This window comes from Actinoplanes oryzae (genome assembly GCF_030757795.1).
Taxonomy (GTDB): Bacteria; Actinomycetota; Actinomycetes; order Mycobacteriales; family Micromonosporaceae; genus Actinoplanes.
Genome location: NZ_JAUQWH010000014.1, coordinates 1 through 56255, shown reverse-complemented (window position 1 = coordinate 56255; position 56255 = coordinate 1). Strand labels below are relative to the sequence as shown.

Annotated in this window: 52 protein-coding genes and 1 pseudogene (1 of these 53 running past the window's edge); 29 read left to right on the top strand and 24 right to left on the bottom strand. The window is 72.5% G+C overall.

What is annotated here, in order from left to right:
* Together RBH18_RS07550 and RBH18_RS07545 are read right to left on the bottom strand one after the other, a co-directional pair.
* On the bottom strand, positions 1–131 hold the beginning of the coding sequence (locus tag RBH18_RS07550) for a PRC and DUF2382 domain-containing protein (protein ID WP_306205233.1). It extends 589 nt beyond the left edge of the window; only the first 131 of its 720 coding nucleotides appear in the window; its start codon is at positions 129–131; its stop codon lies beyond the left edge, outside the window.
* A gap of 14 nt (positions 132–145) precedes the next feature.
* The gene (locus RBH18_RS07545; protein WP_306205232.1) at positions 146–820 is read right to left on the bottom strand and encodes a hypothetical protein; all 675 of its coding nucleotides are present in this window, start codon (positions 818–820) and stop codon (positions 146–148) included.
* A 124-nt stretch (positions 821–944) separates the two neighbouring features.
* Here RBH18_RS07545 and RBH18_RS07540 point away from each other — a divergent pair, with 124 nt between their 5' ends.
* The 3 genes from RBH18_RS07540 to infA all read left to right on the top strand — a co-directional run bounded on the left by RBH18_RS07540 (position 945) and on the right by infA (position 3019).
* Positions 945–1778, top strand: coding sequence for a glycosyltransferase family 2 protein (locus RBH18_RS07540; RefSeq protein WP_306205231.1), 834 nt, complete (start codon positions 945–947; stop codon positions 1776–1778).
* A 282-nt stretch (positions 1779–2060) separates the two neighbouring features.
* On the top strand, positions 2061–2795 hold the full coding sequence (locus RBH18_RS07535) for a GNAT family N-acetyltransferase (protein ID WP_306205230.1): 735 nt from the start codon (positions 2061–2063) through the stop codon (positions 2793–2795).
* A complete protein-coding gene (infA, locus tag RBH18_RS07530) occupies positions 2795–3019 on the top strand; it encodes a translation initiation factor IF-1 (RefSeq protein ID WP_306205229.1) in 225 nt (74 codons plus the stop codon). The genes RBH18_RS07535 and infA overlap by 1 nt, the downstream gene beginning before the upstream one ends.
* On the opposite strand, the gene RBH18_RS07525 is transcribed toward infA, so the two are convergent.
* Positions 3016–3921 (bottom strand): NAD-dependent epimerase/dehydratase family protein, encoded by a 906-nt coding sequence (locus RBH18_RS07525; RefSeq protein WP_306205228.1) that lies wholly within the window; start codon positions 3919–3921, stop codon positions 3016–3018. The genes infA and RBH18_RS07525 overlap by 4 nt on opposite strands.
* Before the next feature lie 75 nt (positions 3922–3996).
* Here RBH18_RS07525 and RBH18_RS07520 point away from each other — a divergent pair, with 75 nt between their 5' ends.
* Positions 3997–4911 carry an AraC family transcriptional regulator gene (locus RBH18_RS07520; RefSeq protein WP_306205227.1) on the top strand — a complete coding sequence of 305 codons (915 nt, stop codon included), beginning with the start codon at positions 3997–3999 and terminating at the stop codon, positions 4909–4911.
* Between the two features lie 285 nt (positions 4912–5196).
* Here RBH18_RS07520 and RBH18_RS07515 read toward each other — a convergent pair whose 3' ends face one another.
* A complete protein-coding gene (locus RBH18_RS07515) occupies positions 5197–6162 on the bottom strand; it encodes an alpha/beta fold hydrolase (RefSeq protein WP_306205226.1) in 966 nt (321 codons plus the stop codon).
* Between the two features lie 178 nt (positions 6163–6340).
* Between RBH18_RS07515 and RBH18_RS07510 the strand changes: the two genes are divergently transcribed.
* Positions 6341–7174: a polysaccharide deacetylase family protein gene (locus RBH18_RS07510; RefSeq protein ID WP_306205225.1), complete on the top strand. Its 834-nt coding sequence runs from the start codon at positions 6341–6343 to the stop codon at positions 7172–7174.
* Positions 7175–7603: 429 nt separating this feature from the next.
* Here the strand turns inward: RBH18_RS07510 and RBH18_RS07505 are convergent, their stop codons facing one another.
* Together RBH18_RS07505 and RBH18_RS07500 are read right to left on the bottom strand one after the other, a co-directional pair.
* Positions 7604–7867: a hypothetical protein gene (locus tag RBH18_RS07505; protein ID WP_305783486.1), complete on the bottom strand. Its 264-nt coding sequence runs from the start codon at positions 7865–7867 to the stop codon at positions 7604–7606.
* 155 nt (positions 7868–8022) lie between these two features.
* Entirely contained in the window at positions 8023–9588 is a 1566-nt protein-coding gene (locus tag RBH18_RS07500; protein WP_306205224.1) for a M4 family metallopeptidase, read from the bottom strand.
* Between the two features lie 174 nt (positions 9589–9762).
* Here RBH18_RS07500 and RBH18_RS07495 point away from each other — a divergent pair, with 174 nt between their 5' ends.
* Positions 9763–10764: a 3-oxoacyl-ACP synthase III family protein gene (locus RBH18_RS07495; protein WP_306205223.1), complete on the top strand. Its 1002-nt coding sequence runs from the start codon at positions 9763–9765 to the stop codon at positions 10762–10764.
* Between the two features lie 171 nt (positions 10765–10935).
* Here RBH18_RS07495 and RBH18_RS07490 read toward each other — a convergent pair whose 3' ends face one another.
* Complete coding sequence (locus RBH18_RS07490; RefSeq protein ID WP_306205222.1) at positions 10936–12315, bottom strand: FAD-dependent monooxygenase; 1380 nt, start codon at positions 12313–12315, stop codon at positions 10936–10938.
* Positions 12316–12529: 214 nt separating this feature from the next.
* Between RBH18_RS07490 and RBH18_RS07485 the strand changes: the two genes are divergently transcribed.
* The gene (locus RBH18_RS07485) at positions 12530–12883 is read left to right on the top strand and encodes a YciI family protein (protein ID WP_306205221.1); all 354 of its coding nucleotides are present in this window, start codon (positions 12530–12532) and stop codon (positions 12881–12883) included.
* A gap of 202 nt (positions 12884–13085) precedes the next feature.
* A pseudogene (locus RBH18_RS07480) lies at positions 13086–14209 on the top strand (RNA polymerase sigma factor).
* A 21-nt stretch (positions 14210–14230) separates the two neighbouring features.
* Here the strand turns inward: RBH18_RS07480 and RBH18_RS07475 are convergent.
* The 3 genes from RBH18_RS07475 to RBH18_RS07465 all read right to left on the bottom strand — a co-directional run bounded on the left by RBH18_RS07475 (position 14231) and on the right by RBH18_RS07465 (position 17527).
* Complete coding sequence (locus tag RBH18_RS07475; RefSeq protein ID WP_306205220.1) at positions 14231–15070, bottom strand: glutathione S-transferase C-terminal domain-containing protein; 840 nt, start codon at positions 15068–15070, stop codon at positions 14231–14233.
* Between the two features lie 91 nt (positions 15071–15161).
* Complete coding sequence (locus tag RBH18_RS07470; protein WP_306205219.1) at positions 15162–16397, bottom strand: EAL and HDOD domain-containing protein; 1236 nt, start codon at positions 16395–16397, stop codon at positions 15162–15164.
* 302 nt (positions 16398–16699) lie between these two features.
* Positions 16700–17527: an NAD-dependent epimerase/dehydratase family protein gene (locus RBH18_RS07465; RefSeq protein WP_306205218.1), complete on the bottom strand. Its 828-nt coding sequence runs from the start codon at positions 17525–17527 to the stop codon at positions 16700–16702.
* Positions 17528–17856: 329 nt separating this feature from the next.
* Between RBH18_RS07465 and RBH18_RS07460 the strand changes: the two genes are divergently transcribed.
* Positions 17857–18321 carry a MarR family winged helix-turn-helix transcriptional regulator gene (locus RBH18_RS07460; protein WP_306205217.1) on the top strand — a complete coding sequence of 155 codons (465 nt, stop codon included), beginning with the start codon at positions 17857–17859 and terminating at the stop codon, positions 18319–18321.
* 201 nt (positions 18322–18522) lie between these two features.
* Complete coding sequence (locus RBH18_RS07455) at positions 18523–19608, top strand: NAD(P)/FAD-dependent oxidoreductase (protein ID WP_306205216.1); 1086 nt, start codon at positions 18523–18525, stop codon at positions 19606–19608.
* A 2-nt stretch (positions 19609–19610) separates the two neighbouring features.
* On the opposite strand, the gene RBH18_RS07450 is transcribed toward RBH18_RS07455, so the two are convergent.
* The 4 genes from RBH18_RS07450 to RBH18_RS07435 form a co-directional block, all read right to left on the bottom strand.
* Entirely contained in the window at positions 19611–20435 is an 825-nt protein-coding gene (locus RBH18_RS07450) for an ABC transporter permease (RefSeq protein WP_306205215.1), read from the bottom strand.
* Positions 20428–21354, bottom strand: coding sequence for an ABC transporter ATP-binding protein (locus RBH18_RS07445; RefSeq protein ID WP_306205214.1), 927 nt, complete (start codon positions 21352–21354; stop codon positions 20428–20430). Before RBH18_RS07445 ends, RBH18_RS07450 begins: the two co-directional genes overlap by 8 nt.
* Entirely contained in the window at positions 21351–22457 is a 1107-nt protein-coding gene (locus RBH18_RS07440) for a LolA family protein (RefSeq protein WP_306205213.1), read from the bottom strand. Before RBH18_RS07440 ends, RBH18_RS07445 begins: the two co-directional genes overlap by 4 nt.
* Before the next feature lie 81 nt (positions 22458–22538).
* On the bottom strand, positions 22539–23225 hold the full coding sequence (locus RBH18_RS07435) for an SDR family oxidoreductase (RefSeq protein WP_306205212.1): 687 nt from the start codon (positions 23223–23225) through the stop codon (positions 22539–22541).
* An 84-nt stretch (positions 23226–23309) separates the two neighbouring features.
* On the opposite strand from RBH18_RS07435, the gene RBH18_RS07430 reads away from it, so the two are divergent.
* From RBH18_RS07430 to RBH18_RS07415, 4 genes are all read left to right on the top strand, one after another.
* On the top strand, positions 23310–23867 hold the full coding sequence (locus tag RBH18_RS07430; protein WP_306205211.1) for a TetR/AcrR family transcriptional regulator: 558 nt from the start codon (positions 23310–23312) through the stop codon (positions 23865–23867).
* 4 nt (positions 23868–23871) lie between these two features.
* Positions 23872–24540, top strand: coding sequence for a response regulator transcription factor (locus tag RBH18_RS07425; RefSeq protein WP_306205210.1), 669 nt, complete (start codon positions 23872–23874; stop codon positions 24538–24540).
* A gap of 1 nt (position 24541) precedes the next feature.
* Positions 24542–25903, top strand: coding sequence for a sensor histidine kinase (locus tag RBH18_RS07420; protein WP_372338882.1), 1362 nt, complete (start codon positions 24542–24544; stop codon positions 25901–25903).
* A gap of 93 nt (positions 25904–25996) precedes the next feature.
* The gene (locus RBH18_RS07415; RefSeq protein ID WP_306205209.1) at positions 25997–26725 is read left to right on the top strand and encodes a YcnI family copper-binding membrane protein; all 729 of its coding nucleotides are present in this window, start codon (positions 25997–25999) and stop codon (positions 26723–26725) included.
* A 92-nt stretch (positions 26726–26817) separates the two neighbouring features.
* On the opposite strand, the gene RBH18_RS07410 is transcribed toward RBH18_RS07415, so the two are convergent.
* On the bottom strand, positions 26818–27450 hold the full coding sequence (locus tag RBH18_RS07410; protein WP_306205208.1) for an SRPBCC family protein: 633 nt from the start codon (positions 27448–27450) through the stop codon (positions 26818–26820).
* Positions 27447–27812, bottom strand: coding sequence for an ArsR/SmtB family transcription factor (locus tag RBH18_RS07405; RefSeq protein WP_306205207.1), 366 nt, complete (start codon positions 27810–27812; stop codon positions 27447–27449). Before RBH18_RS07405 ends, RBH18_RS07410 begins: the two co-directional genes overlap by 4 nt.
* A 267-nt stretch (positions 27813–28079) precedes the next feature.
* Between RBH18_RS07405 and RBH18_RS07400 the strand changes: the two genes are divergently transcribed.
* Positions 28080–28646: a hypothetical protein gene (locus tag RBH18_RS07400; protein WP_306205206.1), complete on the top strand. Its 567-nt coding sequence runs from the start codon at positions 28080–28082 to the stop codon at positions 28644–28646.
* A gap of 61 nt (positions 28647–28707) precedes the next feature.
* Here the strand turns inward: RBH18_RS07400 and melA are convergent, their stop codons facing one another.
* On the bottom strand, positions 28708–30000 hold the full coding sequence (melA, locus tag RBH18_RS07395; protein WP_306205205.1) for an alpha-glucosidase/alpha-galactosidase: 1293 nt from the start codon (positions 29998–30000) through the stop codon (positions 28708–28710).
* Between the two features lie 393 nt (positions 30001–30393).
* Between melA and RBH18_RS07390 the strand changes: the two genes are divergently transcribed.
* A complete protein-coding gene (locus RBH18_RS07390; protein WP_306205204.1) occupies positions 30394–31239 on the top strand; it encodes a DeoR/GlpR family DNA-binding transcription regulator in 846 nt (281 codons plus the stop codon).
* 327 nt (positions 31240–31566) lie between these two features.
* Here RBH18_RS07390 and RBH18_RS07385 read toward each other — a convergent pair whose 3' ends face one another.
* Complete coding sequence (locus tag RBH18_RS07385) at positions 31567–32025, bottom strand: aminoacyl-tRNA deacylase (RefSeq protein WP_306205203.1); 459 nt, start codon at positions 32023–32025, stop codon at positions 31567–31569.
* 138 nt (positions 32026–32163) lie between these two features.
* Here RBH18_RS07385 and RBH18_RS07380 point away from each other — a divergent pair, with 138 nt between their 5' ends.
* The 3 genes from RBH18_RS07380 (at position 32164) to RBH18_RS07370 (ending at position 34371) form a co-directional block, all read left to right on the top strand.
* Entirely contained in the window at positions 32164–32541 is a 378-nt protein-coding gene (locus tag RBH18_RS07380; RefSeq protein ID WP_306205202.1) for a DUF427 domain-containing protein, read from the top strand.
* Positions 32542–33083: 542 nt separating this feature from the next.
* Positions 33084–33848, top strand: coding sequence for a SigB/SigF/SigG family RNA polymerase sigma factor (locus RBH18_RS07375; RefSeq protein ID WP_306205201.1), 765 nt, complete (start codon positions 33084–33086; stop codon positions 33846–33848).
* Between the two features lie 217 nt (positions 33849–34065).
* The gene (locus tag RBH18_RS07370) at positions 34066–34371 is read left to right on the top strand and encodes a hypothetical protein (protein WP_306205200.1); all 306 of its coding nucleotides are present in this window, start codon (positions 34066–34068) and stop codon (positions 34369–34371) included.
* A 127-nt stretch (positions 34372–34498) separates the two neighbouring features.
* Here RBH18_RS07370 and RBH18_RS07365 read toward each other — a convergent pair whose 3' ends face one another.
* On the bottom strand, positions 34499–35074 hold the full coding sequence (locus RBH18_RS07365; RefSeq protein ID WP_306205199.1) for a maleylpyruvate isomerase N-terminal domain-containing protein: 576 nt from the start codon (positions 35072–35074) through the stop codon (positions 34499–34501).
* Positions 35075–35295: 221 nt separating this feature from the next.
* Positions 35296–37170, bottom strand: coding sequence for a phospholipid carrier-dependent glycosyltransferase (locus tag RBH18_RS07360; protein WP_372338883.1), 1875 nt, complete (start codon positions 37168–37170; stop codon positions 35296–35298).
* Positions 37171–37321: 151 nt separating this feature from the next.
* Here RBH18_RS07360 and RBH18_RS07355 point away from each other — a divergent pair, with 151 nt between their 5' ends.
* The 7 genes from RBH18_RS07355 (at position 37322) to RBH18_RS07325 (ending at position 44988) form a co-directional block, all read left to right on the top strand.
* On the top strand, positions 37322–37591 hold the full coding sequence (locus RBH18_RS07355; RefSeq protein WP_306205198.1) for a DUF2277 domain-containing protein: 270 nt from the start codon (positions 37322–37324) through the stop codon (positions 37589–37591).
* A gap of 325 nt (positions 37592–37916) precedes the next feature.
* Positions 37917–38804 (top strand): SIS domain-containing protein, encoded by an 888-nt coding sequence (locus RBH18_RS07350; RefSeq protein WP_306205197.1) that lies wholly within the window; start codon positions 37917–37919, stop codon positions 38802–38804.
* Positions 38805–39177: 373 nt separating this feature from the next.
* Positions 39178–40419 (top strand): ABC transporter substrate-binding protein, encoded by a 1242-nt coding sequence (locus tag RBH18_RS07345; RefSeq protein WP_306205196.1) that lies wholly within the window; start codon positions 39178–39180, stop codon positions 40417–40419.
* Positions 40419–41363, top strand: a complete 945-nt coding sequence (locus RBH18_RS07340; RefSeq protein ID WP_306205195.1) for a carbohydrate ABC transporter permease — start codon at positions 40419–40421, stop codon at positions 41361–41363. The genes RBH18_RS07345 and RBH18_RS07340 overlap by 1 nt, the downstream gene beginning before the upstream one ends.
* 35 nt (positions 41364–41398) lie before the next feature.
* Entirely contained in the window at positions 41399–42256 is an 858-nt protein-coding gene (locus RBH18_RS07335) for a carbohydrate ABC transporter permease (RefSeq protein ID WP_306205194.1), read from the top strand.
* Between the two features lie 491 nt (positions 42257–42747).
* Positions 42748–44328: an MFS transporter gene (locus tag RBH18_RS07330; protein WP_306205193.1), complete on the top strand. Its 1581-nt coding sequence runs from the start codon at positions 42748–42750 to the stop codon at positions 44326–44328.
* Between the two features lie 45 nt (positions 44329–44373).
* Positions 44374–44988 (top strand): TetR/AcrR family transcriptional regulator, encoded by a 615-nt coding sequence (locus RBH18_RS07325; RefSeq protein ID WP_306205192.1) that lies wholly within the window; start codon positions 44374–44376, stop codon positions 44986–44988.
* Between the two features lie 4 nt (positions 44989–44992).
* Here the strand turns inward: RBH18_RS07325 and RBH18_RS07320 are convergent, their stop codons facing one another.
* Complete coding sequence (locus RBH18_RS07320) at positions 44993–45868, bottom strand: alpha/beta fold hydrolase (protein ID WP_306205191.1); 876 nt, start codon at positions 45866–45868, stop codon at positions 44993–44995.
* A gap of 70 nt (positions 45869–45938) precedes the next feature.
* Between RBH18_RS07320 and RBH18_RS07315 the strand changes: the two genes are divergently transcribed.
* Positions 45939–48857 (top strand): BTAD domain-containing putative transcriptional regulator, encoded by a 2919-nt coding sequence (locus tag RBH18_RS07315; protein ID WP_306205190.1) that lies wholly within the window; start codon positions 45939–45941, stop codon positions 48855–48857.
* A gap of 28 nt (positions 48858–48885) precedes the next feature.
* Here the strand turns inward: RBH18_RS07315 and RBH18_RS07310 are convergent, their stop codons facing one another.
* Positions 48886–50181 carry a diaminopimelate decarboxylase family protein gene (locus tag RBH18_RS07310; RefSeq protein ID WP_306205189.1) on the bottom strand — a complete coding sequence of 432 codons (1296 nt, stop codon included), beginning with the start codon at positions 50179–50181 and terminating at the stop codon, positions 48886–48888.
* Positions 50182–50356: 175 nt separating this feature from the next.
* Between RBH18_RS07310 and RBH18_RS07305 the strand changes: the two genes are divergently transcribed.
* Positions 50357–52246, top strand: coding sequence for an APC family permease (locus tag RBH18_RS07305; RefSeq protein WP_306205188.1), 1890 nt, complete (start codon positions 50357–50359; stop codon positions 52244–52246).
* A gap of 325 nt (positions 52247–52571) precedes the next feature.
* Positions 52572–54278 (top strand): hypothetical protein, encoded by a 1707-nt coding sequence (locus RBH18_RS07300; protein ID WP_306205187.1) that lies wholly within the window; start codon positions 52572–52574, stop codon positions 54276–54278.
* A 261-nt stretch (positions 54279–54539) separates the two neighbouring features.
* On the opposite strand, the gene RBH18_RS07295 is transcribed toward RBH18_RS07300, so the two are convergent.
* Both RBH18_RS07295 and RBH18_RS07290 read right to left on the bottom strand, forming a co-directional pair.
* A complete protein-coding gene (locus tag RBH18_RS07295; RefSeq protein ID WP_306205186.1) occupies positions 54540–55307 on the bottom strand; it encodes a DUF6928 family protein in 768 nt (255 codons plus the stop codon).
* Positions 55308–55520: 213 nt separating this feature from the next.
* A partial coding sequence (locus tag RBH18_RS07290) for a hypothetical protein (RefSeq protein ID WP_306205185.1) occupies positions 55521–56255 on the bottom strand: 735 nt, incomplete at its 5' end.

Genomic DNA, 56255 nt, shown 5'->3' with positions numbered 1-56255 from the left:
CGGACGGCCAGCCAGGCGGGCAGTCCGGTGTCGTTGTCGAGGTACACCTGCCCGGCCGAGCCGATCTTGTCGCCGTCGGTGCTGTAGACGTCGGCGCCGTACAGGCCGCGGACGGCGTCCCGGGTGATCATCGAAGTCCTCCCTCTCAGCGGCCGAGCCCGGCCTCGTCGACCCGGCGGTGGTAGCGCATCCCCGCGACCCCGCCCAGGACGGCCCCGACCAGGGCGGCGACCACGGCGATGACGATCGCGACGATGCTGCCGGTGGTGACGTCGCCGCCGATCGGCAGGCGCGGGAAGCCGCCGATCCGGTCGAGCAGGTCGTACTTGTCACCGAGCGCGGCGCCCGCGCCCGCCACGGCGACGGCGATGACCACGGCCCAGATCCAGACGGCGACGCCCTGCTTGACGCCGCTGAAGCGGGCCATGCGCCCGGCGACGTAACCCCCGCAGAAGTACGCGACCAACAGGACCGCCAGCAGCGTGAGCCCGCCGGCGAGCCCGATGGTCGCGGCCTCGTCCCGCGCCTCGTCCGCATCGGTGCCGGTGGCGATGCCCACGGTGACGCCGGCGGCCACGAGCAGGGCGGTGAGCAGCACGGCGGTGCCGGTGGCGGTCAGCCAGCCGAAGAACGCCGACCCCCACTTGATGCCGCCGTAACGCTCCTTCTCCCGCGCCAGCACGGCCCGCCGGTCGGTGGGATCGACGGTCGCGCCGTGCCGCTGACCAGGCAGGTCGGCCGCCCGCGCCCCGGTGTCCTCCGAGCCCGCCGCCCGTGCTCCGGTGGGTGCGGGGCTCCCGCGGTCTGGGGAAGTGCTCATGACGGCCTCCGCCTCGGTCGCGGCCACAACCTCGGCCGTGTACCTGGCGGGTGCCCGGCCTCGGAGGGCGTAAACGGGTCGCCACGGTCTTTGGGGTGGCCGGGCCTGCATACTGTGGACGTCCGTGGGGAGTCGGATGCGGGTCTCGGTCGTGATCCCGGTGTTCAACGAGGCCGGGATGATCGGCCCCTGCCTGGACGCGCTGCTCCGGCAGACCGTCGCACCCGACGAGCTCGTGGTGGTGGACAACAACTCGACCGACGCGACGGTGGCCGCGCTCGCGCCCTACGGGGACCAGGTGCGGCTGGTGCGCGAGCCGCGGCAGGGCGTGCAGCACGCCCGCACGGCCGGCTTCGACGCGGCGACCGGCGACGTGCTGGGACGCATCGACGCCGACACCCGGGTCGGCCCGCGCTGGGTCGAAGGCCTGCACACCGTCTTCGCCGACCCCGCGATCGGCGCCGCCACCGGACCGGTCAGCTACTACGACATGCGCCTGCCCCGGCTGGTCGGCGCGGGCGACCGCCTGCTCCGCTGGATCTGCGCCCGCACCCCGGACGGGCTCGACTGGCTCTACGGCGCCAACATGGCCGTACGCGCCGGAGCCTGGCGGACCGTGCGGAACGCCGTCTGCCACGACCCGGCGCTGCACGAGGACCTCGACCTCGGCATCCACCTCTACGCCGCCGGCCGGCGCATCGTCTACGCCCCCGAACTGGCGGCCGGGACCTCGGGCCGCCGCATCCAGGTCCGGCGCCGCGACTTCCGCGACTACCTGCTCACCACCGAGCACGGCATCCGTACGCATGACCAGCTCACCGCCCCCTGGGCCGTCCAGCGCGCCTGGCTCAGCTCCCGCCTGATGCTCATGGCCTTCCACCCGCTCCTCCTCCTGCACCGCCTGCACCCCGCCAGCGCGCGCGCCGGCACGGTCCGCGTCCGCCCGATGGACCCCTGAGCCGCCGCCCCTCCGACGGCCGGTCCCGCCTGCTCGGCCGCCCCCGTCGCCCTCGGCCCTTCCCGTCATGCTCGGCCGCCCCGTCGCCCTCGGCGCCGGTAAATCGGTGGACCGGTGTCCGGCGGTGCCGGTACGGTGATCGCCGACCGAGGCCCGGCCCGAGGAGGTGAGCACCGTGAACGATGTAGCGACGTGGGTGCTCCCCACCCCCGCCACGGTCGGGCGTCTGCGCTAGGTGCCGCCCGGGAGCGTCCCTTGGGGATCTCTCGAAAGGTGACACCGATGAACACACTCGTCATCGTGCGAGTCGGCGAGCGGCAGTGGCATGCCCTCGACGACGACCTCGTGGTCGGCCGGGGCGAGGCGTCGCCCCGTCCCGACGGCCGCCTCTTCCTCAGCGTCGACGCCTGGCGCGACCCGGTCTTCGAGCGGCTCGCCGAGGTCATGCTGGCCGCGCTGCCCCGGCCGTTGTACACGGTCGTGGACGAGGCCGACCTCGGCCTGATCGCCCGCTGGCGGCAGGCCGGGCTGACGACCCGGCGCCGGGAGTGGGAGTACGTCATGGCAGCCGGCACGGCCCCCGTCCCGCCGCCACCGGGCGTGACGCTGCTGCCCGCCGGGACCGCCGAGCTGCGGCCGCTGCGCCGCCTCGACCGTGCACTGCACGCCGAGATCGAGTCGTCCGTCGGCTGGGACACGATGCCGGCAGCGGTCCTGTCCCGCCCGCTCGACCCGGCCCGATACGTGGTCGCCGCCGAGTCCGGCGCGTACGTGGGCTTCGCCCGGCTGGTGCCGCTGCCGAGGCAGACCCGGATCGGCCTCCTCGCCGTCCGGGCCGGCCACCGCCGCCGCGGCATCGCCCGGGCGCTGCTGGCAGAGGTGCTGCGCACGACTCGGGAACGCGGGGTCGCGACGGTGTCGGCGGAGGTCCACGAGGCCAACGCCGCCGCGATCGCCCTGGTCGAAGCGGCCGGAGCGCGCCGCCACGGCAGCAACCTCGAGCTGGTGCTCCACTGATGGCCCCGGCGACCGACGGCATCAAGGTCGACGGCACGGTGGTGGAGTGCCTGCGTGACGCCCACTTCCGCGTCGAGCTGACCAACGGCCACGTCGTCCTGGCGCACGTCAGCGGGAAGATCCGCAGGAACTACATCAAGATCCTGCTGTCCGACCGGGTGCTCGTGGAGCTGAGCCAGTACGACCTGACCCGCGGCCGCATCCTCTTCCGCTACCGCAACTAGGCCGCGGCGGCCAGCTCCCGCAGCACGTCGTCGAGCGGCTTCGGCTTCAGATCGAACTCGGCAGCCGTCGATGACCAGTCCAGGACGCTGTCGCGATAGAACAGGTACTGCATCTCCGCCAGCTCGACCATCACCGGGTCCGCCATCGCCGCGTGGAGCTCCAGGGGCGTCATCTCGCGGGCGGCCGGCTGCGAGCTGCCGGACACCGTGGCGAACCGGGTGGCGATCTCGCGGACGGACAGGTCCGAGGTCTGCGGCGTGTGCCAGGCCCGGCCCCACGACCGCTCGGATCGTGCCACCGCGACGAGCGTCCGGGCCACGTCACCCGTGTAGGTCCAGCTGTGTGCCACGTCCAGATCGGCCGGGATCACCACCTCCCGGCCGGTCTGGACCTGGGGACCGATGAACAAGGTGAACGTGGACAGCGCGCCCACGCCGAGGTAGTCAGCCGCCCGGATCTCCGCGAACCGCAACCGGCCCGCCTCGTGCGCGGCGAGGCCGTCGCGGTACATCTGCGCCCGCACGCGGCCCTTCACGGTGGTGGGGCGCAGCGGCAGATCGGCGGTCAGCGGACCGTCGGACGGCCCGTAGGCGTAGGCGTTACCCAGGCTCACATACCCCGCGCCGGTCTGCTCGGCCGCGGTCACCAGGGCGTTCGACAACGCGGGTGCCTCCTCCGGCCATCGGTGGTACGGCGGCATCGCACAGTTGATCAACATGGCGGCGCCCGTGGTCAGGTCGGCGAGCCCGGACGTGACGTCCGCGGCGGTCAGCTCGATCCGGGGGTGCGCCGGCCCGGTGCCTCGTCGCGTGACCACGCGGACGTCGTCCCCGGACTCGGCGAGCAGGAGCGCGGTGGCGGTGCCGGTCGGGCCGGCTCCGACAACAACATGAAATGTCATGCCCTCGACGCTATTGACGATCGGCAAGACTGTGGATGGCTCAGAAGCGGAGAAAGATGTCTTATAGTCTTCCGCTTGGATGTCTTGAGTGACGTGTTGGTGGCCATGCGCACCGGCAGCCCGAAGGCGGCCCGCACCACCAGCCACGCCCCGTGGGGTGTGCGCTTCGCGCAGAGCAGACTGGCGGGCTGCCATGTCGTCCTGCAAGGCAACTGCTGGCTCCTGTCCGACCATGGCGAGCCGCTCCCGCTGGGCGTCGGTGACGTCCTGTTCACCCCGCACGGAGACGACTACGCGCTCGTCGACCAGCCGGGCAGCCCGCTCGTCGACTTCAAGCCGCGGCCCACCGACGCCGCCCCCCTGGACGAGATGCGCATTGACGGTGCCGGCGTGGTTACCGAGCTGCTGTGCGCCTACTACATGTTCGACCCGGCCCGCCCGCACAGGTTGGTGGCCGACCTCCCGTCGATCATCCACCTGCCGGCGCGGACCGGGCAGCACCCGTCGTTACGCAGTGCGGTGGAGCTGCTGGGCAATGAGCTGCTGGACCCGCGCCCCGGCACCGAGGCGGCGCTCCCCGCGCTGATCGACATGCTGCTGTTGTATGTGCTGCGGGCGTGGTTGGCGGAGCAGCCCGGCGACGCGGCCGGCTGGGCCACCGCGATGCGCGACGCCGCCATCGCGACCGCGCTGCGCCAGATGCACCGCGGCCCGGAGAAGCCGTGGACTGTCGAGGACCTCGCGTCGGTCGCGGGCCTGTCTCGCGCGGCATTCGCCAAACGCTTCACCACGGTCGTCGGCCAGCCGCCCCTGGCGTATCTGACCTGGTGGCGGATGACGACTGCCGCCCGCCTCCTCCGCGAGTCCGACGCCTCACTCCGCACGGTCGCCGCCCGCTGCGGCTACGGCTCGGAGTACGCGTTCGCCAAGGCGTTCAAGCGCGCCTACGACGTGGCACCCGGTCAGTACCGCGCCCAGCGCCCGCACTGACTCATCACCTGCCCACATGTCTGCGCCGGCGCAACGCCTCAAACCCGGCCAACGGAAGCGCTCGGATGCTGGGTGGTGTTGGCGTAACGCCTCAAGTCCGGCGTGCGGAGGCGCTCGGATGCTGGGTGGTGCTGGCGTAACGCCTCAAGTCCGGCGTGCGGAAGCGCTCGGGCGCTGAGCGATAACCCCTGAGTCCGCGGCCGTGCTCAGCGCCGGGCGCGGGCGGCTGCTGTGGCGAGCTCGTCGAGGATGGCCACCGTGGCGGCCCAGCCGGCGCGGCCGTGCTCAGCGCTGGGTGCGGGCGGCTGCTGTGGCGAGCTCGTCGAGGATGGCCACCGTGGCGGCCCAGCCGGCGCGGTCGGCGGCGTGGGTGGCGGGGATCGAGCGGACGTCGAAGCGGTTACGAGGGGTCAGCCGGTCCGCCTCGGCGATCATGCGGTCCTGCAGAGCGGGCGGGATGCAGCGGTCGCGGGTGTGGCGGATGTAGGTGCGCGGGATGCGGCCCCACGTGGCGGCGTGGCCGCGCGCCTCGCCGGCGGGCGTCTCGACGGACTCGTCGGGCAGGAAGCCGTTGAGTGTCGCCAGGAACTCCGGCTCGGGCGAGCCGTCCTGCAGCGCCTCGTGCAGCGCTGCGAGCACCGCGGGGTCGGCGGTGCGGAAGTTGCTGCGGACCGCGCCGATGACCGCCGGGTCGGCGACGATCGCTCCGGCGAGCGCTCCGAACATGGTGCCCTCGGCCTCGGGCGTGGTCAGGTAGGCATTCGCCGACGGCAGGTCCACGCAGCAGAACGCCGAGCTGTAGACGACGCGGTCGATCAGGCCGGGGATCTCGTTGCCCACGCGGCTGACCGTGGCGCCGCCCAGGCTTCCGCCCCAGAGCAGCACCGGGCCGTTACGGGCAGCGCGCCGGACCACGGCGACGCACGCCGCGACGGAGTCGTCGAGGGTGACGCGGGCCATCGGGGAGGGCTCGGTGGCCAGGGCGGCCAGATCTTGCGGCGCCTGGTAGGCCCGGCGGAACTGTCCGTCGGCCGCGCCGTGCCCGGGGATCTCCACCCCGGCGACCCGGTGCCCGCGCAGGGCCAGCTCGGCGTCGCCGCCGGCTGCGCCGTTGGCGCCGTTGACCAGCACGATTGTCGTGACCGGGGCGCCCCGGGCGCGGCCGGTGTGGGAGGCGGTGAAGCCGGTGGCCGCCAGCGCGCCGGCCGCGACGGTGCCTTGCAGGACGGTGCGGCGGGTCGTCTGTGTCATGGCGAGCTCCTCGTCGAGACGTCGTGGGTGGTGACTCCATTGACGCTCGCGGGGGCTTCGGCCGACAGCCACCAAAGTAGGTGAGTGGCACCTACTTTGGTGGGTGTCCGACGCCGCCGGGCACGGGAATCATGGACTTCACGCCCACCTGACACGGTGATCGGCACGATGTCGCCTCGTGTCGATCTTCCGATGGCTGACCGCGGCCACCACCCTGACCGTTCTCGCCGGCTGCGCCGCCACCCCGCACGACGCAGCCGCCTGGCAGGCAGGACGGTCCGCCGGGCCGGCGACAGCAGAGAGCCCGTCAGGAGCGGCGGTGCCGGCGAAGGAGGCGGCACCGGCAGGGAAGAACGAGCAGCACCACGGATGGAAGGAGAGTGACGTGCCCACGTTCGGTCCGGCGCCCACGCCAGCGCCGATCAGTCTGCCGCGGGACGGCTCGGTGCCGTACCTGCATCGGATCGAGACCACGCAGAAGGTCGCCTTCCTCACCATCGACGACGGCGTCGTTAAGCATCCCGAGGCCGCGGCCCTCCTGCGCGCGGCGCACGTGCCGGTCACGCTGTTCCTCACCACCGATGCCGTGCGCGACGACCCGGACTACTTCAAGCCGCTCATCGACGCCGGTGCGGTCGTCGAAGCGCACACGATCAGCCATCCGGACCTGCGCGGCAAGCCCTACGCCACGCAGAAGCGCCAGATCTGCGGCTCCGCCGACAAGCTCGCCGCCTGGTATGGGCGGCGTCCGGTGCTGTTCCGCCCGCCGTTCGGCTCGGAGGACGCGACCACGCGCCGGGCGGCCGCGGACTGCGGGATGAAGGCGTCGTTCATGTGGCGCGAGACGGTCGACAAGGGCAAGGTCCGCTATCAGGAGGGCAAGCGGGTGCAGCCCGGCGACATCATCCTGATGCACTTCCGCCCGGCCTTCGTGAAGGACTTCCTCGCCGCGCTGCGCGCCATCCGCAGGGCCGGCCTCACCCCGGCCCTGCTGGAGGACTATGTCCGCTGACGCCGGGGGAGGACAGCCACCGCCGGCCTGCGCCGCGCTGCTACTGCCGGCCTGCGCCGCGCTGCCGCTGCCGGCCTGCGCCGCGCTGCCGCTGCCGGCCTGCGCCGCGCTGCCACTGCCGGCCTGCGCCGCGCTGCCACTGCCGGCCTGCGCCGCGCTGCCACTGCCGGCCTGCGCCGCGCTGCCACTGCCGGCCTGCGCCGCGCTGCCACCGGCGGCCTGCGCCGCGCTGCCACTGCCGGCCCCCACGGCGCCCTGCTACTGCCGTCCCCGGCTTTGTGTCGCGACTCGGGTCACGTCACGGTGGCGGCGGCGGACGCGGGGGCTACGGCTCCTTGCGGGGCACGGGGAGGCGGCGGGTTACGGCACCTCGCACGCATGGGGACGCGGGGGGCTGCGGCTCCTTGCGGCGCACGGGGAGGCGGCGGGTTACGGCACCTCGCGGCGCATGGAGTAGGTGACGCCGTGGAGGCGGTGGGGTTCGTTGATGACGTGGATGGCCGCCCGGTCGTAGGCCTGCCAGCCGGCGGCGCCCGCGCGGTTGAGGTGGCGCAGGTCGTCGAAGCGTTCGTCGGTGCCCCAGCGCAGCACCCCGCCGGGGTGGTGGAAGGTGGCGGTCCAGTCCATGTACCGGTCGGAGCCGAACGTGCCGGCCGCGCGGTACTCCAGGCGTGCGTACTCCCAATTGGTCACAGTGAATGATTATGGCGATGCAGTGGATGCGCGTGCGCCGGGGCTGACCGTTTCGGGGGAGGCAGGATGCAGGCTGCCGCCCCGATGACACATGACGTGCAACCGCGTGCGGGCGACCCGGAGAAGGGCAGCCCGCACGGGATCGCGAAACGGGTTCAGCTCACGCTGACGGCCGACCAGGCGGCCGCGGTGGCCGCGTACTCGGTGCTCGTGGCGCCGTAGAGGTCACGGGCGGCGTTGAGCGTGGCGGTGCGGGCGGCCGCGTACTTGGTGCCGGAGGTCATGTAGGTGGTCAGCGCGCGGTAGAAGATCGCGCCGGCCGCGTCGTTGCCGATGCCGGTCACGGTGCTGCCGTTGCAGGTGGGGCTGTTGTAGGCGACGCCGTTGATCGTGCGGGCGCCGCTGCCGACGGCGAGCAGGAAGAAGGCGTGGTTGCCGACGCCGGAGGAGTAGTGGACGTCGAGGTTGCCGACCGTGCTGCTCCAGCACTTGGCGGAGGCGCCGTCCTTCGACGGGTCGTCCATCCAGCGTAGCGGGGTGTGGTCGAGGGCGATGTTCTCGCCGATCAGGTAGTCGCCGACGTCCTCGCCGTTGTTCGAGTGGAACTCCACGAGGGTGCCGAAGATGTCGCTCATCGACTCGTTGAGGCCGCCGGACTCGCCGCTGTAGACCAGGCCGGCCGTACGGGAGGTCACGCCGTGCGTCATCTCGTGGCCGCCGACGTCGAGCGCGGTGAACGGGCCGTAGTTGCGGCCGTCCCCGTCGCCGTAGAGCATGCAGAAGCAGCTGTCCGACCAGCCCGCGTTGTTGTACGCGTTGCCGTAGTGCACCTTGTTGTAGCTGCCCGCCCCGTCGCCGGCGATGCCCTCGCGGCCGAACTTCTCGAGGTAGTAGTCCCAGGTCTCGGCCACGCTGTACTGCGCGTCGACGGCGACGGTCTGGTCGCTGGTCAGCGCGCCGGTGCCCCAGACGTTGTCGGCGTCGGTGAACAGGGTGCCCTGGCCGATGCGGCGGTTGTTCATGTCGTTGGTGTAGGTGCCGCCGCGTTCGGGGTCCTTCAGCTGGTAGGTGCTGCCCGACAGCGTGGTGTCCAGCGGCACGGTGCCGACGTTGTAGCCGGTGCCGGAGCCCTCGACGGTCTGCACCTCGGACCACTTGTCCACGATCGCGCCGGTGTGCGCGTTCACGAGCACGTGCGTGACCCCGTCGCCGCCGGCCGGGTCCGGCACGGTGACCGTGGTGCGCCACACCAGCACCGGGGTGGCCGGCAGCGCGTCGATCGCCAGCGTCGTGCGGGCGCCCGCGGTGCTCGTACCGCCCAAGGTGTCAGCCGCCGCGGAAGCGGCCTGCGCGGCAGTCAGGGTGGGTGCGGCGGACAGCGCGAGGGCCCGGTCCTGGCTGCGCGTGACGGCCCGCAGGGCCCCCGCGGAGGTCAGGTGGGCGATCACGTCACCGCCGATCACGGGCACACCCCGGTACGCGCGATCGAGGTGGACGTGGCTCGTGCCGTCCCGGTCGACGAGCACGTCGCGCCGGGCGAAGGTGTCCGAGTCGCCCGCGGCGAACGCGGCGGCGTGCCCGGGGATCGCGGACAGCGCCCGGGTGAGCGCGGTCCCGGGGGTGACCGGCTCGGCGGGGACGGCGGCCTGGGCCGTGGCGGGGACAGCCAGCGCGGCCGACGCGGTGAGCGTGGCCGCGGTGACGATGGCTCTGGTACGCACCGATTCTCCTCTCGTTCCGGCCGCTTCCGGGCCGCAACAAGATTGAGAATTGTCAATGCATATGACTGGCCGGGGGCGGGCGCGTTTCCGCCGCGTCACCCATCCCGACATATACGGGCATCGATGATGTGCCGAGTCCTCAAGCGCGGCTCCGCGGGACCGATGAGTGCGAGCATGCAGACACCGCGCGCCGGGATCCTCGGCACGGGCTCGTACGTGCCCGAGCACGAGGTGACGAACGAGGCCCTCGTCGACCGGGTGACCGACACCACGGCCGAGTGGATCACCCGGAAGACCAAGATCGAGGCCCGCCGCTTCGCCGCCCCCGACGAGGCGACGTCCGACCTCGCGATCCGGGCCGGCGCCGCCGCCCTGGCGCACGCCGGCCTCAAGGCGGGCGACCTCGGTCACATCATCGTGGCGACCTCGACCGGCGACTCCCCGCAGCCCCCGACCGCGGCGCTGGTGCAGCACGCGCTGGGCGCCGGCTGCGCGGCCGCCTTCGACATCAACGTCGTCTGCGCCGGCTTCGTCTTCGGCCTCTCCCTGGCCCGCAGCATCGTCTCCGCCGACCCGGCCACCAAGGTGCTGGTCATCGGCGCCGACGTCTACTCGCGGATCCTCGACTTCGACGACCGCCGTACGGCCATCCTGTTCGGCGACGGCGCGGGCGCGGCCGTGGTCGGCGCGGTGCCCGACCCGTACGGGATCCTCGACGTCGAGCTCGTCACCCGCGGCGACGCCCACGAGCTGATCCACGTCAAGGCCGGCGGCAGCCGCCTGCCCGCCTCGGCGCAGACCGTGGCGGACGGCGACCACTTCTTCCGGATGAACGGCCGGGGGGTACGCGACTTCGTGGTCGAGGGCGTTCCGCCGGTCCTGCACAAGCTGCTGACCCGGGCCGGGCACGCGCCCGAGGAGGTCGCGCACTTCGTCCCGCACCAGGCCAACGGCGTCATGATCGACGAGCTGGTCGTGGCGGCCGGGCTCAGCTCGGCGCGGACCCACCTGGTGCTCGACAAGTTCGGCAACACGGGTGCCGGGTCGGCGGCGGTCGCGCTTGATGCGGCCGTTCGTGCGGGCGCCCTTGCCGACGGGGACCTGGTCCTGATGGCCGGCTTCGGCGGTGGCATGTCCGTCGGCGCGACCCTGATGCGCTGGCACGCCTCGCACTGAGCGAATGCGAGCTCCGCACAGCGCGAGCGCGCCTGGACCTCCGCACTGCGCGAGCGCGCCTGGACCTCCGCACTGCGCGAGCGCGCTTGGGTTTCGGCGCTGCGCGGTGCGTGCTGGCACGGCCCGTACTGAACGACAGCTCACCAGGGTGCGCCGGCGCGGGGAGGACGGCTACGACGGGCCGAACCAGCGCGACAGATGATCGTCCAGGTCGCGCTGGTCGTCTCCGGTCCAGGCGACGTGGCCGTCGGGGCGCAGCAGGACCGCCGGCGCGTCGAGAGCGGCTGACGGGTCGGCGAGCAGATCGACCCGGTTCGACCAGGCGCCGCGGGACAGGTTCCCGGTGCGGTCGAGCAGGAGCCCCCGGCCGTGGTGCAGCAGGCTGTACAAGTTTGTTCCGCTCACGGCGACGTCGGGGAGGCGCCGGCCGATCAGGTCGCCGGACGTGCCGAAGTCGTACCTGATGTCGGTTGCCGTGGTCCTGCCGAGCAGGAAGCGGTTGACCTCGTCGAAGTCCATCAGCTCCGTGACGAGCCGGCGCAGGGCGCGCGCGCCGGGCTCGTCGGACTGCAGCGCCACCTGCGCACGGGTGTTGTCGAGGACGTCCGCGGCGACCGGTCGGCGCTCGGTCTCGTACGTGTCGAGCAGTGTCCCGGGAGCCCAGCCACGCACCTGGGCCGCCAGTTTCCAGCCGAGATTGACCGCGTCCTGCAGGCCGAGGTTGAGGCCCTGGCCGCCGGCGGGCGGGTGGATGTGCGCGGCGTCACCGGCCAGTAGCACCCGCCCGGCACGGTACGACGACGCCAGCCGCGTGGCGTCGCCGAAGCGGGACGTCCACCGCGGCGAGTGGACGCCGAAGTCGGTTCCGGCGATCGCGCGCAACTGGTGCCGGAAGTCCTCGATCGTCGCCGTCACGGTCGGCCCGGCGGGCACGATGACGCGGAAGAACCCGCCGCCCACGGGCCTGATGTCGATCCGCTTGTCCGGCACGCCGGACGGGGGCTCGGCCACGGCCAACTCGCCCATCAGGGTCTCGTGGCGCGAGGGCTCGCCGGGGAAACCGATCCCGAGCCGCTTGCGCACCGTGCTGTGGCCGCCGTCGCACCCGACGAGCCAGCGCGACCGCTTCTGCTCCCCGGAGTCCAGTGTGACGGTCACCCCAAGGTCGTCCTGCTCGACGCCGGTCACCGCGCACTCCTTGCGGACTTGCGCGCCCAAGGCGATCGCGTGCTCTTCCAACAGGCGTACGAGCACCGGCTGCGGGATGCCCAGCAGAAAGGCGTACGGGGAATCGAGGCCGGCGGGCGCGGGCTTGTCGATGCCGGCGAAATAGGCCCCGGCCGGGCGCCGCCGTCCGTGTGGCAGCAGGCGGTCCAGCAGCCCGCGCATCGCCAGCAGCTCGAGGCTGCGGGTGTGCAGGCTGACGATCCGGGCGTACGAGACGGGCTCGGCCTGACGCTCGAGCACCAGCACCCGTACGTCGTGCAGCCGCAGCTCGGCGGCCAGCAGCGCACCGACCGGCCCGCAGCCGGCGATGATGACGTCGTTCACAGAGTTGCCTTCCGGGAGTCGCTCAGGGCGCTCCCGGCCGTGACGAAACGGTGAGCACCCACATCGATCCAGCGGTCATGGGTCTCACCTCCTCGGGTGGTGTCACGGACAGCCGGAAACTATCGGCCCGCGGGAAACCGGTCCAGCGATTTGTCGATCCGGCCCGATCCCGCTCGTCGGACATGATGAACGACACCGGCTAGAGGGAGACGACATGGCCAAGTACCTGGTTCTCATCTACGGCGACGAGCGGGAGTGGGAGGCGCACAGTCCCGAGGAGCTGGCGGCCAAGCACGCGGCTCATGCTGCCTTCGCGGCCGCGGCCGGGCCGGCGCTCGTCGGAGGCGCCCAGCTGGAGGCGTCGGCCACGGCGACGACGGTGCGCGAGCGGGTGGCCGGGCGGGCGGTGCCGACCGACGGGCCGTTCCCCGAGACCAAGGAGGTGCTGGGCGGGTACTACCTGCTCGAGGCGCCCGATCTCGACACGGTGATCGAGCTGGCCGGCCGCCTGCCCGAGATCGCGGAGTCCAGCGGCGGCATCGAGATCCGCCCCCTGGTCGAACGATGACACCGTCGGCCGGCACCGTCGTCGCAGCTGGCGTGACGCCATCGTCAGCTGCCGGAGTCATCGGGGGCCGCGAGGTGACGGTGTCAGCTGCCAGCCTCCTTCGGGGACGTGAGGTGACGGTGTCAGCTGACGGCGACTGCGCGGGCGCGCGGTGACGGTTCAGGAGGCGCTGGCGGACGCGCACCGGAGCGAGTGGGCCGCCGTGCTCGCCGCCACGGTGCGCGTCACCCGGGACCTGGATCTGGCCGAGGAGTGCACCCAGGACGCGTACACCCGGGCTCTGCAGGTCTGGCCCCGCGACGGTGTCCCCGCCCGGCCCGGCGCGTGGCTGACGACGGTCGCGCGCAACCGGGCGCTCGACCTGGCCCGCCGCGAGGTGCTGCTCCGGCGCGCCCTGCCGCTGCTGGTCGTCGACGAGCCGGCCGCTCCGGTGCGCGACGACCGGCTCCGCCTGATCTTCACGTGCTGTCATCCGGCGCTGCCCGCCGAGGCCCGGGTGGCGCTCACGCTCCGGCTGCTGTGCGGGCTGACGACCGCCGAGGTGGCGCGCGCGTTCCTGGTGCGCGAGCCGGCGATGGCGGCCCGGATCACCCGCGCGAAGAAGAAGATCGCGGCGGCGCGCATCCCGTACCGGGTGCCGTCGCCGGAGGAACTGCCGGTCCGGCTGCCCGCCGTGCTCGACGTCGTCCATCTGGTCTTCACGACCGGGCACCTGGCCCGGCGCGACCTGGTCGACAGCGCGATCGCGCTCGCCCGAACGCTGCACAGTATGCTGCCCGACGACCCGGGCGTGCTCGGCCTGCTGGCGTTGCTGCTGCTGACCGACAGCCGGCGCCCTGTCCAGGACGGCCGGCTCGTCCTGCTCGGCGACCAGGATCGCGCAGCCTGGGACCACGCGCGCATCCGGGAGGGGGTCACCGTCGTGCGCGCGGCTCTCGCCCGGCGCCCTTTGCATCGGTACGCCGTCCAGGCCGCCATCGCCGCCGTCCACGCCGAAGCCCCGAGCCTCGCCGCGACCGACTGGGCCGAGTCTGCGGGCTCTACGACGTCCTGCGCGTCCTGTGGCCGAACCCGGTCGTGGACCTCAACCGCGCCGTGGCGATCGGCATGCGCGACGGCCCGCTCGCCGGACTCGCCGCCCTCGAGCCGCTGCGTGACGAGCCGGCGCTGGCGACCTACGCGTACCTGAGCGCGGCACGGGCGGACTTCCTGCGGCGTGCCGGGCGTGCTGACGAGGCGCTGACGGCGTACAGGGAGGCTTTGCTCCTGACGGACGACGCCGCGGAACGGGCCTTTCTCAGCGCAAGGATCGCGGAGGTCGCCTGAGTCCGGTCATCCGGCGGCCTTTCAGCGGTCGGCCGGCGCTGACCAGTCGGGGAGGTCCACGTCCGGTGCGCTGAAGGCGGCGAAGTCGGTCGTCTCGTGGAAGGCCGGCAGCGTGTAGAGATCACGCGCGTACGCCCACAGGTGCGGGTACACGTGCAGCCCCGCGTTGATCTCACGGTGTGCATTGGCGCCCACGTCGTAGCGGACCAGCGTGACCCACAGCCGGATGTCCGCCTCGGTGAGCCGGTCGCCGAGCAGGTAGCGGGAGGCGGAGAGCCGGGAGTCGAGCCGCTCGAAGGCTTCGAGAAGCGTTTCCCGGGCGACGCCGGAGGTGCGCGCCGGTCCCGTGCCGCGGTTGACCGCCGGGCCGATCCAGGAGTCGAGCTCTTCGATGCCGGCGCGCAGGTCCTCGGGGTACGTGTCGATCAGCGGCGTCGCCACGCCCCGGAACGCCGTGGCGAAGTCGAGGCCGATCGCCTTCGGATCGTTGCTGACCAGCCGCGAGGTCGCCCGGTCCCAGAGCGCCGGGACGGAGACGTGGCCGCGGAAGCCGGGCTGCGTCGCCTCGTACGCCTGGCGCAGCAGCGTGAAGCCGTTGACCGGATCGGGCCCGTACTGCTCGCGGAACGCCCAGCCGCGGCTGTCCCGCTCGCCGTCCACGAAGGACATGGTGACAACGTCATCCAGGCCGGACAGCGCGCGGGTGATCGCGACGCGATGCCACCACGGGCAGAACCAGCCGCCGTACAAGTGGTAGCGCCCGGCCGCAGCCTCCGTGACGCGACCGGGGAAGGTGACAACGTCACCCGGGACGTACTCGCCGTAGGTGACAACGTCAACCGGGCTGGCAAAGGCGCTCATGCTTCGAAGCCTACAAATTCAGGCCGCGCCCCCGTCCTGCGGCCACGGCGATGGCGGACCATCGCGTCGCGCTCCCGCCGAGCCGGTGGATTCAGGCCGCGCCCTGCGTCGCGGCCACGGCCTTGGCGGACCAGCGCATCGCGGCCACCACCGTGCCGGACAGGTCGTGCCCGGCGTACGCGGCGGCGACCTCGCCGAGATCCCCCCGCTCGTACGCGTTGACCACCCGCAGCACCTGCCCCAGCGGCCCGGCCCCGCGCTCCAGGGCCGACTCGATCTCCGGCGTGAGCGGCAGCTGGTGGGCCATCGACGCCGGCGTCATGCCGAGCATCTGCGCCACCGCGGTGATCAGGCCCGCCATGAACGCCGCGTCCGGGGCCGCGCCGAACGCCGAGGCGACGTTCTCGCACAGGCGTGCCCGGGTGAGGGCGTCGGCCAGCTGCGTCTCGGTGGCCTCGGCGACGTCGTCGACGACCATGAGCATCGCCCACTGCCGGATGTGGGCGAGGCCGAGCATGACCACGGCTTGGCGTACGGACGAGACGCGGCTGGTCGCCCCCGCCGCGGCCGAGTTGCTGGCCCGCAGCACGCGCATGGTCAGCGCCGGGTCACCCGCGATGATCTTGAGAATCTTGTCGAGGTCGGCGTCCTTGGCGCTGAGCGCCCCGAGCAGCTCCAGCCGGCGCAACTTCGACGGCGTCAGGCTGGCGGCGGTGAGGACCTGCGGGCGGCTGAGTACGTATCCTTGGCGCAGCTCGAAGCCGTACTTGTTGCTGAGCGCGACGTGCTCGCCGGTCTCCAGCCCCTCGGCGACGATCTTGATGTCCGGGTACGCGCGGCACGCCTCGACGATCTCGTCCAGATGCGTGAGGTCACCGCCCAGCAGGTCCAGCTTCACGTACGACGCCAGCGGCAGCAGACGCTCGTGCCCCGACCCCCACACGAAGTCGTCCAGCGCGATCCGGTACCCCTGCTCGACCAGCGCGGTCACGCCCGTGATGACGTCGTCATCCACGTCGACGGTCTCGAGCACCTCGAGGACCACGTGCTCGGGCCCGAACGGCAGCACCAGCTCGCCGGTCAGGAACTCGCGCGTCATGTTGATGAAGCACGTCCGGTCGCCGACGACCTCGTCGATGCCGAACTCGGTGAACGCGTTCACGATCACCTGACTGGTCGCGTAGGTGTCGCGCCGGCCGGCCTCGACGGCGTCCATGCTGCCGCGGAACAGCAGCTCGTAGGCGACGACATCGCCGGTCTCGTCGAAGATCGGCTGCCGGCCGACGTGCACGAGCTGAGTGCCCGGGGACGGCAGGTTGGGGTTCACGCCCGGACCCATCGGCGGCGGGCGGCGGCGGATGAAGGTTTCGCCTGAGCAATTTCGCCATCTCGGATGCCGCTGAGCCCGCCGGCGACGGATACTCCCCGCCGACCGTGGCTCCCTGCGCCAGCCGTGGCTCGCTGCCGTCGGCCGTGGCTCCCTGCGCCGGTCGTGGCTCGTTGCCGCCAGCCGTGGCTCCCTGCGCTGGCCGTGGCTCGTTGCCGTCGTCCGTGGGTCGCCGCCGCCGGCCTTGGCTCCCTGCCGTTGGCCGTGGCTTGCTGGGCCGGCCGGCGGCAGCGGAGGTCTGCTCAGCGGCGGAGGTCGTCGATGAGGGAGGGGCGGGAGGGAGTCCAGCCCAGCGAGCGTGCCTTGGCCCCGGCCGCCCGCTGGTCGAGCAGCAACGCGTCGGCGAGCCTGTCGCCGAGGCGGGCCCGGGACTCCTCCGGCGTCTCGGGCTGCACGTCGCCGACGGCCTCGCCCAGCTCGCGGACCGTCGGGTTGTCGCCCGAGGCGCCGATCACGTAGCCGAGGCCCTCGCCCCGCTCCAGCACGATCCGGTAGAGCACGGCAAGGTCGTCCACATGCACGGTCGTCCAGTGCTGCGACCCGTCCCCGACCAGCGGCACCTTCCCGCCGGCCGTGCGCGCCGCCGCGAAGCTGCCGGCCACACTGCCGCCGCCGTGCCCGTACACGATGCCCGGCGCGACGATCGAAACCACCAGCCCGGAGGTCAGCACGGTCTCCTCGACCGGGATCCGCCACGCCGTCAGCTCCGGCGGCGACACCGGCGACTCCTCGGTGATCGCCGGGTTGTCACCCCACAGCCAGATGCCGCTGGTGTGCACGTACGGCCGCCCGGCCTCCTTCGCCGCCGCCACGACACCGCGATCGAGCTGCGCCGTCGTCGCGTCCCCGGTGGCGGCGAGATGAGCCACGGCGTCCGCCTGCGCGAACTGGCCCGCCACCCACTCCGGCTCGAACAGGTCGCCCACGACGGGCCGGCCCCCGAGCCCGGCCACCTTGTCCGCAGCCGCCCCCGACCGCACCAGGGCGGTCACCTCGTGCCCCGCGCGCGTCAGCTCCGCGACCAGCGCCGACCCGATGTACCCCGACCCACCCGTCAGCGCAATCCTCATGCCCCGACGCTATCCGCGCCGAGCCTCCTGCACCCCGTGACCTTCGCCTCGCAGCGAGAGGTAAGCCCCCAGGGCCGCGAGCGATGCCGGGTGGCCGCCGGAACCTGCGGCGGCCGAGGGCGCTCCCACGGCAGCGGTGGCGCATCGACGCGGCCGGCGGCGCGCGGCGGGCGATGGCGTTGGCGCGGCGGCTCATGGCGCGTGGTGGCGCTGGCGCGCGGCGGGCGGCGGCGCGGCGGCTCGTGGCGCGTGGTGGCGGTGGCGCGCGGCGGGCGGCGGCGCGGCGGCTCGTGGCGGGTGGTTCTGCGGGGCGGCGGTAGGCTGGCGGCGTGGGTGGGAACGGTGGGCGGATCGGGCTCTCGACCGCGCTGGTGCGGGCCGCCTTTCTGGTGAACGGGGCCTACGCCGAGAACAGTCGCGAATTCGGCATCTCGTCCCAGCAGGGGCAGCTGCTCTGCTGCCTGCGCGCGCAACCGTTCGGGATGGGGGACCTGAGCGTGGTGCTCGGCCTCGCCAAGTCGACCGTCACCGGACTGGTCAACAATTTGGAGCGCGACGGGCTGGTGCGGCGCGAGGCGGGCTTCCACGACTCGCGGGTGGTCAGCGTCGCGCTCACCGAGCGGGGGCGCGAGGTCGCCGACGGGTTCTACACGAAGACGAAGCGGCAGATCGAGCAGTTCCCCGCGTCGCTGACGGCGGCGGAGCTCGAGACGCTCACCAGTTTGCTCGCCCGCGTTGCCCAGGACAACAACGTCTCCGCCATCTTCATGGACGTCGACGCCACCGACGCCTGACCGGCCCGCTACACCGGCGCGAAGCGCAGGTGTAGACGCCGCCGAGAAGGCCCGGCGCCGCCGCGAGAAAGCAGTGCCTCGAGGCAAGCAGCTTCACGGGGAACTGCAAAAAGTTCGGCAACCAAACTGACCGCCAACTCTCTTGTAGTTCGGCGCCCGAACCAATAAAGTTCGGCCACCGAACCAAACAAGGAGGCGGGCATGGGCCGGACAGTGGCAGTTGTAGGCGGGGGATATGGCGGGTCTCTCGTGGCCCGCGAGCTGGACGACGTGGCGGACGTCGTGCTCATCGACCCCCGGGACGCCTTCGTCAACGCGGCCGGCTCCCTCCGCGCGCTGACCCGGCCGGACTGGGCGCCGCGGATCTTCTTCCCGTTCGACACCCTGCTGACCCGCGGGCGCTTCGTCCGGGACGCGGCGGTCTCGGTGGACGCGCGGGGCGTCGCGCTCGCCTCCGGCGGCCGGGTCGAGGCCGACTACGTGGTGCTCGCCACCGGGTCCGGCTACACCTTTCCGGGCAAGCCGCGGCCCGGGGTCACGGACACCGCCGAGGCGCTGGCCGATCTGCGGGCGAGTCACGAGCAGCTGGCCGGCGCCGGTCGCGTACTCATCGTGGGCGCCGGGCCGGTCGGCCTGGAGCTGGCCGGAGAGATCAATGACGCCTGGCCGGACAAGCACGTGGTCGTGGTCGACCGCAACGAGCAGCTGCTGCCCTTCCTGCTGCCCGAGGTACGCGACGACCTGCGCACCCAGCTCGACAAGGCCGGCGTCGAGCTGCGCCTCGGCGCCGGCCTGGCCTCCGCGCCCCCGGTCGGGCCGGGCCGGGCCGGCGAGTTCCGGGTGGCCACCGAAGGCGGGGAGGAGATCACGGCGGACATCTGGTTCCGCACGTACGGCCTGAGCCTCAACACCGGCTGGCTCCCCGGCGGGGAGCTGACGTCGCGGGGGACGGTCCCGGTCACCGAGCGGCTGACGGTCCGCGGGTACGACCGCATGTACGCCCTCGGTGACATCGTCGATCTGCCGGATCCGAAGATGGCGAGCTACGCCCAGCAGCAGGCCCAGACCGTCGTGGCCAACATCGGGGCGCAGCTGGCCGGCGAGCGACCCGAGGCCGTGCACCCCGTGTCGCCGCACCGGCGCATGTTGATCCCACTCGGCACGCGCGGTGGCGCCGGCCAGATGCCCGCCCCGGGAGGCGTGGCGCCGGTGTCCGTCGAGACGGTCCGCGAGCGCAAGGGCGCCGACCTGTTCACCGCCCAGTTCGCCCGCCGCTTCCGCAGCTGACCTCAGCTGGTCACATCGCGCCCGGCGAAGCGGGCCCACGCCGCGGACAGGAAGATCACGATGTACGCCCCGGCGGTCAGCAGCCCCGGCCCGAGCCCGGACAGCGACACCGGATCGCGCAGCAGCTCGCCGAAGTCCTGCCAGTGCTGGGTCAGCAGGTACGGGTGCAACCAGTCCAGCTGCGGGATCTGCCCCAGCACAAAGCTCGCCACGGTCAGCATCGCGAGCGCGACCGTGGCGCCCAGCGGCTGCTCGGTCAGCGTCGACAGGAACAGCCCGACAGCGCCCAGGGCGGCCAGGCACACCCCGAGATACAGGCAGACGGCGAGCAGCCGCAGCAGCCCCGAGCCGAAACTGATCTGCGAGCCCGACAGCGTGGTGATCGCCCCGCCGCCGAAGAGGATCAGGCCGGAGATCAGGCCCGAGGCAGCCACGACGAGCGGGGCGAGGAAGGCGCCGAAGAGGATGCCGGCGTACTTGACGGCAAGCAGGCGGATGCGGTCGACCGGGACCGTCAGCAGATAGCGCAAGGTGCCCTGTTGCGCCTCGCCGGCCACGGCGTCGCCGGCGAGCATGGCGATGGCGATCGGCAGGAAGAGCGTGAGCTCCACGCCCAGGCCGGCCAGCGCGACGAAGAAGCCGTTGCCGGTGATCTGGGAGAAGAAGTCCGGGCCGCCGGAGGAGGACGCGGACGGCGAGGCCAGGCGAGTGGCGACGGCGACGACCACGGGCACCGCGGCCAGCGCGGCGAGCCCGGCCTGGTTGCGCCGGCGCCGGGCGATCAGGCCCAGCTCGGAGCCGAGGAAGCGGACCGCGCGGTCAGACATCGAATCCCTTCCCGGTGAGCTGCACGAACACGTCCTCCAGGCGCGGCGTCTCGACCGTGAAGCCCCGCACCGGTACGCCGTCGTGCACCAGCGCGGCCACGACCTTCTCGGGCGGGACCGCGCCGAGCCGGCCGGACGCCTCGGCCGCGGAGACCACGACCTCGTCCAGCCCGGTACGCCGCAGCACGTCCGCCGCGTCGCCGGGCCGGTCGGTCAGGACGCGGGCCCGGGGCTCGGCGTCGGCGCGGAGCTTGCCGAGCTGTTCCTGGGCGACGAGCCGGCCGTGGCTCATGACGCCGACCTGCGTGCAGACCTGCTCCACCTCGGCCAGCAGGTGCGTACTCAGCAGAACCGTCGCGCCCTCGGCGGCGAGCCGGCCGATGAGCGTGCGCACCTCGCGGGTGCCCTGGGGGTCGAGGCCGTTGGTCGGCTCGTCCAGGATGAGCAGGTCGCGGGGGACGAGCAGGGCCGCGGCGAGGGCGAGCCGCTGCTTCATCCCCAGCGAGTACGTCCGGTAGCGCTTGCCCGCCGCGGCCGCCAGCCCCACCCGGTCCAGCGCGGCGCCGATGCGCGCGCCGGAGGTGCGGCCTTCCGCGGTACGGTCGGCCGCGTCCAGCCGGCGCAGATTGTCCCGCCCCGACAGGTACGGGTGGAAGCCCGGCCCCTCGACCAGCGCGCCCACCCGGGGCAGCACCCGCGCCGCGCCCTCCGGCATCGCCACGCCCAGCAGCTCGTGCGTGCCGGAGGTGGGCGTGACGAGGCCGAGCAGCATGCGGATCGTGGTGGTCTTGCCCGACCCGTTGGGTCCCAGGAAGCCGTAGACCGCCCCGCGCGGGACAGCCAGGCCGACGGTGTCCACCGCGACCTGGCTGCCGAACCGCTTGGTCAGCCCGTGCGAGGCGACCGCGAGGTCGGTCACTGGCCCGCGACCTCGTACAGCTTCTCGGGGGCGACCGCGCCGACCAGCACCCGGCCGTCGTCGGTCAGCAGCGCGCTGAACAGGGCGCTGGTCAGCAGGCGCCCGCTGCCCCACGTGCCGCTCACCTTCGGCAGGGTCTCGGTGACCGCGGTGACCTGGTCGTTGTCCGGCACCTTGGCGACCAGCACCGACGTCCAGCCCGTGCCGACGACCTTCGTGCCCTCGGGCGCCTCCTTGGCGGCCTGCTCGGCGGCCTTCTCGTGCTCGGCGGCGGCCTTCTCGAGGTCCTTGGCGCCGGACTCGGTCACCTTCGCCCCGGCCGGCGGGTTGAAGCTGAACTGCTCGGCGTCCGGCACCTCGAAGCTGACCTGCTGGAACGACACGCGCAGCGCCGGGTTGTCGGCACCCTTGGCGTAGACGTCCACGCCCAGCGGCACCTTCTTCTCCCCGTCGATCGCCAGGCGCACCTGCCCGACCAGCGAGGCCGTGTCGCGCGGGGTGAGCACCAGCTCGTACGCGTCGCGGCCCGCGACCCTCGCCGCCCCGGTCGTGGTGACCGCGGTCGTGGCGTCGACGGCCTTGAGCGCGGCGTCGGCGGCCTCGGCCGGCGTCGACGGCACGCCGGACGGCAGAGCCTCGGGCGTCTTGTCCCGGCCGGCGTCCTGCGGAAGCGTGAGGTGCGCGGCCTCGTTCTGCGCGCTGCGCCAGACCCACACGTCCTGGCCGTTGCGGATGACGTCGGTCTCGCCCAGCTTGCTGAGCAGGGCGACCCGCGCCTTGTCCTCCCCGGCGTACCAGACCCGGGCGGTGTTGCTGCCGGCCACCAGGTTCATCAGGTCGGCGCCGCTCTGGCCGCCGCCCGAGCCGGTGAGCCCGGGCAGCGCCGGCAGCCCGAGGTCGGCGGTCTGCACGACGGTGCCGGACATGCCGTCCACCTTCGCGTTCTGCACATCGGTCAGCAGCTGTGCCGCGGTGATGTCCGGCAGCGTGGGGTCGGCACTCGCCGCGATGGTCCCCGCGGCCGCACCGCCCCCGACGACGACCACGGCCGCCGCGGCCGGCACCAGCCAGCGCAGTGCCGGCCTCGACGTGAACACGCTCATGACTTTCCCCCTCGTCGGTGACTCTGGGGACCATCCTGCAAGCAACCGCCTGTGACGAGGCTGAGAAAGCCCCCTACGGGCTCACCCCTGAGCGGTCGGCCGGATCACGATCTCGTTGACGTCGACCTCGGCGGGCTGGTCGATGGCGTACGCGATGGCCTGGGCGATGGCGTCGGGGTGCATGGCCCACTCGGGCTTGGTCCCGGCCGGGCCGCCGGCGAAATCGGTGGCCACGTAGCCGGGGGAGACGGCGGTGACGCGGATCGACGGGCCGGCCTCCTGGCGCAGGGCCTCGGAGATGGTGCGGACGGCGTTCTTGGTGCCCGCGTAGACCGCCTGGCCCGGGACGATGCGCAGGCCGGAGGTGGACACGACCGTCACGAAGTGCCCGGAGTCCTGCGCGCGGAAGACGGGCAGGGCGGCGCTCACGCCGTACAGGAAGCCTTTGAGGTTGATGTCGATCATGTCCTCCCAGGTCTCCACCGCCAGGTCGTCGAGGGGTGCGACGGTGGCGACGCCGGCGTTGGCGACCAGGACGTCGAGGCGGCCGAAGCGCTCGCGGGCCAGGGCCACGAGGGCGTCCAGGTCGCCGCGGACGCGGACGTCGGTCTTCCGGTACGCGACCCCGGGCAGCTCCGTTGCGAGCTGTTCGAGGCGATCCTCGCGTCGCGCGCCCAGCACGAGCCGGTGCCCGGCGCGGGCGAGTCGCCGGGCGATGGCCGATCCGATGCCGGCCGACGCGCCCGTGACGGCGATGACCTTGCTCATGGTGCCTCCCGCTACTATTGCGGACACGTGTCCGCTTCAGCGGCAACCGTAGCGGACACGTGTCCGGATCGCCAGAGGAGTGCCGTGAGCCCGCGCCGAGATGCCGAACACAACCGAGCCCACCTGCTGGAGGTCGCCCGCGCGGCGCTCAAGGAGTCCAGCGACGCCACGCTGCAGTCGATCGCCAAGCGCGCCGGGGTGGGGCAGGGCACGCTGTACCGGCACTTCCCGACGCGGGAGTCGCTGCTGCTGGCCGCCTACCGCGACGACGTCGAGGAGGTCATCGGCGCCGCGCCCGTGCTGCTCAAGGCGCACCCACCGCTGGTGGCGCTGCGGCGGTGGTTCGACCGGCTCGCCGCGTACGGGCGGATCAAGCACGGTGTCGCCGAGGCCGTGCACGCGGCGACCCGCGCGGAGCTGTCCGGCGAGTACTACGACCGGACCGCCGCGGCGATCACCATGCTGCTGCGCGCGGGTCAGGAGGCCGGCACGCTGCGCCCGGACGTGGACGCGGACGAGGTGCTGCTGCTCGTCGGCTTCCTGTGGCGGCTGCCCGACGACGACTTCGCCAACCGGTCGCGGCACCTGCTCGACATCGTGATGGACGGGCTGCGGGGTGGTGGTACCCACGTGCCAAGGTAGGGGAGTGCGGGTGCTTGTGGTGGAGGACGAGGAACGGCTGGCCGTCGCGCTGCGGCGGGGGTTGCAGGCCGAGGGGTTCGCGGTGGACATCGCCCTCGACGGGCAGGACGGGCTCGACAAGGCCCGCCACGGCGACTACGACGCGATGATCCTCGACGTCATGCTGCCCCGGCTGTCCGGCTACCGGGTCGTGCGGCAGCTGCGGGCCGAGCGCAAGTGGCTGCCCGTGCTCATGCTCTCGGCCAAGGACGGCGAGTACGACCAGGCCGACGGCCTCGACTGCGGCGCCGACGACTATCTGACGAAGCCCTTCTCGTACGTCGTCCTGCTCGCCCGCCTGCGCGCGCTACTGCGCCGGGGCACGCCGCGGCGCCCGGTCGTGCTGCGCCACGGCGACATCGAGCTGGATCCCGCGCAGCGCAAGGTGACGGTCTCAGGTGCCGAGGTCACCCTGACCGCCCGCGAGTACGCCCTGCTGGAGTACCTCATCCGCCGCCCCGGCGAGGTGGTCTCCAAGACCGAGCTGCTCGACCACGTCTGGGACGCCGCCGAGCAGACCGCCGCCAACGCCGTCGAGGTGTACGCCGGCTACCTGCGCCGCAAGATCGGCCGCGACCGGCTCGAGACCGTGCGCGGGGCGGGCTACCGGCTGGCCGCCCCGGCCGGGGCCTGAGGTGCGCTGGCTGCGCCGCCTGAGCCTGCGGGCGCGGCTGCTGCTCGTCTCCGTGGCCACCCTGGTCGTCGGGCTCGCGGGCGGCGGCGTCGTGCTGGTCGTCACCATGCACTTCGCGCTGCTGCGCACGGCCACCGAGGAGGCCCTCGACACGGCCGACGCGGTGGCCGCGCTGGTGAACACCCGCTCGCTGTCCGACCCGGTGCCGGCAGCCCCGTCGGTACGCGTCCAGGTGGTCGACGCCGCCGGCCGGGTCCTCAGCGTGTCCGCCGGCGCCGACCGGCTCGTGCCGATCCTCTACCCGCGCGAGCTGACAGTGCTCACCGACCGCGAGGGCACCGACATCCCCGGCTCCCGCATCGGCCTCGACGGCCGCGTCCGCGTGGTCGCCGTGCGCGCCGGCCCGTCCGACGCCCGCGTGACCGTCCTCGTCGCGCGCCCTACCGACGACCTCACCCAGAGCGTGCACCTGCTCCGGGTCGCCCTGCTGGCGACCTTCCCGCCCTTGATCGCGCTGCTCGCGCTGGTCGCGTGGCGGGTGTCCGGCGCGGCGCTGCGCCCGGTCGAGGCGCTGCGGGCCGGGGCCGAGGAGATCACCGGGGGTACGCGGCCGGGGCGGCTGCCCGAGCCGGACTCCCGCGACGAGATCCACCGCCTCGCCGTCACGCTGAACGACATGCTGCACCGCCTCGACGCCGCCCGGGCCCGCCAGCGCGCGTTCGTCGCCGACGCGGCCCACGAGCTGCGCAGCCCGCTGACCAACATGCGCACCGAGCTCGAGGTCGCCCAGGTCCTGCCCGCCGCCGCCACGGACTGGCCGGCGCTGGCCGGGGACCTGCTCACCGACGTCGACCGGCTCAGCCGGCTCGTCGACGACCTGCTGCTGCTCGCCCGCGCCGACGACGCCGGCGGACGGCCCGTGGCGCCCGCGCGCGAGGAGGTCGAGCTCGGGCAGCTGCTTTCCGAGGTCGCCGCCCGGTACCCGACGGTCGGCTACGAGCGGCCGGCGGTGCCGCACCGGGTGCTCGGCGACCGCGACGCGCTCGCGCGGGTGGTGGCGAACCTGCTGGACAACGCCGTACGGCATGCGGCGTCGGCCGTGCGGCTGGAGGTGGCGGGCGAGGGGGCGTACCGGATCATCGCGGTGACCGACGACGGCCCGGGCATCCCCGCCGCCGACCGGGAGCGGGTCTTCGACCGGTTCACCCGGCTCGACGACGCCCGGGCGCGCGACGCCGGGGGATCGGGACTGGGGCTGGCGATCGTGCGTGAGCTGGTGCGCCGGCACCGCGGGACGGTGACGCTGCGCGGGACCGTGCCACCGCCGGGACTGCGCGCCGAGGTGCGCCTGCCGGTCGGCTGAGATTGCCCGGGAACTTCTCGCGGGCACCGATCGACTAACGGGCGTGCCCGGCTCGGCTGTCGGGCGCGTATCCCCCGATTCGGAAGGCCGGAGATGTCCCTGCTGAAGCGTACGGGCGTGGTCGGTGGCCTGGCGGCCCTGTTCACCCTCGCCCTCGCCGTGCCCGCGTCCGCGCACGTGACCGTCAACCCCGACGAGGCCGTCCAGGGCGGCTACGCGAAGGTCACCTTCCGGGTGCCGAACGAGATGGACGACCAGAACACCACCAAGGTCGAGGTCAGCCTGCCCACGGACACGCCGTTCGCCTCGGTGTCGCTCAAGCCGGTCGCCGGCTGGACCGCGGTCGCCGAGAAGGCGAAGCTCGCCAAGCCCATCGAGGCCCACGGCGCGCAGATCAGCGAGGCCGTCAGCAAGATCACCTGGACGGCGGCCGGGGACGCGGCCGTCAAGCCGGGCCAGTTCCAGGAGTTCGACGTCTCGCTCGGCCCGATGCCGGAGGCCGACCAGGTCGTCTTCAAGGCGCTGCAGACCTACTCCGACGGCACGATCGTCCGGTGGATCGACGAGCCCACCACCGACGGCACCGAGCCCGAGAAGCCGGCGCCCGTGCTCAAGCTCACCAAGGCCGCCGCCGAGGGCACCGACACCGCGGCCGCCTCCTCCGCCGCGCCGGCCGTGACCGCCTCGGCGGAGTCCGGCGACGACGGCGGCCCGAGCTGGACCGGGATCGCCGGGATCGTGCTCGGGCTGGCGGGCCTGGTGCTCGGCCTGCTCGCCTACCGCCGGGCCGCCGCGGCCGCCCCCACCACCCCGGCCAAGTAGCCTGCGGGATCGTCCGAGCGCCACGCCGATCGTCCGTTGCCGGATGGCCGGCGTGGCGCTTGTCTCTCAGCTGCCCGTATAGCGCTTGTCTCTCAGCTGCCCGTATAGAAGGCGTAGGAGCGGTCCGCAGCGGCCCGGGCTGCGGTCGCGTCCTGCCCGTTGGCGATCGCGGCCTCGGCCCAGGCGTCCGCGAGGGTGCGCAGATAGGCCTTGCCCTCGTCCGACAGCGTCCACGCCTCGGACTCGCGCGGGTCGATCGCCGACCCCGGCTCCTTGACGTGCATCGCGAGCCCGAGCAGCGACAGGTCCCAGCCGATGCCGGTGGCACCCGGCCCGTACTGGTCCCAGAACTCGTCGTCCACGTGCGCCACGTGCTCCAGCTCGAAGCGCGACCGGCCGTCCGGCTCGGCGCTCAGGCGCACCTCGATCCAGCTCACCTGGCCGTTGAACTCCCACGTCGCGGCGAACCCGCGGGGCCGGTCGCAGCGGGTGATCGTGCCGCTGGCGTTGCCCTCGATGCTGTACTTGCCGCCCTCGACGAGCTCGCCGCTGACCGGCAGGAACCAGCGGGCGATCCGCTCGGGAGTCGTCACGGCCTCCCACAGGTCCTCGACATCGGTGTCGTACACCTGGCTGATGGTCTGCACCCGGGCCTGGCCGGCCTCGAGGGTGCGGTCGCCGACGGTGCGGCGGACGGTGCTCATCTCGTGCGTCGCGAAACTCATGCGGGATCTCCCGGGTCGGAGTCGGTCCCGGCGCCCAGCCGGCGCCGGCGCTTGCCCCGAGCCACCTCCGTGGCCAGGGCGTCCAGGTGCGGCGTCCAGAAGCGCCGGAATCTCGCCAGCCAGGCGTCCGCCTCGCGCAACGCGGTGTCGTCCACCGCGTAGAGCCGCCGGGCGCCGTCGGGGCGCACGGTCGCGAAGCCGTTGTCGCGCAGCACCCGCAGGTGCTGGGACACGGCCGGCTGGGAGATGCCGAACTCCGCCCGGACGACGTCGGTGATCGCCCCCGAGGCCTGCTCACCGTCGGCGAGCAGCTCCAGGATGCGGCGGCGCACCGGGTCGCCGAGCACATCGAACGCGTGCACGGGCGTACGGTATCAGTCGGTGCTTATATAAGCCAATGCTTAAGTCGGCTTCGGATGCCGTTGTCACCTGGCAGGGTGAAGGCCATGCTCCGACGGCTGCCGGTCCTGCTCGTGGCCGCCCTCGCCGCGTGCGACTCGCCGTCGCCGGTCGCTGCGCCCTCGCCCGTCGCTGCGCCCTCGTTCGTCGCTGTGCCTTCGCCCGTCGCTGCGCCTTCGCCCTCTGTCGTTTCGCCGTCGGGGCCTTTCGCTTCTGTCAGCTCGGGCGCCGTGAGTCGCGCGGTCACCGCCTCGCCGTCCGCCGGGTGGGAGGTGACCGTCTACTACACGGCTGTCGAGGAGTTCCATGACGGCGACGGCGAGACGGTCACCGGCTGCCGCACGATCAGGTGCGCGCACGGCGACGCCGACCTGGGCGACTATCCGGCGGACTTCGTGGCCGCGGTCGAGGAGGAGGGGACCGGGCGCACGGCGAGTGGCCGCTATCTGAACTGGTCGTACGACGTCGGCTTCTGGCTCGACACCGCGCCGCGCGACACGGCCGGCCGGGCCCTGCGTCCCTTCGTGTCCGCGGCGGCCGATCCCGGGGTGCTCGCGGCCGGCACCCGTTTCCGCATCGCCTCCTGCGGCCACGCCGACGACGGGTCCGCGCCGGCCGCCGAGGTCTGCAACCGGTTGCGGGCGGGCGCCTGGCGGGTGACCGACGAGTTCACCCCCGGCCGCGGCGGCGCCCGGCACATCGACGCCTATATCGGCGAGGAGACCGGCCCCGGATTCACCGACTCGCCCTGGTACCTGACCCTGGCCGGCGCCACCTTGCTGGTCAGCGAGGCTTGAGCTCGCGCCGGGCTCAGCGTCGGGCTCAGCGCAGGGCTTCGGGCAGCAGCTCGCGCCGGGCTCAGCGCAGGGCTTCGGGCAGCAGCTCGCGGTGGGCGGCGGTCAGGTCGTCGCAGAGCTGCCAGATCTGCTCGACGGTCAGGGTGGCGGCCGTGTTGGGGTCGGCCAGGGCGGCCTGGCGGACCATGCGCTTGTCGCCGGTGACGGCTGCGCGAACGGTCAGCTCGCCGACGTTGACGAATGAGCGATTGAGCGCGGCGCACTGCAGGGGGAGGTCGCCGACGTGCTCCGGGCGTACGCCGAGGGAGTCGACGACGCACGGGACCTCGACGGCGTACCCCTGGGGGAGGTTGGTGATCAGGCCGGTGTTGGCGACGTTGGCGTGGATCGTGCGCAGCGTGCCGGTGGTGATGCTGTGGATGACCTGCGGCGCGTACTCGGTGGCGTCGCGGCTGACGTCGAGCGGCTCGCCGGCCAGGACCGAGGCGCGGGTGGCGTGGTACTCGGCCACGTTGTCGGCGCTGATGCGCAGATAGTCGCCGACCGGGATGCGCAAACGCTCAATTTCGGTGTCGTGGTGCAGGTACCAGGGGACGTACTCGCTGGAGTGCTCGCTCGTCTCGGTCGGGAAGTAGCCGAGCCGCGCGTACATGTCCATCCGCACCCGGCGGCGCAGCTCCGGATCGGCCGCGAGCGTGGCGTCCAGCCGCGGGTAAAGGCTCTCGCCCCGGTGTTCCCACCGCAGCAGCCACGCCTGGTGGTTCACTCCCGCCGCGCGGTAGTCCACCTCCTCCAGGGGTACGCCGACCAGCTCGCACAGGTCGTGCACGGTCCAGAAGACGGAGTGGCACAGGCCGACCGCCTTGACGTCCGGCGCCACGGCCGCGAGGAAGCCGATGTTCATGGCCATCGGGTTCGTGTAGTTGAGCAGCCACGCGTCCGGGCACAGCTCGCGCATGTCGCGCGCGATCGCCTCGAGCACCGGGAAGGTGCGCAGCGCCCGGAAGATGCCGCCGACGCCGAGCGTGTCCGCGATCGTCTGGCGCAGGCCGTAGCGGGCCGGGATCTCGAAGTCGCGGACGGTCGCCGCGTGCATGCCCACCTGGATGGCGTTGATCACGAAGTCGGCGCCGTCGAGGACCGCGCGCCGGTCCAGGCTGGTGGTGACGACCGGCTTGGCGCCCAGCTGCTCGGCCGTGCGGCGGGCGATCGCCTCGGCCGTCTCCAGCCGCTCGGCGTCGATGTCGTGCAGGGCCAGCGTGACGTCGCGCAGCTCGTCGAAGGAGAGAATGTCGGCGAGCAGCTCCCGGGTGAACACGACGCTGCCCGCGCCGAGGAAAGCGATCACTGTCATGGCGGGATTGTTGGCGGTTCTCCACAAGCGCGCAAGGATTCGTGGCGATTCGCTTGCAAACGAACTACTCTGACTGCGCGTTTGATCAATCCGGTGTGTTGTGAGGGTCCCGCTTGCCGCTTGCTTGCTGCTTGCCGCTTGCCGTGTGCTGCTGCGCGCCGCCTGTCGCGTGCTGCTTGCTGGTCGCGTGTTTTTGCGTGCTGCTTGCCGCTTGCCGCATGCCGCTTGCTGCGTGCTGTTGCGTGCTGCTTGTCGTGTGTTGCTCGCTGGTCGCGTGTTTCGAGCGTGCTTCTTGGTGGACGCTGGTGCTTCTTTGTTCGTTCGCTCAGTTCGCTCAGTTCGGTTTGTTCAGTCGTTCATCGGCTTCATGTGGGTCGCGTGGGAAGGGTTGTCATGAGCACGTTGCGCCGGGCCGACCGGGTGTCGTCCATCCTCGAGCAGATCGCCCGGCAGGGGTCGGTCGACGCCGGGGTGCTGGCCAAGGAGTTCGGCGTTTCCGCGGCCACGATCCGCCGCGACCTGCAGGCCCTGGAGGACCAGCGGCTGGTGGCGCGCACGCACGGCGGGGCGGTCGCCGTGGAGGTCGCCTACGAGCTGCCCGTGCGCTACCGGGTGGGCCAGCAACGGGAGGCGAAGGCGCGCATCGCCCGCTACGTCGCCGGGCACCTGCCGCGCGGGCCGCTGACGCTCGGGCTGACCGGGGGCACGACCACCCACCTGCTGTCCCGCCTGCTCGCCCAGCGGGTCGACCTGACCGTGGTGACCAACGCGCTCAACATCGCGGCGGAGCTGGCGCTGCGGCCCCGGTTGAAATTGATCATGACGGGCGGGGTGTCGCGCACCCAGTCGTACGAGCTGGTGGGGCCCATCGCCGACCAGGCGCTCGCCGGCCTCAACATGCAGGTCGCCGTGGTCGGCGTCGACGGCATCAGCGCCCGCGGCGGCCTGACCACCCACGACGAGATCGAGGCCAACACCAACGCCCACATGATCCGGCGCGCCGACCGGGTGATCGTGGTGGCCGACAGCTCCAAGCTCGACAAGGTGTGCCTGGCCCGCATCTGCGGCCTCGGCGACGTGAACCTGCTCGTGACCGACGACGAGGCGGATCCCGAGCGGGTGGGGGCGCTGCGCCAGGCGGGGCTCGAGGTCATCGTGACCGGGCCGGAGACGAGCAAGGACTTCCCGGTGGAAACCCTGGAGGACGAGGACGACTGGGAGGGCGCCCCGGTGGCCTGACGCCTGCCTGCCCCGCCGGGTTCGCGAAGTGGCTCTGCTCCTGCCGGCCCAGCAGGGTTCGCGAAGTGGCTCTGCTCCTGCCGGCCCAGCAGGGTTCGCGAGGTGGCTCTGCTCCTGCCGGCCGAAGTGGCTCTGCTCGTGGCGGCCGAAGTGGCTTGGCTCGTGGCGGCCGAGTTGGCTTGGCTCGTGGCGGTCGAGGTGGCTTTGCTCCTTGGTGGGGGCGCTGTGCTCTTCGCCGCGGTCGATCAGCTCTTCGTCGGGACGGCTTTCCTCTTCGCCGGGGTGCTTTGCTCTTTGCCCGGCGGCCGGCTTGGCGGGTGGCCCGGGTCAGGCCTCGTCGGTCACGTCGGCGAAGGTGCCGCGCAGGGCGGTGATCGCCTCGTCGGCGTCCACCTGCAGGCCGACGCCGTGCTCGCCGGCGCCGAGGTTGATCGTGCGGCCGAGGACCCGCTCGTCGGCGATGACCGGCCACGGCTGCCGCGAGCCGAAGGGCGTGATCGTGCCCCGCTCGTAGCCGGTGACCTCCTTGGCGGTCGCGGCGTCGGGCATGGAGAGCCGGTTGACCCCGAGCAGCGCGCGCAGCTTGGGCCACGAGATCTGCCGGTCGCCCGGGACGAGGACGAAGAGATAGTCGCCGGACGCGCGGCGTACGACCAGGCTCTTGACCAGGTCTCGCACCTCGACGCCCTGGGCGGCGGCGGCCTCGGCCACGCTCCCGGCCGGCCCGTGCCGCAGCACCTTGTGAGCGATCCCCAGGGCGGCAGCGGCATCGGTGGCGGCAGACATGGAATCACGATATCCGGGCCCGACGTTCGGAGATCAAAGACGAGCCGAGCGTCACAGCCGCCGGGATGGCCCCGCGGCCGAGGCCCGGAGGATAGTTGCGGCAGGCCGTGAGACACACGGCGCTGGAGGAGGTTCGCCATGGCCGACAAGCCGCGGCTCTACCCGGGCCCCGACCACCCCATCACCGTCACGCCGACCGACCGCCGCGTCGTCGTCACGGTCGCCGGCAAGGTCGTCGCCGACAGCCGCAGCGCGCTGACGCTGCAGGAGTCGACGTACCCCGCCGTGCAGTACGTGCCGCTCGACGACGTCGACAAGGCGCTGCTGGAGAAGACCTCGACGACCACCTACTGCCCCTACAAGGGCGAGGCGTCCTACTACTCGATCCCGGTGGGCGGCGAGCGCTCGGCCGACGCGATCTGGGTCTACGAGCAGCCCTACGACGCGGTGGCCCCGATCAAGGATCACGTCGCGTTCTACCCCGACCGCGTCGATTCGATCACCGTCGAGGACTGAGCACCCGGCAGTCCGTTTCCGGCCCGCCGCCCCTCCCGCGCGGCGGCGGGCCCGGACTCCCGCCCGGTGACCGGCTGTGCTTCTCGTCGAGCAGCCGCAGCGGTCCGGTTCGGTGCCGCCTGCTCTGCGCTCGCCGATCCGGCGGACGTGTCGCACCGATCGTCCCTGCGCCCGGTGATCGGCTGTGCTCCTCGTCGAGCAGCCGTACCTGGTCCGGTTCAGTGCCGCCTGCTCCGCGCTCGCCGATCCGGGGGACGTGTCGCGCCGATCGTCCCTGCGCCCGGTGGGGCGGCGAAGCACCTCGTCCCGTGACGCATCCCGGTGGCCCCGCGGGGCCAGCCCCCGGTGCGTCGCTTTTCCGGCCGTGCCGGCCGTCGCCGCAGGTGAGGCGGCTGCGGCTTCCGTACTTCTTCCCGGCTCGTCACGACGTGGCGGGCCGATAAATCGACGCACCCTCCCTCGAACGAGTTGCGTCGGTTTCCGCGTCGTTTAGGCTCGGAGGCGCCGGGTAGTCAATGGCGGCTCCAGCGAGAGGATGGGACATGACGATCACGACCACACGGGTTCCCGAGACGGCCTCCGAGCTGCTCCGTGACCTCGCGGCCGCCCCCGAGGGACCCCGTCGTGCGGCACTGCGCGACGAGGCCATCCGGATGTGGCTGCCGCTGGCGTACCACCTGGCCCACCGCTACACGGGCCGTGGCGAGCCCGACGACGACCTGCTGCAGACGGCGACGCTCGGCCTCATCAAGGCGATCGACCGCTTCGACCCCGATCGCGGCGTGGAGTTCGCCGGGTTCGCGGTCCCCACGGTCCTCGGCGAGATCCGCCGGCACTTCCGCGACCGCACGTGGTCGGTCCGCGTGCCCCGGCGCATGCAGGAGCTGCGCCTGTCCATCTCCGAGGCGAGCAACGCCCTGACCCAGACCCTGGGCCGCTCGCCCACGGTCGCCGACATCGCGGCCCACCTCAACGTCACCGAGGAGGACGTCCTCGAGGGCCTGGAGGGCGCCCGCGCCTACTCCGCCCGCAGCCTCTCCACCCCGGTCACCGAGGACGGCAGCACCTCGCTGGGCGACACCCTCGGCGAGACCGACCACGACATGGAGCTGGCCGAGCTCCGCATCGCCCTCGGCCCCGCACTGCAGACCCTCGAAGAGCGCGAGCGCACGATCCTGTCGCTGCGCTTCTTCGGCAACCTCACCCAGTCCGAGATCGCCGCCAAGATCGGCGTCTCCCAGATGCACGTGTCCCGCCTGATCACCCGAGCGCTGGCGAAGCTCCGGGCCGAGCTGTCCGCGGGCTGATCCGGGCTCCACGCCCGAGCCGGTGCGGTCGAGGCGACACAGCTCCCTCGGAGCGGTGGCACCCGAACCGGCGAGGGTCACCACAATGCCGACTGCTCGCGCCCGAAAGCCGACGGGAGACGACGCGTCCTGGCCGGCGCTGTGAGGCGCTGCCTGCGGTGGCTGGGGCAGGGCAGGGGCTGCGCAGGGGCCGGTGCGGGCGGCGTAGGGTCGGGGGATGCGACTCCCTACCGCGGCGATCACGGCGGGTTCTCTCATCGGCGGCTGGCAGCTTGCCCGGCGCACCGGCAATCGGCCGCTCGGCGGCGTTGTCCTCGCCGCCGGCGGGGTGCTGGCGGGCCGCGAGTGGGCCCGGAGCACCAGCCCGGCGATCACCGCCGCGCTGGCCGCCACGTATGTCGGGGCCTTCGGGCTCTCGCACCCGCTCGCCAAGCGGATCGGCGCCTGGCCCTCGGTGCTGACGGTGTCCGCGCTCACGGCCGCCGCCTCGTACGTCGCTTCCGACCGGCGCTCGCTGCGCTGACAGTCGCCTCGCGCGTCGCTTCCGGCTCGGCCTCGTCGCGCTGAGTACGGCGGCGTGTGCGTCGCTTCCGGGTCGGCTTGGTGCGGTGTGAGGTGCCGTTCGGTGTATGCCCGGCGTGGGGTGCGCTTCAGGGGGCCGGGTCGAGTGCGGCCTTCAGGGTCCAGGAGGTCAGGCGCGGGCGGCCGGGCAGGGCGGCGCGGCCGGTGCACCACAGCAGGGCCTCCGGCGGGGCGACCGCGGGGGCGTGCGGGAAGAGGCGGGCCAGCACGAGCTCGCACAGCGCCGGCGGCGGTCGCCAAGGGACAGCGAGACCCTGGGTGATGTCCCAGGTGTGCAGGAGCGCCTCGTTCACGCCGAGGGCCGCGAAGCCGGTCGGGTCGGTCGGGCCCCAGTGCCACGCGCGGGTCGTCGGCGGTGCCGTGGCCAGCGCGTCGCACAGCAGCCGGCCGCAGGCTGCCACCACGCGCAGGACCTGCTCGGGCGGAGCGTCGGCGTGGACGACCAGGTCGAACGGCAGGTAGTCGGCGTCCGGGCGCCCGGCGAGCTGCCCCGCGTAGGCCAGCAGATCGTGCGCCACGTGCGCCGCCGTGGTCCAGCAACTCCAGTCAAGGGAGCCGGCCGGCGCCGTCCAGTCCCGGGCCACGTAGGGCGTGAGGGTCCGCACCATCTCGTCGACCGCCGCGCCGACGTGTCCGCCATCCATGGCCGTCATTCTGCGACGTTCACCCGTGTGCCGCCCGGCGGTAACGAGCCGGCGCCGCCGGAACACATTCGCATGGACGGTGAACAGGCCCCGGGAGCGGAGCCGGCGTGTTCCTCGGCGGGGACGGCAAGCGGTCAGGGGCGGCGGCGGGGAGGGCAAGTGGTCAGGGGCGGCGGCGGGGAGGGCAAGTGGTCAGGGGCGGCGGCGGGGAGGGCAAGTGGTCAGGGGCGGCGGTAGATGCTGATGGAGTGGCCCACGTCGTCGATCGGGGCGCCGCTCGTGGCCAGCAGGGCGGCGAGACGACCGGTGGCCTTTGCCACGGAGCTGTCGGAGACCACGAGGAGGCCGTGGACCTCGTCGGCCGGGACTTCGAGGGGATTGCGGGCCTTGATGCCGTACGCGGAAGGGAGGCCCGCGCCCTTGTAGATCAGCCAGACCGGCTCGCCCGGGTAGTCGGTGCGCAGGTGGTCGGCCAGGCGGCCGAGGTCCTGGCCCCAGTCGACGTTGGAGTCGTGGAGGTTGAGGTGGGTGCGGGCGGTACCCCCGAAGGCCTCATTCGAGTACGGCAGGTAGTACGGGAACGTGCTCAGCGAGCTGACCGCCACGAGGGCCGCCAGCACGCCCGCCACGGGGGGAGCCCAGCGCCACCGGACGAGGACCACGCCCGCCGCGGCGACGGCGAGGAAGATCGGCATGAAGATCGCGTAGCGGGTGCCGAAGTCGCGGGCGCCGGTCATGGCGATGGCCAGCAGGAGGGCGGGCGGCACCAGGACGTACGGGATCGCGGGGCGCAGCCGCGGCACGGCGAGCATCGCGCCGGTCGCCCCGAGCCACAGGACCAGCATCGCCAGCGGGGTCTTCACCAGCAGGGCCGCGGGCAGGTAGTACCAGAGGGAGCCCTCGTAGAGCCGCCCGAACAGGAAGCCGCTGAACGTCGAGTCCTCGAAGCCGAACTGGATGCGCATGCCGTCGCGGTAGGGCTCCGGGAACGGCAACAGGTCCACGAGCAGCGCCCGCACGCCGTGGATCTCGGGCATGCCGAGCGGTTCGAGGAAGCGCAGCCGCGGGTCCACGATCAGGTAGGTCAGCCACACCACGCCGACCGCCACGGCCGCCACGCCGAGTGCCGCCCCCACAGCCCGCGCGAGTGTCGGCGCCGCACCACGCGCGGGGGTCGGCGCCGCACCACGCCCGGGGATCGGCGCCGCATTACGCGCGGGCGTCGGCGCCGCACCACGCGCGGGGGTCGGCGCCGCAGACCGCGCGAATGTCGGCGCCGCGGCCTGCGCGGGGGTCGGCGCCGCGGAACGCCCGGGACTGCGCGGCGCACGCGAGGATCGTTCGCCGGGGTCTGTCGGCTGCCGTCCGGCCGCGGCGAGAGGTGATGCCGCCCCGGGCGCCGGAGCAGAGGCGGAAGCCACATCCTCGGGAGGAGCGGCGGAAGCCTGATCGGAGGTGCCCGGGCGGCGTACTCGGATGATGGCGAGGGCGGCGAGCAGCAGGACGACCGGCACCGCGGGCAGAACGCTCATGCGCGTGGCGAGCGCCGCGCCGAGGGTCGCGCCCGCGAGGGCGAGATGCAGCCACGGGCGTGCGGTGCGGGCACGCCAGGTCAGCCAGACCGCGGTGAGGAGAAACCCGATCGCCGGTACGTCCAGCGTGGCGAGCGAGCCGTGCGTGATGACGTCGGGGGAGAAGGCGTACAGGGCGAGGGCGAGCAGTCCACCGACCGCGTTCGTCAGGTCGCGGGCGAACGCGAACACGACCAGCCCGAACAGCAGTGTGAGCAGGATCAACGGCAGACGTGCCAGGAACATCATCTCGTCCGGGTCGTTGCCCGCCTCGTACAGCACGTGACGGCCGAGCTCCGTCTGGTTGCCGCGGAACGCCGGGTCGAGGTGCGGGTGGGCGAACACCAGCCCCGCCGCCATGATCAGTTTGCCGAGCGGCGGGTGCTCCGGGTTGTAGCGCAGGCTGTGCTGTTCGAGGTAGGTGACGGCGGTCCCGACGTACACGGGCTCGTCGATCGTCGGGGTCTGCTGCACCGCAGTGACGATCATGGCCGCCGCCATCTGACCGAGAAGGATCACCACCATCAGGGGTACGAGCCACCGCCGCCGCGGCTTCGTCGCCGGTGGCGTGGCGTTCGCTGCGGGGCGGGTCACGGGCGCGAACCTACCCGGGGTGTCCTGAATCGTCTGCGGCACATCCCTAGGTACGCGCGCGGGACGGATTAAGCTCACCCGCATGTGCCGGAACATCCGTCAGCTGCACAACTTCGAGCCGCCCGCCACCCCGGACGAGGTGCAGGCCGCGGCCCTCCAATACGTGCGCAAGGTCGCCGGGGCGGCCAAGCCGTCGCAGCGCAACCAGGCGGCGTACGACAGGGCGGTCGCGGCCGTCGCCGAGGCCACCGCGACGCTGCTCGCCGAGCTGGTCACCACGGCGCCGCCGAAGGATCGCGAGATCGAGGCCGCGAAGGCCCGGGAGCGTGCCCGGGAGCGGTACGCCTCCTGACCGCGCGTCCCGCTCACTGTCGCAGGCGCCGGTGTCGTCACGGCCAACGGCGAAATGAGCGAACGTGCAGAGATGCGCGCGCCGCTCGGACGGGCTGTGCTCCGGCGGCCCGGTGGTCGGCCGGGGATCGGAGTCGCGCATCCCGGGCTGCTGAGCTGGCTGATCAGCGTGTGACGGCCGGCGCGGGCATGGCACCCGGGCTCCTCGCGGGCGGCGGCAAGCCGCATGCACCGTCACCATGATCCGAAACCAAACGCGCACCGCGGACTGCTCGTTTAGTGTTCGGATCTTGTTAACCGAAAACAAACGAGCATAATCCTCGAACATGAACGCCACGTCCGAGGAGATCGCCAGCCAGCCCGACGTGTGGGAGCAGGCCCTGCCGCTCGCCGCCGAGGCCCGCGCGGAGCTCGCCGCGCCGGGGGAGCGGGTGCTGATCCTGGGCTGCGGGACGTCCTGGTTCGTCGCGCAGGCCATGGCCGAGCTGCGTGAGGGCGCCGGCCTCGGCGAGACCGACGCGGTGTGCGCCTCGGAGTACCGCCCGCGCCGCCGCTACGACCGGGTCGTCGCGGTCAGCCGCTCCGGCACCTCCACCGAGGTCCTGGAAGCCCTCCGCCAGGTCCCCGCCGGCACCCGCCGCGTCGCGATCACCGCCGTCGCCGGGATGCCGATCGACGAGCTGTCCGACGCGCGGATCCTGCTCGACTTCGCCGACGAGCGCAGCGTCGTGCAGACCCGCTTCCCGACCACGGTTCTCCTGCTGGCCCGGGCGGCTTTCGGCGAGGACGTGAGCCGCGTGGCCGCCGACGGGCGGGCCGCGCTCGAGACGGCACTGCCGGCCGACCCGGCGGGCATCGAGCACCTCGTGTTCCTCGGCACCGGCTGGACCGTCGGGCTCGCCCACGAGGCGGCGCTGAAGGTTCGCGAGGCGGCGCAGGCGTACTCCGAGTCGTACCCGGCGAAGGACTTCCGGCACGGGCCCGTCGCCGTCGCCGGCAGCAGGAGTTTGGTGTTCTCCTTCGGCGGCGTGCCCGCCGACCTCGACGACACCGGCCGCGCGGCCGGTGCGACCACGTACCGCGACGAGCGTGACCCGCTCGCGCAGCTGGTGCTCGCCCAGCGTTTCGCCCTGGCCCTCGCCGCGCACCGCGGCCTGGACCCCGACCGCCCCCGCCTGCTCACCCGCTCGGTGGTGCTCACCGAGCCGGTCTGACCCGCGAGCGCCGCCCGGCCCTCGCGCCGGGCGGCCCGCATCCGGCCCGGCACTTCCCGCGGTCCGGCGCACCCACCGGCCCGAACCCTCTGCGGGCCTGCGCACATCGGCCCGGCTCCCTCGCCGGGCGCACCGGCCCGGCACCCTGCGTCGGGCGCACCGGCCCGGCACCCTGCGTCGGGCGCACTGGCCCGGCATGCCCGCCGGGCGCACCGCGATCGGCCCGCGAAAGCACCGGGCCGGCCCGCGACCGGCTCAGCGCCCGAGCCGGTCCGTCCCTGCGAAGGATCGAGGTTCTCCAGTGACGAAAACCCTTCGCCGAGCGGCCCTGGCGGCCGCCGCGAGCACGATGTTGACGCTGTCATCCTGCAGCATGAGCGGCACAGGCGGGGACGGCAAGGACGCGGCGGAGGGCTACGACCCGTCCGCCGCGGTCACCCTCACGTGGTGGACAGGGCAGACGGAGGACGCCGAAAAGGTGGCTGAGGGGCTTGCGGCCGAGTACCACGCCGCTCACCCCAACGTCACGATCAAGACCTCCACCGGCGCTCCCACCACCGACGACCTGCTGACCAAGCTCTCGGCCGGCTTCGCCGGGGGCAGCTACCCCGACATCTCGTACGCGTTCGGGAGCTGGGCGGGAGAACTCGGCGCCAGCGGCCGTACGCAGGACCTGACCGACTATGTCGCCGACCCGTCCTTCCAGTGGGACGAGATCCCGGAAGCCGCCCGGGTGACAGCGACATCCGACGGGAAGGTCATCGGCGTTCCCGCGCTCGTGGACAATCTGGCGCTCATCTACAACAAGAAGCTGTTCGACGCGAAGGGCGTGGCCTACCCGACCGACGACTGGTCCTGGGACGACTTCCGGGCGGCGGCGAAGAAGCTGACCGATCCTGCGACGAACACGTTCGGGACGGCGTACTCGGTCTCCGGCAGCGAGGACACGACCTGGCACCTGTGGCCGCTGCTGTGGCAGAACGGCGGCCAGATCCTCGACGGCAAGAAGCCGGCCTTCAACTCCGAGGCCGGCGTCAAGGCGCTCGAGACGCTGCGCGCGCTCGCGGTCGACGACAAGTCCATGTACCTCGACCAGACCGACGAGAAGTACGGCCCCCTGTTCAACAGCGGACACGTCGCGATGATGCTGTCCGGACCGTGGTCGCTGCTGGAGATCAAACAGGCCAAGCTGGAGTACGGCGTCGCCGCGCTCCCGGGCGTGAACGGCGACCACCAGACCGTCTCCGGGCCCGACCTGTGGGTGCTCTTCGACCACGAGGACGCCAACCGCGCCGGGGCCGCCCGCGCCTTCATCAAGTGGCTGACCAGCACCGAGACGGACGCGAAGTGGAACCTCGCCGTCGGCAACCTGCCGCTGCGCGCGAGCGAGAAGGACACCCCGCAGTTCGCCGCGTACGTCAAGGAGTATCCGGGCGGGCAGAAGTTCTTCGACAACCTCGCGAACGCCAAGCAGGCCCGGCCCACGGTCGCCGGCTACGAGACGATGAGCCGCAACGTCGGTGACGCGATCGCGCAGGTGTTGCAGGGCGCCAAGCAGCCCAAGGAGGCCCTCGACGAGGCGGCGAGCAAGTCCGCCGGGGTGCTGGAGGAGTAATGACGATCACCTTCGCCGCGACGCCCCGTACGCCTGCGCAGGACCGCACCCCGGTGGCCCGCCGCCGCGGCAGAAGCGTGCGCCGCACCCTGACGGGCTGGGGTTTCGCGGCCCCCGCGACGATCGTGGTGGTCGGCCTGTCGATCTTCCCGGCGGTGTGGGCGTTCTTCATCTCCCGCACCAAGTGGAACGGCATCGCCCCGGCGAAGCCGCTCGGCTGGGACAACTACCAGCGCATCGCCCAGGACCCCGACGCCGCGGCGGCCGCGCAGCACACGCTGCTGCTGACGGTCCTGTTCGTGCCCGGCTCGATCCTGCTCGGCCTGCTCATCGCGGTGGCGCTGAACCAGCGGATCCGGCTGATCGGCTTCTACCGGACGTGCATCTTCGTTCCGTACGTGGCCTCGGCCGCCGCCACGGGCATCCTCGCCGGCTACGTCTTCAACCCGCAGTTCGGCGCCGCCAACGAGGTGTTGCGCCGGTTGGGGCTGCCCGCCCAGGGCTTCCTGGAGAGTCCGGAGCAGGCGCTGCTGGTGATCTGCCTCATCGCGTTGTGGGGCGAGGTCGGCTTCTGCGCGGTCATCTACCTGGCGGCGCTGCAGGACATCCCGCACGAGCTCGTCGAGGCGGCCACGGTGGACGGCGCGTCGCGGGCCCGGGTGTTCTGGCACATCACGCTGCCCGAGCTGCGTCCGGTGACAGTGTTCACCGGGATCTGGCAGACCATCACGGCGATGCAGCTGTTCGACCTGATCTACACCACGACGCGCGGCGGCCCGATGAACAGCACGCAGACCGTCGTCTACTACATCTACGAGCTGGCCTTCCAGACCCAGCGGCTGGGGTACGGGGCCGCCCTCGCCTACCTGCTCTTCGCGGTAACGATGGTGCTCACGCTCGGCGTCTTCTGGTACAGCCGGCGCACGGGATCGGAGGCCTTCTGATGACGACGTCATCCCCCGGATCGAAGGCGTATCCCATGACCATGTCATCCGAGTCCCGCAGGGCGCCCGCCCGCTCGTGGCGGCTGCCGTTCAGCCCGTGGCATCTGCTGCTCATGCCGCTCGCCCTCGTCTTCGTCCTGCCGCTCGTGCAGATGGTGCTCACGTCCTTCATGAGCGAATCGGAGATCAACCAGTTCCCGCCGAAGTTCCTCCCCTCGGGCATCCACGTCGACGGCTACGCCAAACTGCTGAGCGAGTCGCACATCCTGCTCTGGTTCGGCAATACGGTCCTGGTCTCGGCTGTCGCTGTCGTCTCGCACCTGATCCTGTGCTCCCTCGCGGGCTACGGCTTCGCCCGCCTGAAGTTCGCCGGCCGCGGTCTGGCCTTCGTGGCCATCGTCGCCACGGTGATGATCCCGATGCAGCTGCTGATGATCCCGACGTACCTGATGTTCGCCCAGCTCGGCATCCTCGACACCCTGGCGGCCGCCTTCGTCCCGTGGCTCGCGTCGGCCTTCGGCATCTTCCTCATGCGCCAGTTCTTCCTGGGCCTGCCCGTCGAACTGGAGGAGGCCGCCCGCCTCGACGGCGCCGGGGCGCTGCGCACCTTCGTCAGCGTGGTCCTGCCGCTGGCCCGGCCCGCGCTGGCGACGCTCGCCGTCTTCACGCTGCTGTCCAGCTGGAACGACCTGCTCTGGCCGCTGATCGCCATCTCGGACGACACGAAGTTCACGCTGCAGGTCGGCCTGGCCAGCTTCCAGGGCACCCGCCGCACGGAATGGTCGCAGCTGATGGCCGGCAACGTGATCGCGACGCTCCCGCTGATCGTCGCCTTCCTGGTGGCCCAGCGCAGATTCATCGCCACAATGACCTTCACCGGCCTGAAGGGGTGACGGCGACATCGGCAACGACCCGTTGGTCTTCCTGGACGTGGACGGCCCGCTGATTCCCCTCCGGGCCCGCACGCCCGCCCGCCCGCCCGCCCGCGCGCACGCCGGCCTGACGGACGCCGATTTCGCGGCAATCCGCCGCTGGTTGCCGACCCATGCGGGTTCGTCCTGACGGAGTCACACAGCGTGCCGCTCTCGGCGGCGAAGGCGCCCGGTCGAGGCGGGCGGTGAGCCGGCGTAGCGCGAGCGGCGACGCGAGCATGGCCCTCGGCGCCGCCGCATCGAGCTCGGAGCCCGCCGTGCGGTGACGGGACATCACGCTGCCAGTCAGCAGCGCCCACCTCCCTACGGGGAGGCGAGGGCGTCGGCAACGGACGTGACCGGCGACACATCAGATACGAAACTGTTCCGTATCGAAAGCGGCTGCCGTACGGTGGGCTCTGATACGGAACCGTGCCGTATCGTAACTGATTCGAGCTCGGGAGAGCACACCCATGGACGAAACGCAGACCGGGCATCCCCGGCGCTGGGCGATTCTCGGCGTCCTCGTCATCAGCCTGCTCGTGGTCGTACTGGACAACACCGTCCTGAACGTCGCCATGCGCACCATCGCCGACCCCGACAGCGGGCTGGGCGCGAGCCAGAGCGAGCTCGAGTGGGCCATCAACTCGTACACCCTGGTCTTTGCGGGTCTGTTGTTCACCGCCGGCATCCTGGCCGACCGGCTGGGGCGGCGGGTCACCCTGATCACCGGGCTCGCGCTGTTCGGCATCGCTTCGCTGCTGTCCGCGTACGCCCAGAGCCCCGGCCAGCTGATCGGCGCGCGCGCCCTCATGGGTCTCGGGGCGGCCGCCGTCATGCCGGCGACGCTGTCGATCATCGCGAACGTGTTCACGCCGCAGGAGCGTCCCCGCGCGATCGGCATCTGGGCCGGCGCCGTCGGTCTGGCCGCGGCGATCGGTCCCGTGGTCGGCGGTGTGCTGCTCGAGCGCTTCTGGTGGGGCTCGGTGTTCCTGATCAATGTCCCCGTCGTGATCGCGGGCATCGCGCTGCTGCTGGTGCTCGTCCCGGAGTCGAAGGACCCGAAGCCGGGCCGCATCGACCTGCCCGGCGTCCTGATGTCCGTGGTCGGACTGTCGCTCCTCACCTATGGCGTCATCACCGGCGGCGAGGACGGCTTCGACCGCTGGCAGGCGTGGGGCTCGCTGGCCGGCGCGGTGCTCGTGCTGGTCGGGTTCGTGCTGTTCGAGCGGCGCACCGCCTTCCCGTCGCTGGACGTCCGGCTGTTCTCCAACGCGCAGTTCTCGGCGTCGACCGGCATGGTCGGCCTGATCTTCTTCGCCGCGATGGGCGCGATGTTCTTCAGCGCCTTCTACCTGCAGCTGGTCCGCGGCTACGGCCCGCTGGCCTCCGGCGCGCTGTTCGTGCCCTTCGCGGTCGGCCAGCTGGTGTTCGCCCCGCGCAGCGCGGCCATGGTCAAGCGGTACGGTCCCAAGGCCGTCAGCGTCGTAGGTCTGCTCCTGGTCACCGTGGGCCTCGCGGGCTGGATCTTCATCGGCGCGGACACGCCCATCTGGGTCATCGGGGCGCTGTTCTTCGTCATGGGCGTCGGCATGGCCAACGTCATGCCCCCGGCGACCGAGTCGATCATGGCCGCCGTTCCCCGCGAGAAGGCCGGCGTCGGATCGGCCGTCAGCAACACCGTCCGCCAGGTCGGCGGCGCTCTCGGCGTGGCCGTCCTCGGTGCCGTCCTCTCCTCGGTGTACCGCGGCGACGTCGAGGACGCGACCGCGGCGCTGCCCGACGCCGCTCGCGAGGCGGCCCGGGAGTCGATCTCCGGGGCGTACGGTGTCGCAGCTCAGGCCGGGTCCGCCGGGCCGGGGCTGATCGCGCAGGCCAACGACGCCTTCCTGACGGCGCTGCACTGGTCCGCGGCCGGTGGTGTCGTGGTCGCCCTGCTCGGCGCCCTGGTGGCGCTGCTCTGGCTGCCCGGTCGCCGCCCCGCCGATGCGCCGGCGCCCACGTCGGCGGAGGGGCTCGCCGAGGAGCAGGGTGTGGAGTTGATCAACTCGTGACGCCCCGCGTGGCCGCCGCGTAAAGGCTCGGTAACAATGGAGCGTATGACGACGGCCGGCGTGGACGCGGGAGCCGACCCGGGGCGCAAGTCCCTGGGGCGGCCCCGTGACGCGCGCGCCGACGACGCCATCATCGAGGCGCTGATCACGCTGCTGGGCGAGGGCCAGAGCGCGGACGCGATCTCGATGGAGGCGGTCGCGGCGCGCGCGGGGGTGGGCAAGGCGACGATCTACCGGCGGTGGCCGAACAAGGAGGCCCTGCTCATCGACGCCGCGGCCCGGATGAAGGGCCCGCCCCCGGCCCCCGCCGGCATCTCGGTGCGCGAGGACCTGATCGCGCTGGTCTCGCCGCCGCACACCAAGAAGAGCGAGCACTACTCAAAGGCCGCCGCCTGCCTCATCCCGCAGGCGGTGCGCAACCCGGAGATGCACGCCGTCTACCAGGCCATCCTCGAGCCGCGCCGCAAGGTGATGCGCGAGGTGCTGGAGCGCGGCATCGGCACCGGCGAGCTGCGGCCCGACCTCGACATCGAGCTGACGCTGCTGCTGCTCACGGCGCCGTCGATGGCGCAGAACGTGTTCAACTTCAATCCGCGGGTCAAGCGGGAGGGCTACGCCGAGGCGCTGGTCGATCTGATCCTGCGCGGCGCGGCGCCCTGAGCCGTCAGCGGGTCAGCAGGGCGCGCAGGGCCTTGCTGACCGCCGCGGGATCCTCCTCGGCCATGAAGTGCCCGCAGGTGACCGTCTCCTGGATCACGTCGGGCCCCCACGCCCGCCACACGGCCGAGGCGTCGTAGCCCAGCACCGCGCCCCAGTCCTGGGCGAGCACAGTGACCGGCATCGTCAGCTTCGCCCCGGCGTGCCGGGCGGCGGTGTCGTCGGCGATGTCGATCGTCGCCGAGGCGCGGTAGTCCGCCACGATCGACGCGACCGCCTCGCGGGAGGCGCGCAGGTACTCCTCGCGTACGGCGGCGGGCATCGCCTCCGGGCTGCGGGTCCAGCTGTCGAGGAAGTACGCGAAGAAGGCGTCCGGGGCGGCGGCGATCATCGTCTCGGGCAGGCCGGGCGGCTGCGCCATCAGGTAGAGGTGGAACGCCACGGCCGCGTCGGCGCCGTGCAGCACGCTCCACATGTCCAGCGTCGGGACGGTGTCCAGCAGCGCCAGGTGACTGACGACGTCCGGATGGTCGAGCCCGGCGCGGAAGGCCACCAGGGCGCCCCGATCGTGTCCCGCCAGGGCGAACCGGTCGTGCCCCAGGTGGCGGGCGAGGGCCACGATGTCGGCGGCCATGGTGCGCTTGCTGTAGGCCGTACCGTCGGGGCTGTGGGGTTTGCTGCTGGCGCCGTAGCCGCGCAGGTCCGGGCAGATGACGGTGTGGTCGGCCGCGAGGTCGGCGGCGACGTGGCGCCACATCAGGTGCGTCTGCGGGAAGCCGTGCAGCAGCACGATCGGCGTGCCGGTGCCGCCCACCGCCGCCCGCAGCGACACCCCGTCGGCGACGGGCACGGTGAGCTGATCGAAGCCAGGGAACGTGGTCATGGAGCCACCCTCGCGCGCCGCGATGAGTGCCGGGTCAGTGCCGGATGAGTGGCGCCTACGATGGGATCCCGTGAGATTCCAGGTGCTCGGGCCGATCGCCGCATCGGACGCCGCCCTGGGCGGGAAGCTGCAGCGGGCGCTGCTGGCGCGGCTGCTCATCGCCGGCGGCCGCGTCGTGTCGGTGGACCGGCTGGTCACGGACCTGTGGGAGACCCCGCCGGACGGTGCCGTCGCCGCGCTGCGCACCTTCGTCGCCGATCTGCGCCGGGCCCTGGAGCCGGGCCGGGCGCCGCGACAGGCACCGTCGCTGCTGGTCACCCGCCCACCCGGGTACGCGCTGCGGGTCGAGCCGCCGGCCACGCTCGACGCGGCGGAGTTTGAGGAGCTGGTCGCCCGGGCGGGACGCGTCGCCCCCGGCGAGGCGCTCGGGTTGGTGGACGGGGCGCTGGGGCTGTGGCGCGGGGGCGCGTACGAAGAATTCGCCGAGACGGCCTGGGCCCGCGCCGAGGGTGACCGGCTCGAGGAGCTGAGGATGCTCGCCGTCGAGCGGCGGGGCGAGGCGCTGCTGCGGCTGGACCGGGCGGCGGAGGCGGTGCCGGGGTTGCGCGCGCACGTGGCGCAGCGGCCGTTGCGGGAGGACGCGTGGCATCTGCTGGCGCTGGCGCTGTACCGCTCGGGGCGCCAGGGCGAGGCGCTGGAGAGCCTGCGGGAGGCCCGCAAGACGCTGGTGGATGAGCTGGGCGTCGATCCGGGTCCACGGCTGCGGGAGCTGGAGACCGCGGTGCTCGTGCAGGATCCCGCGCTGACGGCGGAGCGCCCGCGGGCCGTCGCCGGGCCGGGGCGTGTCTTCGTGGGGCGCGCCGCCGAGGTCGCCGTCGTGGAGCAGGCCGCCGCCGATGCGTTGGCGGGGCGGCGCGCCGTCGTGGTGCTCGTGACCGGCGAGGCGGGCGCGGGCAAGAGCGCGTTCGCCGAGGAGGTCGTACGCCGGCTGGGCTGGCCGTCGGTGTGGGCGCGCGGGCCCGAGCACGACGGCGCGCCGATGCTGTGGCCGGTGCTGCCCGGCGCGGGGGAGGCGCCGCTGCTGGTGGTCGCCGACGACGTGCACTACGCCGACGGCGACGGCCTGGACGTGCTCGGCGGGCTGATCGAGGGCGGCAGGGGGCTGGTCGTCGTCACGTACCGGCCGGGTGAGGTGGGTCCGGCCGCGGCCGCGATGCTGGCGCGCTGGGCGAAGACCGAACCGGTCCGGATCCGGCTGGGCGGGCTCGGCCGGGCGGAGGTCGGCGCCCTGGTCGCCGCGGTGGCCGGGCCCGCCGTGGATGCCGATGCCGTGCGCGACATCCATCGGCGCAGCGGCGGGAACCCGTTCTTCGTGCGCGAGCTGGCGCGGCTGGCGGGCTCCGGCGAGCGCATCCCCGACGGGGTGCGCGACGTGCTCCGGCACCGCCTCGCCCGGCTGCCGGCCGGCAGCCGCGAGGTGCTGCAGCGGGCCGCCGTGCTGGGCCGCGACGTGGATCCCGACCTGCTCGCCGCGCTGGCCGGCGGCGACGTCCTGGATGCGGTCGACGCCGCCTTGGACGCGGGCTTCCTCACGGAGGCGGAGGGGTTGCGCTTCACCCACATCCTGGTACGCGACACCCTCTACGACGACCTGTCCGAGCTGCGCCGCCGCCGGTGGCACGCCGAGGCGGCCGAGGCGATCGAACGCGCCCGCCCCGGCGCGCACGCCCTGCTCGCGCACCACTACGGCCGGGCGGGCGCATCCCACGGCGCCCGCGCGGCCCGGCACGCCGGCGCGGCAGCCGTCGAGGCGGAGGCACGCAGCAATCCGCACGAGGCGGCCCGGCTGTGGCGGCAAGCGGTTGCCGGCGCGGCGACGCCCGGGGAGAAGGTCGCCGCGCTGACCGGGCTGGGGCGCGCGCTCGCCGTGCTGGGGCGGCTCGGGGAGAGCCGCGTGCTGCGGGTGCAGGCCGTCGAGGCGGCCGCCGCCGACCCCGAGCTGCTGGCGCGGGCGCTGGCCGGGTTCGACGTCCCGGCGATCTGGCCGCGCAACGACGACGAGGTGCTGTCCGCGCGGATCGCCGCGGCGGTCTCGGGGGCGCTGCCCGGCACCCGGGGTGCGCTGCGGGCGCGGCTGTTGTGCGCGCTGGCGCTGGAGCTGCGGGGCGAGACCGGCGAGCGGGGCCTGCGCGCAGCCGGGGAGGCCGAGCTGCTGGCGCGTGAGCTCGGCGATCCGGCGTTGCTGGTGCTCGCGTTGAATGCGCGTTTCCTGCACGGTTGTGCGCGGGCGGGGCTCGCCGCCGAGCGAGACGCCATCGGGGCCGAGCTCGTCGACGTGGCGGGGCGGCACGGGCTGGTGACCTTCGAGGTGCTCGGCCATCTGGTACGCATGCAGGCAGCCTGCGCGTTCGGCGACCGCACGGCGGCCGAGAAGCATGCGGACGCCGCCGACCGGCTGGCCGGGGAGTACGACCTGCCTGCCGTCGCCATCTTCACCGGCCTCGCCCGGGCGCTGGGCGCGGCGGTCGCCGGGGGAGACGCTGCCGAGGCTTACGACACGGCCTTCGCGAGGTTGGCAACCGGTGGCATGCCGGGCGTGGAGGACGGGCTCGCCGGGCTGACGTGGCTCTCGGGCGAGCTCGCTGGTTTCCCGCCGCGGGGCAAGGCCGGTGCCTTCTCGCCGCCGGACGGGGACGGGCTCGGGCCGTATGAGCCGTGGGCGCGGCCGTGGCTGCTGGCCCGCGCGGGGCGGCGCGAGGAGGCGGCGGCCGCCCTGAACGCCGCGCCCGACTCACCCCACGACCTGCTGCTCGAAGCGCGGCTGGCGTTGCTCGCCCGGGCGGCGGTCGCGCTGGGGGACCGGGCCGCGTGCGCCCGCCTGCACGAGGCGCTGCTGCCCGCCGCCGGTCAGCTGGCCGGCGCGGCGAGCGGCGTGCTGTCCTTCGGCCCCGTCGACGACCTGCTCGCCCAGCTGGACGCGCACCGCTGACCCGACCGGCTCCCGCACCGCCGGGCGGTCAGACGACTCGATGCAGCAGATCGTCGACGGTGTCGCGGCGCACCTGGGTGCGTGCCAGCCCGCCGGCCACCCCGACGACCGGCGGCCGCCCCGCGAAGGGGTCACGGCGATGGTGGTACGCGCCCGTGCCCGCCACCACGAGGATGTCGCCCACGGTCACGTCGGCGGGCAGCTCCATGGCCGGCACCAGCACGCCGGCGGCGGCGTGACCCGCCGTGACCATCGCCAGGCGCATCGGGGCCTCGGAGACGCGGCCGGCGAGTTCGGCGGTGTGGCGGCCCGCGCAGTCCGCCGCCGTGGCGCAGTCGGGAACGGCGCCGTCGAGCGCGACCGTCAGCCGCCCGTCGGTCAGCGTGGTGACCTCGGCGACGCGGTGAACGGTGACGCCGGCCCGGGCGACCAGGGCACGGCCGGGGGAGACGGTGAGCGCCGGTTCCGGCACGGCGTGACGTTCGGCGGCGAGCCGCAGGACCGTACGGATGCGGCGGGCGAAGGCTGCCACCGCGAAGGCGCTGTCGTGACCGCTGTACGCCACGGCGTGCCCGCCGCCCAGATTGAGCGTTCGCACATCGGCGCCGGTGCGCGCTCGCGCAACCGCGCAGAAGGCGACGGCTTCGCGCACGCACGCCTCGTACGCCTGGAAGCGGCTCAGCTGGTGACCGAGCGAGCAGTCCAGCCCGGCCAGGCGCAGGTTGCGGCTGTGCAGCACGGTGGCGACGGCGTCGAGGGCGGCGCTCGAGCCGAGCCGGAAGCCGTAGCGGCACCGGGTGCGGCCCGCAGCTGACGGCGTCACCCGGACATGCACGCGCTGTCCGAGCGGCGCGCGCGCCTCGACCGCCGCCAGTTCGCCGGGCGTGCCGACGACCACGGCGGCACCGCAGTCGTACGCGGCATCAAGGTCGTGCAGGGATTTGGCCGTGCCGTGCAGGACCAGCCGCGCGGGCCGGAACCCCGCCAGGAGCGCGGTGCGCAGGTCGGCGGCCGAACCCACGTAACAGCCGAGCCCGGCCCCGGCTATCCAGCGGGCCTCGCCGGTGGTCAGGCCCGCCTTCGCACTGTACGAGACCCCGCGCCGGCCGAACGCCGCCACGTACTCCGCGCACCTGGTCCGGACGTCATGTTCGTCGAGCACGTGCACGGGCGTGCCGTAGGTCGCCGCGAGCGTCGTGGCGCGGACGTCGCCGATCAGCAGGTCGCCGTGGTCGCCCCAGCGGGCGGTGGCCGGCCAGACGGCGGGGTCGAGATGATGGCGCAGCGAGGCGCGGAACGTCGGGAGCAGCTCGGCGAGGGTCATGACCCGATGCTCGGGCGGGCCGCGCGGCGCCGGACAGGGGTGGATACGGGGCTTTGACGGCGCGTACGGGAAATCTCTACGCGTTCTTAACGCCGCGGGGCGGGCGGTGCGGATCACGGCGCGCCACTATTCACCCCAGAGTTGCAGCGCGAGAGGACGACGCAGGCCCGTGGTGATGAGCGAATGGCTCCTGAAGGGCCTCAACGAGCAGGCCGGCCAGCATCAGGGGCCGCACGGCGAGGGCGGGGAGAAACCGCACTCGTGGTGGAAGGTGATGTGCCTGACCGGTGTGGACTACTTCTCCACGCTCGGGTATCAGCCCGGCATCGCGGCGCTGGCCGCCGGCGTGCTGTCCCCGGTCGCGACGCTGGTGCTCGTGCTGGTGACGCTGCTGGGGGCGCTGCCGGTCTATCGGCGCGTCGCCGCGGACAGCCCGCACGGCGAGGGCTCGATCGCCATGCTCATGAAGCTGTTGTCGTTCTGGAAGGGCAAGCTGTTCGTGCTCGCCCTGCTGGGCTTCGCCGCGACGGACTTCATCATCACGATCACGCTGTCGGCGGCGGACGCGACGGCGCACATCGACGAGAACCCGTACTGGCCGGCCGCCCTGCAGGGCCACGAGGTGATCGTCACGCTGGTGCTCATCGCGCTGCTCGGCGGCGTGTTCCTCAAGGGCTTCACCGAGGCGATCGGCATCGCGGTGGGCCTGGTGGGCGTCTATCTCGCGCTCAACGTCGTGGTGGTCGCCCAGGGCCTCGTCCGTGTCATCACGCACCCGTCGCAGGTCAGTGACTGGACGACGGCCTTGACCACGCAGCATGGCGATCCGCTCATGATGGTCGCTGTCGCTTTGCTCGTTTTCCCGAAGCTGGCGCTGGGCCTGTCCGGCTTCGAGACGGGTGTCGCGGTGATGCCGCAGGTCAAGGGCGACCTGCCGGAGCGGATCCGGGGCACGAAACGGCTGCTCACGACGGCCGCGGTCATCATGAGCTGCTTCCTGCTCACCAGCAGCGTGGTGACGACCGTGCTCATCCCGCAGCGGGAGTTCGAGGACGGCGGGGAGGCCAACGGGCGGGCCCTGGCCTACCTGGCGCACGAGAACCTGGACGCGGCCTTCGGCACGGTGTACGACGTGTCGACGATCGCGATCCTGTGGTTCGCCGGGGCGTCCGCCATGGCCGGGTTGCTCAACCTGGTGCCTCGCTACCTGCCCAAGTTCGGCATGGCGCCGGGCTGGGCGCGGGCGGTGCGGCCGCTGGTGCTGGTGTTCACCCTGACCGCGTTCCTGATCACGATCATCTTTCGCGCCGACGTGGACGCGCAGGGCGGCGCCTATGCCACGGGCGTGCTCGTGCTGATGACCTCCGCGGCGGTCGCGGTGACGTTGTCAGCTCACCGGCGGGGGCAGCGGGCGCGGGTGTGGGGCTTCGGGATCATCGCGGTCGTGTTCGCGTACACGACGGTGGTCAATGTCTTTGAACGCCCCGACGGGGTGCGCATCGCGGCGTGCTTCATCGGCGCGATTCTGGTGATCTCGCTGCTGTCGCGGCTGTTCCGGGCCTTCGAGCTGCGGGTGACGGGCATCGAGACGGACGAGGTGGCCGCGCAGTTCCTGAGCGAGCTCGGGCGGCGCAATGTGCGTCTGATCGCCAACGAGCCGGACCGCCGCGACGCCCGCGAGTACAGCGATAAGATCGCCCAGATCATCGCGGACAACGATCTGGCCGACGATCGCGACCTCATCTTCGTCGAGGTGACCGTGCGCGACGCGTCGGACTTCGAGACCGAGCTGCGCCTGCACGGCGAGGTGCTGCACCACCGCTACCGGGTGCTCACCGTGGAAAGCTCCTCGGTGCCGAGCGCCCTGGCGGCCACGCTGCTGCACATCCGCGACCTGACCGGGCGCCGGCCGCACATCTACTTCGAATGGACCGAAGGCAACCCGGCGGCCAACTTCCTGCGCTACCTGTTCTTCGGCCAGGGCGAGGTCGCCCCGGTCACCCGGGAAATGGTCCGCCAGGCCGAGCACGACCGCCGCCGCCGGCCCCACATCCACGTCGGCTGACCCGCCGCCCGCGCATGCGGCGCCGGGGCTGTCGGTACGACCGGGTGCCGGAGGAGTCTGTCAAGCCACGCATGCGGCTGCTGCCCTAGGGTCGGTTCAGACATGTCGCGACCCTGCCGTGGTGCAATAGGCTGCGCGTGTGAAGCGTATGGTTTCGCGCAAGGCCACTGTCACGTCGCCGGAAATTGGTCGGCGGTCTGCTGAGGCGGAGGTGAGCTCAGCCGTCGCGGGGGCCCCGGCCGGGTCGGCTGCGATTCAGACGCTGCAGCGCACGGCCGGGAATGCGGCTGTCGAGCGGATGCTGGCCGGCCGGACGGTTCAGCGCATGATCTCCGCACCCGATGCGACCGACGCCGCGGAGACGCAGATGGCTCCGCCCTCCGCCGAGGTGCTGGTCCAGCCCGCCTATGCGACGGGTGACCAGTTCTCCATCGCCGAGGTGTTGCTGCGAAAGCCGACCATGAACGTTTTCATCGACCGGCAGGACGCCACGGCCGAGGGCAGCGCCGCGGCCGGTAGCGGCAAGAAGGACCACAGCCTCGCCATCCGCAAGTTCTACCTCGAGTCGGGCATCGAATCGAAGCGGATCTTCCTGAAGGCGGAGGGCTACACACAACAGCAGGCCGGCGTGGTTCCGAAGTACACGACGGACGCCACCAAGGACGTGGCGGCGTCCTTCAACGCCCAGTCCCGTAACCGGCTGCGCAAGCAGTGGGGCGGGATGAACGAGAAGGGGTCCGGCCAGGCGGGCGCCTGGGACGAGCCCATCGCCGAGTGGCTGTCGAGCCTGGGAGTGCCCACGGAGGGCAGTGCCATCGCGATCCTGTGGTCCCGCTTCAGCGGCAAACGCGGCGAAGCCCATCCCGAGCACGACACCAGTTACGAGGGCATGGGCCAGATCATCGACCGGATCGGCGGCTCCCAGCCGGTCGTCATCGTCGGCGACTCCGGCAAGGACGCCGCCTCCGCCGGCAAGTACAGCACCTTGCTGGCCAGGGAGAACAACGCGTACGACCTGACGGAATTCTGGGAAAGGCGGAAATCTCCGCTGCTCACGGCGTGGGGCGGCAACACCCGGACCGGGCAGTTCCGGCTCTTCGACTATTTTGATCGCAAGTTCTCCGAGGCCCGCCACTTCGGGGCGCGTAGCGGCAACCTCGAAGCCATCGCCATGCTGGGGTTCAAGGTGCGTTACTTCGAGGAGAAGCCCCGGGCCGACTACGACAGCCACGGCGGGCGGCGCATGGAGGCCTTTCACCGGGGGAATCGTCCGGGGGCCCGGGACGACGCGGATGACATCGGCTACGAACGGATCCAGGTGGAGTACGCGCCGACCCGTACCGGTAAGCAGCAGACCTTGAACAACGACCCTCGCGTCACGGAGCCGCTGGACAAGGAGGATTTCCCCCGGGGCTTCTCGCCGAACGACGTCACCCGGATCGCGGGGTGGCTGCAGCACGGCGAGGTCACCTTCCGCACTCGGGCCGACCGGGAGAGTCTCGCCGATCAGCTCAAGGAGATCCGCTCCTTGTTCACCGAGCTGGCCGGGTGGATTCCCGAAGCCCGGCAACTGGCCGGAAGTGGCAGCGCCACGGAGAAGGACAAGAACATCAAGAAGTCCGAGGTGAACAAGGCCAGGCCCAAAGTGATGCGCAAGCTGGCCGAGGCTACGAGACAGCTCAATCCGGCGCTGGACGCTCTCGTCACCGAACTGCCCGAGGCCCGTGAGCTGGTCAACCTCTACCGAGCCGACCTCGTGGCGATCTCGACGGAGAAGCCACCCCCGGGGTCGCTCGACACGACCATCGACAACACCAGCAAGCTGATGGATCGGATCGGGTCCACCCTCGACACCTTGCGGGACATCAGCGAGCAGTCGCAGGAGATCGTCGAGCCGCAACGCAGGTCCACCAACCTGGAACGGCTGAAGGCCGCGTCCCGGCGCATGACACGGATCGAGAACTCGCTGACGGATCTTCAGAGACGCGTCACCGCGATCAAGGCCTCGCTCGGCGAATCCGCCACGGAGTGATCCGCTCACCCGACCGCGATGGCGCTGCCGATGGTCGGCGTCGGCCGGGGCCGGGCGTTCGTCGTGATGACCTCGGCCGGGCTCGCCGGACGACTGAGCGCCGCCGCAAGCTCCCGCCGGACGATGTCAGCCGGTCGGCCTCATCCACACCCCCGGCCCGAAGGCGCAGCGCGCAGCCGTCAAGTACGGCCCCGCCGTCGCCGTCATGCGCGAACTGCTGCACCAGGCGGACACAGCGGCCTCGGGCGGCTGTGAACGCCGTCAGGGTTGAAGTGGGTCATCCCAGCTGACTTCCTGCATCGTGCCGTCCGGGCCCATCCGGAACATCCGCGGCGGGCCCATGTCGCGCATCGCCCGCTCGTAGGCCGCTTCGCGTGCTTCCTGCTCCTGACCGGAGGGGTCACCGACGCGGAAGACATGCATGTGAACGCCGCCGGCGTCGATGCTGTCCGGATCGGGCATGCCTTCGATGACGAAGCCGAACAAAGCGTTCAGCGCCACCTCGCCCAGCTCCAAGGGATGGAACGGCAGCGGATAGGGATCCTGGTCCTCCCACGCCGGATCTGGCTCGAGCGGATGCAGTCCGTCCCAATAGGGGCGCTCGAAGTCGAACGGCTCGCCGATGTTCTCTTCGATGCCGCCGTCGGGCGACAGGCTCAAGGAGCGGATCAGCTTCCCGTCCTCCCAGACCGCGAAGCAGAGCCAGTCCACGACCGAGTGCATGCCGTGCATGATGATCCGCCTGCCGGCGCCGGCTCGAAGCAGGTGCTCGGGCAGCTCCGAAGGACGGTCGAGGACGAGCCTGCGATCGCACAGCAGCTCGGCTCCGGGCAGGACCGAGACATGGGTGACGTCGTCGGGCGGATAGGTCACATCGAGGGTGCTGTCGCCCGCCAATGTCACCTCGTACCCGGGAAGGATCTCCCGGACCACGGCTTCCGCCTCCGCTGCGTCGGACGGGGTCGCGCCCAGCAGCGCCGGCCGCAAGTCGCCGTCGGTAAAAGCCAGCAGAGCGGTCTTCGCCCCCATGACACCTCCTGATTCGCCGCAGTGTCCCCGCACAATACCGGCGAAGATCATGGCTGGGCGTCCGGCGAGGCCCGTCGACGGCTTGATTGGCAGAGCCGTGACAGCTGGCCGGTGTGGCAGCCCCGCGCGATCGAGCGCCGCTCGCGTCCGCCGGCTGACCACGCCGCGACCGGGGGAACCCGGATCGACGGCAGAGCGGGTGCTGAGGCCGGCTCAGTCGCCTTGGAGGGACCAGTCGGCGTCGCCGTCGGTGACGGTGGCGTCGTGGTACTGCTCGGTGTGCGGGTGGGGCCAGGCGCCGCGGGGGAAGCTGGTGGGATCGATGGCGTCGCTGTGCAGGTTGATCATGGCGGTGACCTGCAGCCCGAGGAAGGCTGTCAGGGTGGCGAGCGCGGCGCCGATGATGGCGGTGTTGACGCCGGCTTCCTCGAGGATGATGGCGGCGCCGGCCCAGGAGAAGACACCGGATCCGAAGGCGGCCAGCGCGGTGACGGCGGCGGCGATCAGTTTGACCAGGACGGCGGCCAGGGCGAGGTAGAAGGTGAGGCCGGCGGCGGCGCACGCGATGAGGTTGATCTGGGTACTGGCGGCGATCGAGCCGATACGTGTCGCGGCGGAGGACTGGGCGCCGAGGGCACTGATGTAGGCGTCGCGGGCGGCGCCGGACCAGTCGGAGTTGTCGACGGCGAGGTTCTGTTCGGACAGGTTGGCGGCCACGCCGTTGGCGTGGGCTTTGACGTCGGCCCAGTTCCAGGCGTCGATGAACATGTATACGGGTGCGACGGCGCCCTTGAGCAGGTCCTGGAACCAGGCGAGGAGGTCCTTGCCCCACTCGACGGTCTGGCGGGCCAGGTCCATGACCGCGTCGGCCACGACGTCGGTGACGTACCAGTGGCCGACTGCCCCGGCGGCTGCGGGGATCATCTGGTCGAGGTGCCCGGAGAAGGT

Bases quoted from the DNA above. Each gene is read 5' to 3' on its own strand.
- RBH18_RS07375 (WP_306205201.1), top strand. From the start codon at position 33,084: ATGACGATCACGACCACACGGGTTCCCGAGACGGCCTCCGAGCTGCTC.
- RBH18_RS07355 (WP_306205198.1), top strand. From the start codon at position 37,322: ATGTGCCGGAACATCCGTCAGCTGCACAACTTCGAGCCGCCCGCCACC.
- RBH18_RS07465 (WP_306205218.1), bottom strand. From the start codon at position 17,527: ATGAGGATTGCGCTGACGGGTGGGTCGGGGTACATCGGGTCGGCGCTG.
- RBH18_RS07335 (WP_306205194.1), top strand. From the start codon at position 41,399: ATGACCATGTCATCCGAGTCCCGCAGGGCGCCCGCCCGCTCGTGGCGG.
- RBH18_RS07320 (WP_306205191.1), bottom strand. From the start codon at position 45,868: ATGACCACGTTCCCTGGCTTCGATCAGCTCACCGTGCCCGTCGCCGAC.
- RBH18_RS07295 (WP_306205186.1), bottom strand. From the start codon at position 55,307: ATGGGGGCGAAGACCGCTCTGCTGGCTTTTACCGACGGCGACTTGCGG.
- RBH18_RS07450 (WP_306205215.1), bottom strand. From the start codon at position 20,435: ATGTCTGACCGCGCGGTCCGCTTCCTCGGCTCCGAGCTGGGCCTGATC.
- RBH18_RS07495 (WP_306205223.1), top strand. From the start codon at position 9,763: ATGCAGACACCGCGCGCCGGGATCCTCGGCACGGGCTCGTACGTGCCC.
- RBH18_RS07410 (WP_306205208.1), bottom strand. From the start codon at position 27,450: ATGAGTTTCGCGACGCACGAGATGAGCACCGTCCGCCGCACCGTCGGC.
- RBH18_RS07440 (WP_306205213.1), bottom strand. From the start codon at position 22,457: ATGAGCGTGTTCACGTCGAGGCCGGCACTGCGCTGGCTGGTGCCGGCC.
- RBH18_RS07325 (WP_306205192.1), top strand. From the start codon at position 44,374: ATGACGACGGCCGGCGTGGACGCGGGAGCCGACCCGGGGCGCAAGTCC.
- RBH18_RS07380 (WP_306205202.1), top strand. From the start codon at position 32,164: ATGGCCGACAAGCCGCGGCTCTACCCGGGCCCCGACCACCCCATCACC.
- RBH18_RS07535 (WP_306205230.1), top strand. From the start codon at position 2,061: ATGAACACACTCGTCATCGTGCGAGTCGGCGAGCGGCAGTGGCATGCC.
- RBH18_RS07350 (WP_306205197.1), top strand. From the start codon at position 37,917: ATGAACGCCACGTCCGAGGAGATCGCCAGCCAGCCCGACGTGTGGGAG.
- RBH18_RS07370 (WP_306205200.1), top strand. From the start codon at position 34,066: ATGCGACTCCCTACCGCGGCGATCACGGCGGGTTCTCTCATCGGCGGC.
- RBH18_RS07515 (WP_306205226.1), bottom strand. From the start codon at position 6,162: ATGACACAGACGACCCGCCGCACCGTCCTGCAAGGCACCGTCGCGGCC.
- RBH18_RS07360 (WP_372338883.1), bottom strand. From the start codon at position 37,170: ATGGTGGTGATCCTTCTCGGTCAGATGGCGGCGGCCATGATCGTCACT.
- RBH18_RS07435 (WP_306205212.1), bottom strand. From the start codon at position 23,225: ATGAGCAAGGTCATCGCCGTCACGGGCGCGTCGGCCGGCATCGGATCG.
- RBH18_RS07385 (WP_306205203.1), bottom strand. From the start codon at position 32,025: ATGTCTGCCGCCACCGATGCCGCTGCCGCCCTGGGGATCGCTCACAAG.
- melA (WP_306205205.1), bottom strand. From the start codon at position 30,000: ATGACAGTGATCGCTTTCCTCGGCGCGGGCAGCGTCGTGTTCACCCGG.
- RBH18_RS07340 (WP_306205195.1), top strand. From the start codon at position 40,419: ATGACGATCACCTTCGCCGCGACGCCCCGTACGCCTGCGCAGGACCGC.
- RBH18_RS07475 (WP_306205220.1), bottom strand. From the start codon at position 15,070: ATGAGCGCCTTTGCCAGCCCGGTTGACGTTGTCACCTACGGCGAGTAC.
- RBH18_RS07545 (WP_306205232.1), bottom strand. From the start codon at position 820: ATGAGCACTTCCCCAGACCGCGGGAGCCCCGCACCCACCGGAGCACGG.
- RBH18_RS07455 (WP_306205216.1), top strand. From the start codon at position 18,523: ATGGGCCGGACAGTGGCAGTTGTAGGCGGGGGATATGGCGGGTCTCTC.
- RBH18_RS07300 (WP_306205187.1), top strand. From the start codon at position 52,572: ATGATCTCCGCACCCGATGCGACCGACGCCGCGGAGACGCAGATGGCT.
- infA (WP_306205229.1), top strand. From the start codon at position 2,795: ATGGCCCCGGCGACCGACGGCATCAAGGTCGACGGCACGGTGGTGGAG.
- RBH18_RS07330 (WP_306205193.1), top strand. From the start codon at position 42,748: ATGGACGAAACGCAGACCGGGCATCCCCGGCGCTGGGCGATTCTCGGC.
- RBH18_RS07525 (WP_306205228.1), bottom strand. From the start codon at position 3,921: ATGACATTTCATGTTGTTGTCGGAGCCGGCCCGACCGGCACCGCCACC.
- RBH18_RS07310 (WP_306205189.1), bottom strand. From the start codon at position 50,181: ATGACCCTCGCCGAGCTGCTCCCGACGTTCCGCGCCTCGCTGCGCCAT.
- RBH18_RS07305 (WP_306205188.1), top strand. From the start codon at position 50,357: ATGAGCGAATGGCTCCTGAAGGGCCTCAACGAGCAGGCCGGCCAGCAT.
- RBH18_RS07390 (WP_306205204.1), top strand. From the start codon at position 30,394: ATGAGCACGTTGCGCCGGGCCGACCGGGTGTCGTCCATCCTCGAGCAG.
- RBH18_RS07345 (WP_306205196.1), top strand. From the start codon at position 39,178: ATGAGCGGCACAGGCGGGGACGGCAAGGACGCGGCGGAGGGCTACGAC.
- RBH18_RS07415 (WP_306205209.1), top strand. From the start codon at position 25,997: ATGTCCCTGCTGAAGCGTACGGGCGTGGTCGGTGGCCTGGCGGCCCTG.
- RBH18_RS07365 (WP_306205199.1), bottom strand. From the start codon at position 35,074: ATGGATGGCGGACACGTCGGCGCGGCGGTCGACGAGATGGTGCGGACC.
- RBH18_RS07485 (WP_306205221.1), top strand. From the start codon at position 12,530: ATGGCCAAGTACCTGGTTCTCATCTACGGCGACGAGCGGGAGTGGGAG.